General features: G+C 63.7%; 58 protein-coding genes (2 of these 58 running past the window's edge). 42 read left to right on the top strand and 16 right to left on the bottom strand.

The features are described from left to right. The 4 genes in view from AB4Y81_RS14840 to AB4Y81_RS14825 are tightly spaced (at most 13 nt apart) and all read right to left on the bottom strand, a layout consistent with a single transcriptional unit that may run on beyond the window. Positions 1-859, bottom strand: the 5' portion of a protein-coding gene (locus AB4Y81_RS14840; RefSeq protein WP_431230393.1) for a Gfo/Idh/MocA family protein. Its footprint begins 329 nt before the window's first position; 859 of the gene's 1,188 nt are visible here — the first part of the coding sequence; it begins with the start codon at positions 857-859; the stop codon falls past the left edge of the window. A 13-nt stretch (positions 860-872) separates the two neighbouring features. Continuing rightward, the gene (locus AB4Y81_RS14835; RefSeq protein WP_018779018.1) at positions 873-1,778 is read right to left on the bottom strand and encodes a carbohydrate ABC transporter permease; all 906 of its coding nucleotides are present in this window, start codon (positions 1,776-1,778) and stop codon (positions 873-875) included. A 1-nt stretch (position 1,779) separates the two neighbouring features. Then, entirely contained in the window at positions 1,780-2,709 is a 930-nt protein-coding gene (locus tag AB4Y81_RS14830) for a carbohydrate ABC transporter permease (protein ID WP_064723189.1), read from the bottom strand. Then, the gene (locus AB4Y81_RS14825; protein WP_018779020.1) at positions 2,706-4,034 is read right to left on the bottom strand and encodes an extracellular solute-binding protein; all 1,329 of its coding nucleotides are present in this window, start codon (positions 4,032-4,034) and stop codon (positions 2,706-2,708) included. The genes AB4Y81_RS14830 and AB4Y81_RS14825 overlap by 4 nt, the downstream gene beginning before the upstream one ends. Positions 4,035-4,281: 247 nt before the next feature. Between AB4Y81_RS14825 and AB4Y81_RS14820 the strand changes: the two genes are divergently transcribed. Then, positions 4,282-5,352, top strand: a complete 1,071-nt coding sequence (locus AB4Y81_RS14820; RefSeq protein ID WP_441996161.1) for a LacI family DNA-binding transcriptional regulator — start codon at positions 4,282-4,284, stop codon at positions 5,350-5,352. Positions 5,353-5,361: 9 nt separating this feature from the next. On the opposite strand, the gene AB4Y81_RS14815 is transcribed toward AB4Y81_RS14820, so the two are convergent. Continuing rightward, the gene (locus AB4Y81_RS14815) at positions 5,362-6,798 is read right to left on the bottom strand and encodes a lipase maturation factor family protein (RefSeq protein WP_441996160.1); all 1,437 of its coding nucleotides are present in this window, start codon (positions 6,796-6,798) and stop codon (positions 5,362-5,364) included. Between the two features lie 101 nt (positions 6,799-6,899). Here AB4Y81_RS14815 and dxr point away from each other — a divergent pair, with 101 nt between their 5' ends. From dxr to AB4Y81_RS14785, 6 genes are all read left to right on the top strand, one after another. After that, a complete protein-coding gene (gene dxr, locus AB4Y81_RS14810) occupies positions 6,900-8,087 on the top strand; it encodes a 1-deoxy-D-xylulose-5-phosphate reductoisomerase (RefSeq protein ID WP_018779023.1) in 1,188 nt (395 codons plus the stop codon). Positions 8,088-8,122: 35 nt separating this feature from the next. Next, a complete protein-coding gene (locus AB4Y81_RS14805) occupies positions 8,123-9,454 on the top strand; it encodes a M50 family metallopeptidase (protein ID WP_039240578.1) in 1,332 nt (443 codons plus the stop codon). A 43-nt stretch (positions 9,455-9,497) separates the two neighbouring features. Further along, positions 9,498-9,791 carry a YciI family protein gene (locus tag AB4Y81_RS14800; RefSeq protein WP_018779025.1) on the top strand — a complete coding sequence of 98 codons (294 nt, stop codon included), beginning with the start codon at positions 9,498-9,500 and terminating at the stop codon, positions 9,789-9,791. Positions 9,792-9,838: 47 nt separating this feature from the next. Then, positions 9,839-11,005, top strand: a complete 1,167-nt coding sequence (gene ispG, locus AB4Y81_RS14795; protein WP_018779026.1) for a flavodoxin-dependent (E)-4-hydroxy-3-methylbut-2-enyl-diphosphate synthase — start codon at positions 9,839-9,841, stop codon at positions 11,003-11,005. Next, complete coding sequence (locus AB4Y81_RS14790; protein ID WP_441996170.1) at positions 10,968-11,846, top strand: GNAT family N-acetyltransferase; 879 nt, start codon at positions 10,968-10,970, stop codon at positions 11,844-11,846. Before ispG ends, AB4Y81_RS14790 begins: the two co-directional genes overlap by 38 nt. Positions 11,847-11,956: 110 nt before the next feature. Continuing rightward, entirely contained in the window at positions 11,957-12,691 is a 735-nt protein-coding gene (locus AB4Y81_RS14785) for a hypothetical protein (RefSeq protein ID WP_441996159.1), read from the top strand. Between the two features lie 43 nt (positions 12,692-12,734). Here the strand turns inward: AB4Y81_RS14785 and AB4Y81_RS14780 are convergent, their stop codons facing one another. The 3 genes from AB4Y81_RS14780 to AB4Y81_RS14770 are packed head-to-tail and all read right to left on the bottom strand — an operon-like array spanning position 12,735 to position 14,889. Then, complete coding sequence (locus AB4Y81_RS14780; RefSeq protein ID WP_413304159.1) at positions 12,735-13,364, bottom strand: TetR/AcrR family transcriptional regulator; 630 nt, start codon at positions 13,362-13,364, stop codon at positions 12,735-12,737. Beyond that, positions 13,361-14,104, bottom strand: coding sequence for an ABC transporter permease (locus AB4Y81_RS14775; RefSeq protein ID WP_018779031.1), 744 nt, complete (start codon positions 14,102-14,104; stop codon positions 13,361-13,363). The genes AB4Y81_RS14780 and AB4Y81_RS14775 overlap by 4 nt, the downstream gene beginning before the upstream one ends. Positions 14,105-14,112: 8 nt before the next feature. After that, the gene (locus AB4Y81_RS14770; protein ID WP_055977953.1) at positions 14,113-14,889 is read right to left on the bottom strand and encodes an ABC transporter ATP-binding protein; all 777 of its coding nucleotides are present in this window, start codon (positions 14,887-14,889) and stop codon (positions 14,113-14,115) included. Between the two features lie 188 nt (positions 14,890-15,077). On the opposite strand from AB4Y81_RS14770, the gene AB4Y81_RS14765 reads away from it, so the two are divergent. The 3 genes from AB4Y81_RS14765 to AB4Y81_RS14755 all read left to right on the top strand — a co-directional run bounded on the left by AB4Y81_RS14765 (position 15,078) and on the right by AB4Y81_RS14755 (position 18,117). Continuing rightward, positions 15,078-15,302 (top strand): hypothetical protein, encoded by a 225-nt coding sequence (locus AB4Y81_RS14765; protein WP_018779033.1) that lies wholly within the window; start codon positions 15,078-15,080, stop codon positions 15,300-15,302. Between the two features lie 212 nt (positions 15,303-15,514). After that, positions 15,515-17,326 (top strand): proline--tRNA ligase, encoded by a 1,812-nt coding sequence (locus AB4Y81_RS14760; protein WP_055977951.1) that lies wholly within the window; start codon positions 15,515-15,517, stop codon positions 17,324-17,326. After that, positions 17,323-18,117, top strand: coding sequence for a sulfite exporter TauE/SafE family protein (locus AB4Y81_RS14755; protein WP_189075803.1), 795 nt, complete (start codon positions 17,323-17,325; stop codon positions 18,115-18,117). Before AB4Y81_RS14760 ends, AB4Y81_RS14755 begins: the two co-directional genes overlap by 4 nt. A 43-nt stretch (positions 18,118-18,160) precedes the next feature. On the opposite strand, the gene AB4Y81_RS14750 is transcribed toward AB4Y81_RS14755, so the two are convergent. The 3 genes from AB4Y81_RS14750 to AB4Y81_RS14740 all read right to left on the bottom strand — a co-directional run bounded on the left by AB4Y81_RS14750 (position 18,161) and on the right by AB4Y81_RS14740 (position 21,149). Continuing rightward, entirely contained in the window at positions 18,161-19,168 is a 1,008-nt protein-coding gene (locus AB4Y81_RS14750) for an aminoglycoside phosphotransferase family protein (protein WP_189076079.1), read from the bottom strand. 49 nt (positions 19,169-19,217) lie between these two features. Beyond that, entirely contained in the window at positions 19,218-19,946 is a 729-nt protein-coding gene (locus AB4Y81_RS14745; protein ID WP_018779037.1) for a VIT1/CCC1 transporter family protein, read from the bottom strand. A 78-nt stretch (positions 19,947-20,024) separates the two neighbouring features. Beyond that, positions 20,025-21,149 (bottom strand): DUF4439 domain-containing protein, encoded by a 1,125-nt coding sequence (locus tag AB4Y81_RS14740; RefSeq protein ID WP_441996158.1) that lies wholly within the window; start codon positions 21,147-21,149, stop codon positions 20,025-20,027. A gap of 105 nt (positions 21,150-21,254) precedes the next feature. Between AB4Y81_RS14740 and rimP the strand changes: the two genes are divergently transcribed. The 6 genes from rimP (at position 21,255) to AB4Y81_RS14710 (ending at position 27,539) form a co-directional block, all read left to right on the top strand. Continuing rightward, entirely contained in the window at positions 21,255-21,866 is a 612-nt protein-coding gene (gene rimP / locus AB4Y81_RS14735; protein WP_018779039.1) for a ribosome maturation factor RimP, read from the top strand. Beyond that, positions 21,866-22,846, top strand: a complete 981-nt coding sequence (gene nusA, locus AB4Y81_RS14730) for a transcription termination factor NusA (protein ID WP_055977942.1) — start codon at positions 21,866-21,868, stop codon at positions 22,844-22,846. The genes rimP and nusA overlap by 1 nt, the downstream gene beginning before the upstream one ends. 195 nt (positions 22,847-23,041) lie before the next feature. Beyond that, positions 23,042-23,383: a YlxR family protein gene (locus AB4Y81_RS14725; protein WP_039240583.1), complete on the top strand. Its 342-nt coding sequence runs from the start codon at positions 23,042-23,044 to the stop codon at positions 23,381-23,383. 152 nt (positions 23,384-23,535) lie between these two features. Next, positions 23,536-26,391: a translation initiation factor IF-2 gene (gene infB / locus AB4Y81_RS14720; protein ID WP_441996157.1), complete on the top strand. Its 2,856-nt coding sequence runs from the start codon at positions 23,536-23,538 to the stop codon at positions 26,389-26,391. A 78-nt stretch (positions 26,392-26,469) separates the two neighbouring features. Next, a complete protein-coding gene (gene rbfA, locus AB4Y81_RS14715) occupies positions 26,470-26,973 on the top strand; it encodes a 30S ribosome-binding factor RbfA (protein WP_018779043.1) in 504 nt (167 codons plus the stop codon). Positions 26,974-27,056: 83 nt separating this feature from the next. Then, a complete protein-coding gene (locus AB4Y81_RS14710; RefSeq protein ID WP_018779044.1) occupies positions 27,057-27,539 on the top strand; it encodes a nucleoside deaminase in 483 nt (160 codons plus the stop codon). Between the two features lie 12 nt (positions 27,540-27,551). On the opposite strand, the gene AB4Y81_RS14705 is transcribed toward AB4Y81_RS14710, so the two are convergent. Then, positions 27,552-28,706, bottom strand: coding sequence for a pyridoxal phosphate-dependent aminotransferase (locus tag AB4Y81_RS14705; RefSeq protein ID WP_441996156.1), 1,155 nt, complete (start codon positions 28,704-28,706; stop codon positions 27,552-27,554). A 34-nt stretch (positions 28,707-28,740) separates the two neighbouring features. Here AB4Y81_RS14705 and truB point away from each other — a divergent pair, with 34 nt between their 5' ends. The 8 genes from truB to AB4Y81_RS14665 all read left to right on the top strand — a co-directional run bounded on the left by truB (position 28,741) and on the right by AB4Y81_RS14665 (position 36,492). Next, positions 28,741-29,682: a tRNA pseudouridine(55) synthase TruB gene (gene truB, locus AB4Y81_RS14700; RefSeq protein WP_441996155.1), complete on the top strand. Its 942-nt coding sequence runs from the start codon at positions 28,741-28,743 to the stop codon at positions 29,680-29,682. Positions 29,683-29,684: 2 nt separating this feature from the next. Beyond that, positions 29,685-30,038, top strand: coding sequence for a hypothetical protein (locus tag AB4Y81_RS14695; RefSeq protein ID WP_441996154.1), 354 nt, complete (start codon positions 29,685-29,687; stop codon positions 30,036-30,038). A gap of 20 nt (positions 30,039-30,058) precedes the next feature. Beyond that, a complete protein-coding gene (locus AB4Y81_RS14690) occupies positions 30,059-30,493 on the top strand; it encodes a hypothetical protein (protein ID WP_018779048.1) in 435 nt (144 codons plus the stop codon). 88 nt (positions 30,494-30,581) lie between these two features. Then, on the top strand, positions 30,582-31,565 hold the full coding sequence (locus AB4Y81_RS14685; protein WP_018779049.1) for a bifunctional riboflavin kinase/FAD synthetase: 984 nt from the start codon (positions 30,582-30,584) through the stop codon (positions 31,563-31,565). A gap of 159 nt (positions 31,566-31,724) precedes the next feature. Then, complete coding sequence (rpsO, locus tag AB4Y81_RS14680; RefSeq protein ID WP_039240590.1) at positions 31,725-31,994, top strand: 30S ribosomal protein S15; 270 nt, start codon at positions 31,725-31,727, stop codon at positions 31,992-31,994. A gap of 241 nt (positions 31,995-32,235) precedes the next feature. Continuing rightward, a complete protein-coding gene (locus tag AB4Y81_RS14675; RefSeq protein ID WP_441996153.1) occupies positions 32,236-34,488 on the top strand; it encodes a polyribonucleotide nucleotidyltransferase in 2,253 nt (750 codons plus the stop codon). An 81-nt stretch (positions 34,489-34,569) separates the two neighbouring features. Continuing rightward, positions 34,570-35,913, top strand: coding sequence for a M16 family metallopeptidase (locus tag AB4Y81_RS14670; protein ID WP_018779052.1), 1,344 nt, complete (start codon positions 34,570-34,572; stop codon positions 35,911-35,913). Positions 35,914-36,015: 102 nt separating this feature from the next. Next, positions 36,016-36,492 (top strand): DUF1579 family protein, encoded by a 477-nt coding sequence (locus AB4Y81_RS14665; RefSeq protein ID WP_441996152.1) that lies wholly within the window; start codon positions 36,016-36,018, stop codon positions 36,490-36,492. Here the strand turns inward: AB4Y81_RS14665 and AB4Y81_RS14660 are convergent. Together AB4Y81_RS14660 and moaA are read right to left on the bottom strand one after the other, a co-directional pair. Further along, positions 36,489-36,755 (bottom strand): MoaD/ThiS family protein, encoded by a 267-nt coding sequence (locus AB4Y81_RS14660; protein ID WP_018779054.1) that lies wholly within the window; start codon positions 36,753-36,755, stop codon positions 36,489-36,491. The two genes, AB4Y81_RS14665 and AB4Y81_RS14660, sit on opposite strands and share 4 nt — an antisense overlap. A 4-nt stretch (positions 36,756-36,759) precedes the next feature. Next, positions 36,760-37,899, bottom strand: coding sequence for a GTP 3',8-cyclase MoaA (gene moaA / locus AB4Y81_RS14655; RefSeq protein WP_434328287.1), 1,140 nt, complete (start codon positions 37,897-37,899; stop codon positions 36,760-36,762). 133 nt (positions 37,900-38,032) lie between these two features. On the opposite strand from moaA, the gene AB4Y81_RS14650 reads away from it, so the two are divergent. From AB4Y81_RS14650 to AB4Y81_RS14610, 9 genes are read left to right on the top strand one after another with little or no spacing between them, the layout of a single operon-like run. After that, the gene (locus AB4Y81_RS14650) at positions 38,033-38,779 is read left to right on the top strand and encodes a response regulator transcription factor (protein ID WP_039240593.1); all 747 of its coding nucleotides are present in this window, start codon (positions 38,033-38,035) and stop codon (positions 38,777-38,779) included. Further along, complete coding sequence (locus tag AB4Y81_RS14645; RefSeq protein ID WP_441996151.1) at positions 38,769-40,013, top strand: sensor histidine kinase; 1,245 nt, start codon at positions 38,769-38,771, stop codon at positions 40,011-40,013. Before AB4Y81_RS14650 ends, AB4Y81_RS14645 begins: the two co-directional genes overlap by 11 nt. After that, the gene (locus tag AB4Y81_RS14640) at positions 40,010-41,599 is read left to right on the top strand and encodes a molybdopterin-dependent oxidoreductase (RefSeq protein WP_441996150.1); all 1,590 of its coding nucleotides are present in this window, start codon (positions 40,010-40,012) and stop codon (positions 41,597-41,599) included. Before AB4Y81_RS14645 ends, AB4Y81_RS14640 begins: the two co-directional genes overlap by 4 nt. Before the next feature lie 56 nt (positions 41,600-41,655). Further along, positions 41,656-42,879: a molybdopterin molybdotransferase MoeA gene (locus tag AB4Y81_RS14635; protein WP_441996169.1), complete on the top strand. Its 1,224-nt coding sequence runs from the start codon at positions 41,656-41,658 to the stop codon at positions 42,877-42,879. Beyond that, a complete protein-coding gene (moaC, locus tag AB4Y81_RS14630) occupies positions 42,867-43,403 on the top strand; it encodes a cyclic pyranopterin monophosphate synthase MoaC (RefSeq protein ID WP_018779060.1) in 537 nt (178 codons plus the stop codon). The genes AB4Y81_RS14635 and moaC overlap by 13 nt, the downstream gene beginning before the upstream one ends. Next, positions 43,400-43,903, top strand: coding sequence for a MogA/MoaB family molybdenum cofactor biosynthesis protein (locus tag AB4Y81_RS14625; RefSeq protein ID WP_275778865.1), 504 nt, complete (start codon positions 43,400-43,402; stop codon positions 43,901-43,903). Before moaC ends, AB4Y81_RS14625 begins: the two co-directional genes overlap by 4 nt. Further along, positions 43,893-44,348: a molybdenum cofactor biosynthesis protein MoaE gene (locus tag AB4Y81_RS14620; protein ID WP_018779062.1), complete on the top strand. Its 456-nt coding sequence runs from the start codon at positions 43,893-43,895 to the stop codon at positions 44,346-44,348. The genes AB4Y81_RS14625 and AB4Y81_RS14620 overlap by 11 nt, the downstream gene beginning before the upstream one ends. A 51-nt stretch (positions 44,349-44,399) precedes the next feature. Beyond that, entirely contained in the window at positions 44,400-45,158 is a 759-nt protein-coding gene (gene dapB / locus AB4Y81_RS14615; protein ID WP_039240602.1) for a 4-hydroxy-tetrahydrodipicolinate reductase, read from the top strand. A 3-nt stretch (positions 45,159-45,161) separates the two neighbouring features. Next, entirely contained in the window at positions 45,162-45,650 is a 489-nt protein-coding gene (locus AB4Y81_RS14610; RefSeq protein WP_018779064.1) for a hypothetical protein, read from the top strand. Here the strand turns inward: AB4Y81_RS14610 and AB4Y81_RS14605 are convergent. Further along, positions 45,626-46,861, bottom strand: coding sequence for a heparan-alpha-glucosaminide N-acetyltransferase domain-containing protein (locus AB4Y81_RS14605; protein ID WP_441996149.1), 1,236 nt, complete (start codon positions 46,859-46,861; stop codon positions 45,626-45,628). The genes AB4Y81_RS14610 and AB4Y81_RS14605 overlap by 25 nt on opposite strands. Before the next feature lie 107 nt (positions 46,862-46,968). Between AB4Y81_RS14605 and AB4Y81_RS14600 the strand changes: the two genes are divergently transcribed. The 7 genes from AB4Y81_RS14600 to AB4Y81_RS14570 all read left to right on the top strand — a co-directional run bounded on the left by AB4Y81_RS14600 (position 46,969) and on the right by AB4Y81_RS14570 (position 54,668). Then, on the top strand, positions 46,969-47,304 hold the full coding sequence (locus AB4Y81_RS14600) for a hypothetical protein (protein ID WP_026267342.1): 336 nt from the start codon (positions 46,969-46,971) through the stop codon (positions 47,302-47,304). Between the two features lie 79 nt (positions 47,305-47,383). Next, positions 47,384-48,316, top strand: a complete 933-nt coding sequence (gene dapA, locus AB4Y81_RS14595) for a 4-hydroxy-tetrahydrodipicolinate synthase (RefSeq protein ID WP_018779067.1) — start codon at positions 47,384-47,386, stop codon at positions 48,314-48,316. Positions 48,317-48,322: 6 nt separating this feature from the next. Beyond that, on the top strand, positions 48,323-50,014 hold the full coding sequence (locus tag AB4Y81_RS14590) for a ribonuclease J (protein ID WP_018779068.1): 1,692 nt from the start codon (positions 48,323-48,325) through the stop codon (positions 50,012-50,014). A 75-nt stretch (positions 50,015-50,089) separates the two neighbouring features. Beyond that, the gene (locus AB4Y81_RS14585) at positions 50,090-52,954 is read left to right on the top strand and encodes an FtsK/SpoIIIE family DNA translocase (protein WP_039240607.1); all 2,865 of its coding nucleotides are present in this window, start codon (positions 50,090-50,092) and stop codon (positions 52,952-52,954) included. A 39-nt stretch (positions 52,955-52,993) separates the two neighbouring features. After that, positions 52,994-53,596, top strand: a complete 603-nt coding sequence (pgsA, locus tag AB4Y81_RS14580) for a CDP-diacylglycerol--glycerol-3-phosphate 3-phosphatidyltransferase (RefSeq protein WP_039240608.1) — start codon at positions 52,994-52,996, stop codon at positions 53,594-53,596. Continuing rightward, positions 53,593-54,096: a CinA family protein gene (locus tag AB4Y81_RS14575; RefSeq protein ID WP_441996148.1), complete on the top strand. Its 504-nt coding sequence runs from the start codon at positions 53,593-53,595 to the stop codon at positions 54,094-54,096. The genes pgsA and AB4Y81_RS14575 overlap by 4 nt, the downstream gene beginning before the upstream one ends. A gap of 137 nt (positions 54,097-54,233) precedes the next feature. Further along, positions 54,234-54,668: a helix-turn-helix domain-containing protein gene (locus AB4Y81_RS14570; protein WP_018779072.1), complete on the top strand. Its 435-nt coding sequence runs from the start codon at positions 54,234-54,236 to the stop codon at positions 54,666-54,668. Positions 54,669-54,743: 75 nt separating this feature from the next. Here AB4Y81_RS14570 and AB4Y81_RS14565 read toward each other — a convergent pair whose 3' ends face one another. Then, the gene (locus AB4Y81_RS14565; protein WP_441996147.1) at positions 54,744-55,292 is read right to left on the bottom strand and encodes a MarR family winged helix-turn-helix transcriptional regulator; all 549 of its coding nucleotides are present in this window, start codon (positions 55,290-55,292) and stop codon (positions 54,744-54,746) included. A 41-nt stretch (positions 55,293-55,333) separates the two neighbouring features. Here AB4Y81_RS14565 and AB4Y81_RS14560 point away from each other — a divergent pair, with 41 nt between their 5' ends. Together AB4Y81_RS14560 and recA are read left to right on the top strand one after the other, a co-directional pair. Next, positions 55,334-55,558, top strand: coding sequence for a DUF3046 domain-containing protein (locus AB4Y81_RS14560; RefSeq protein WP_026267343.1), 225 nt, complete (start codon positions 55,334-55,336; stop codon positions 55,556-55,558). A 257-nt stretch (positions 55,559-55,815) separates the two neighbouring features. Continuing rightward, positions 55,816-56,145: the beginning of a recombinase RecA gene (recA, locus tag AB4Y81_RS14555; protein WP_018779075.1), read on the top strand. Its footprint extends 711 nt past the window's final position; only the first 330 of its 1,041 coding nucleotides appear in the window; it begins with the start codon at positions 55,816-55,818; its stop codon lies beyond the right edge, outside the window.

Here is a 56,145-nt window from a genome sequence, read left to right as displayed (position 1 = left end):
TGCCGTTGAGCTCCAGGCGCATGGCATTCTTGCGTCCCAGGGCAAAGCGGGTGGCTTCGAAGATGCCGATGGGTCCTGACTCGAACCGCGCAGTGAACAGGGCCGCATCATCAACGGTTACCGGGCCACGCGGTCCATCTGAACCGCCGTGGCCGCCCAACCCCACGAAATCGCCGCCCACCGGGCGTTCCTTGACGAAGGTTTCCAGCAGCGCAGAGACTCCGGTGATATCGAGGCCGGTGATCCACTGCGCGGCGTCGATGCTGTGGGCTCCGATGTCGCCCAGGGAACCGGAACCGGACTTGGATTTGTCCAGTCGCCACGTCAGGGGTGCGTCCGCATCGCTGAGCCAGTCCTGGAGGTACTGGGCGCGGACATGGCGGATTTCGCCGAGCCGGCCTTCTTCAACCATTCTCTTTGCCAGTGCCAAAGCAGGCGTGCGGCGGTAGCTGAAGCCGCACATGGACAGGACTCCGCGCTCGGCTGCTGCCTGCGCGACGACTGTCATCTTTTCGGCTTCCTCCACGGAGTTGGCCAAGGGCTTTTCGCACAGGACATGCTTGCCGGCCTCGAGCGCGGCAATGGCGATCTCGGCATGGGTGTTGCCCGGGGTGCAGATGTCGATCAGGTCGATGTCGTCCCGTTCGATCAACCGCCGCCAGTCGGTTTCGGTGGATGCCCAGCCGTATTTGGCTGCCGCAGCCTTGACACCGTCAGGATTCCTGCCTGCCACGGCCGTAAGTTCCGGTGTCCGTGGCAGGTCAAAGAACCGCGGTGCGGTACGCCAGGCGTGGGAGTGCGCGGCGCCCATGAAGGCGTAGCCCACCATTCCTACACGCAGTGGTTTTGCTTGTGTCACAGGGGAGTCCTTTCTATTTGCTGAAGCCTGCGGTCAGGCCGCTGACCAATTGGCGGCGTCCAAGGACATAGATCACCAGGATGGGCAGCGTGCTCAGCACGACCGAGGCGAGAACGGCAGGGATGTTGACGCTGAACTCACCCTGGAAGGACCACAGACCCAAGGGCAGGACGCGCAGTCCGGGACTCTGGGTGAGCACGAGCGGGAGCAGGAAGCCGTTCCAGACATGCAGGCCGTTGTAGATAGCCACGGTGACGATGGCGGGCTTGGTCAATGGAAGAGCCAAACGCCACATGGTCTGCCACTCGCTGCACCCGTCCAGGCGCATGGATTCGAAGAGCTCGTTCGGAACGTCGCGGATGAAGTTGGACAGGATCAATACCGTCAGCGGTATGGCGAACGCAATGGACGGAAGCATGATGGCCAACAGGCTGTCATAGAGATTCAGTCGGATGATCATCAGGTAGATCGGGATGATGGTGGCCTGAAGGGGAATTGCCAGTCCCATCAGGAAGACACCGTTGACGAACTTCAAGTACCTGCCCTTGCCGCGCACGATCGCGAAGGCCGCCATGAAGGCGATCAGGACCGTGGGGATAACCGATCCCAGTGTGACGATGACGCTGTTCATGAAGTAAGTGGCGAAGTTGGCTTCAAGAACCAGCTGGTAGTTCTCCAGGGTCGGGGCTGTCGGCAGCGCCATCGGATTTTGTCCGAAATAGCCTTCGGAGGTCTTCAGGCTGGTGATGACGATGTAGTAGACCGGAATGATGATGACGGCCAGCCAGATCCAGCCGCCGAGGCCGCCGGGGATGTTGAGCCGCCTGATCCGTGTGCCAAGGCTTTGCTTGGCTTTGATCGACGACGCCGCAGAGGCGGGTGTTCCGGGTTTTGAGTCGCTCTTGAGGACAGTACTCACGTTACATACCTTCCAGTTGGCTGCCCTGTTGGTCCTTGCCGCCCAGGCGTTGGAGGAATAGGGCCAGCGCCAGGCCAATGACGACAAGGATGACGGCGATGACGCTTGCAGGTCCCATGAGGTTGGCCCGGAAGCCGCGCAAGTACATGTCGAGGGCCAGGATGCGGGTGGTGTTACCCGGTCCGCCACCTGTGAGGACGAAGATGAGGTCGAAATACGTCAGCGACCCAACAACCATCAGGGTTGAGGACGTGATGATGGTGTACTTCAGCTGAGGCAGTGTGATGTGGAAGAACTGCTTGATGGTTCCTGCGCCGTCGATCTGGGCCGCTTCATAGAGCGACTTGGGGATCTGCCGCACGCCACCTTGGTAAATCAGGGTGTGGAACGGCACGAACTGCCAGGCGATAACGAAGATGATCAGTCCGAGCGCCAGCTGGGGCACTCCCAACCAGTCCTGGGCAAGGAACGGAAGTCCCAGGCCCATGGCCAGGCCGAAGTTCGGGTCCAGCAACGCCTTGTAGGCGATGGCGACCGCAGCCGAGGAAAGCAGCAGGGGCAGGAAGTACAACACGGCCAGAGCTGCCCTGTATCGCTGCGTTCCCGCGGTAAAGACCCCCAGCAACAGACTGATGGGCGTCTGGACGAGCCAGGACACAATCATGATCATGAAGGTCAGGCCAAGGGAGTTGTAGAGCTCGGGGTCGGACAAGACCGACGTCCAGTTCTCCATTCCGGCTGCTCCAATGGCGCCGATGCCGTCCCAGTTGGTGAAACTCAGGATCAGTACCCCGAGAAGCGGTACAACGGCGAAGACGACAAAGAAGAACAAGGCCGGAATCGTCAGCCAGGGAAGCGCGGATCTTTGCTGCACGCTTCCTTGGGTCTTTTGTGTACCAGAGGCAGCCCTGTTAGAGGTTATGGAACTCATTTGCCCAGGGTGGCATTCATGTTCTCAGCGAATTGCTGCGGGGTGATCGACTTGAGGAAGAGCTGGTCAATGTTGTTCAGCAGGGCTTCGGCAGCGGTGGGGCTCAGGGCCTGGTCCCAGGACTGCTGGAAGTTGGGGGCGTCCTTGCCCAGGGCGTAGACGAAGTTCAGGAAGTCCTTGTCCGGGGACGAGGCAAGCTTGTCTTCAATGCCCTTGACGATCGGAACCGAGCCGGAGTTGATGTAGGCGTCGATGACCGTATCTGTCATGATGCCGTCCTTGAAGAATTTCTTGGCCGATTCCTTTTCCTTGTCCGTGGCCTTGGCCGAGATCGACATGTACTGGGCCGGGTTGCCCACGCCGTTCTTCGGGTCTCCCTTGCCGCCGGCAATGGTCGGGAAGTTTACGAAACCGAGCTTTCCATTCTGGACGAAGTTCTGGCCGTCCTTCTTCATGGCGCCGTAGGTCCAAGAGCCCTGCAGCATCATCGCTGCCTTGCCGGTGAACAGGAGGGCCTGGTCTGCCTTTGAATCCGCCGTGATGGAGGAGAAACCCTTGATGAAGCCATCGGCGGAGACCAGTTCCTGGATCTTGGTGCCGGTTTCGATGACGGCCGGGTCCATCCAAGCGTTGGGCTTGCCATCGAAAATAGCCTTGAAGACCTCGGGGCCGCCGATGCGGTCCAGCAAGTATTCCAGCCACATCATGGAGGTCCAGCGGGATTGTCCGCCCAGGGACAACGGGGCTACGCCCATGTCGTTGAAGGTCTTGACCAGGGACATGAGGTCTTCCCAGGTTTTCGGCGGCTGGACTCCGGCTTTGTCGAACAGGTCCTTGTTGTAGAAAAGGACGATCGGGGCCACGTACTGGTTGGGAAGGGCGTAGATCTTGCCGTCAACCGTTGCTGCTCCGAAGGAGGAGGGGAAGAACTTGTCTTTGAGGTCCGGGTTGGAATCAAACCAGCTGGTGAGGTCTTCAACCTGTCCCGCGTCGGCGTACGTTTTCAGGCCACCGCCACCCCAGCCGTAGATGATCGTGGGGGCCTGGCCGGCCCCGATGGCCGTCTTGATCTTGGTCTTGTACGCGTCGTTCTGGAAGTACGTGACGGCGATCTTGTTATCGGGATTGGCCGATCCGAATGCATCCACGGCCTTCTGCATGGTGGTTTGGTTGGGCTCGCCTGTAAGGAACCACATGCTGGCTCCGCCTCCTCCGCTCGCACCGCCTGGACCGGACGTGCCGCAGGCGCTTGTGGCCATGGCGGCGAAGGGAGTCACGGCCGCGAGGGCCAGGAAGGAACGCCGGGATGATTGGAACTGCTTCATTGCTTCTCCAGGGGTAGTCGCATCACTGAGCAAGCCTTGGTGCTTACTGCCGAACAGAGTGCCTGGCCCGAAATTTATCGAAAAATTTCGATGCCATGATTTAGGTCACGGTCTAAACTAAAGCCTGCGTCACAGTCCGTCAAGGGTCTCCTGGTAAAGATCTACGGTGATAAATCCGGTGAATTGCACGCGTCAGATTTATCGCCGATACTGAAAACACGTCGAAAGATTTCGAAAGTTGGGGAACATGGTTCGAGAAGTGCGTCCGCCCAAATTGACCTTGGCTGCCGTCGCCAAGGAAGTTGGCGTCTCCGCGCCAACCGTGTCCAAGGTGGTTAACGGCCGGCAGGACGTGGCCGAGGAGACCCGTAACCGCGTCCTCGCGGCCTTGCACAGAACGGGCTACCGTTCCCCGCTTCAGCGCAAGAGTCCTCCCGCGCAGCAAGCCGTGGAGGTGGTCTTCGATTCGCTGAACTCTGCGTACTCCGTGGAGGTGCTCAACGGAATAATGGAGCATGCCGCGGCCTCGCAGATGGAAGTGATCCTCTCCGTCACCAGCAGGCAGTCAGCATCGCCCATGGACCCGGAGGAGCGTGCCCAGCGCCTGCTCGATGAGGGCCGCAGCGGCATGATCGTCGTCACCTCGGCCTTCGGGCCAGGGCAGCTTAAGGCCTTCCAGCGCCGCCGCATTCCGGTGGTCGTGGTGGATCCGCTCAACCCGCCACCGGGAGACGTCTTCAGCGTCGGAGCAAGCAACTGGGCAGGGGGAAAGGCGGCGGCTACCCACCTGTTGGACATGGGGCACCGTCGCATTGCGTACATTGGAGGTCCGGCGGCCGCCGAATGCAGCCAGGCCCGTTTGCATGGTTACATGGCCGCGCTGATGGCCGCCGGCGTGCCGGTGGTGGAGGAATATGTCTCGGCAGGTCCGTTCCGCTCGTCAACCGGGGTGGCGGCGATGAAGTCGCTCCTGGCCCTGGACGATCCCCCCACGGCGGTCTTCGCCGCCAGCGACAGCATCGCCCTTGGGGTCCTGGCAGAAGCCAGGAGGCAGAACATCCGCATTCCGGACGACATGAGCCTGGTGGGATTCGATGGCACGACGCAGGCTGAAGAGTCCCTGCCGCCACTGACTTCGGTATCGCAACCCCTGCTGGAAATGGGCCGTTCAGCGTTGAGCTTCATTCTCCGCCAACGGAGCGGAGAGGAAATCGACTCCCGGCGCGTCGAACTTGCCACCCACCTGGTGGTGCGTGAGTCCACCGCCCCGCCGCGTACGCAGCAGAGTCCGGCAGGTCTCCGACGCCAGGCGGATTGACGCCGGCAGTCAGAGCCGGAGCGGCGGAATGGCTTCGTACAGCAGCAACCGAACCCAACGATCGCCGGTTTCGCGGTACTCCTCACGGCTGGCAAAGCGGTAAAGGTAGCTGCGCGCACGCACCCAGCGGGGGCGTTCGCCGTCGAACGGGTCTTGGCGAAGCAGCCCAAGCGTTGCTTGGTCCGCCTCCAGGAGTCTCTTAAGGAAGGCATAAAACCATTCCTCGTGGACGGTTCGCAGCGGCAGGAACCACATCAGCCAGTCCAGCCTGAGGTGATAGGGCGCCCATTGGCGCGGGAGGCGCCGGACGTCGTCGGGCTTTCCCTTGAAGCCGTATTCCAGCCAGCGGTCATCGGGCGCATCAGGTTCCTCGTCCAGGGTGCCCTCCACGACGATTTCGATCCGCTGTTTGGTGACCGTCCCGAACGCCCCATAGGCATTGACCAGGCGCCATCGGTTGAAGCTGGCATTCATGAGCTGCTGACGCGAAAACAGGTTCAGGAGCGGACGGTAGCTCAGGACCAGCAGCAGGACACTGACCATAACGACGACGGCGAGCCACCACGCCGGGGTTTCGGCGCCTGAGTGCCACTCGAGCGGGATGAACGGGAAGACGGCATGGACCGCGGAGTCGCCCACCGCTCCGAAGGTCAGGATGATCGCTGCCCAATTCAGCCACGCGAAGTTCCCTGAAGCCACCAGCCACAGCTGGGTGACGATGATGACGCCCGCGGCGGCGCTGGCGACCGGCTGCGGTGCGAAAAGGAAGAATGGCACCACCAGCTGCGCAAAATGGTTTCCCGCTACCTCGACCTTGTGCAGCGGGCGGGGGAGGAGGTGGGCCTGCCGGCTGAGCGGGCCGGGCATTGGCTGTGTTTCGTGGTGGTAGAACATCGCTGTCATGTCGCGCCACTCGCGTCCGCCGCGGATCTTGATCATCCCGGCACCGAACTCCAGCCGGAAGACCAGCCACGTGATCAGGATGAGGATGGTGGTGGGTGGGGGCGTCTGGTCCGAACCAAGAAACGCCACCGTGAATCCCATCTCGAGGAGGAGGATCTCCCATCCAAACCCATAGAACGTCTGGCCCACGTTGACGATCGACATGTACAGGAACCACAGGGCAAGGAAAGCCACCATGGGCAGCCATGGAGGACCGGCCTGCGGGAGGCCGATCAGCAGTAAGGCCGCCACTGTGATCCCCACCCGGCACACGGCCCGGAGCAGCGCATCCGAGTAGTGCCAGCGGAAAAGAGTCGGCCTGGCCAAGCGGCGTGCAAGGTCCAGGAATGCCGGTACCGGTAGCAGCCCCCGCTCGCCCAAAAGGGCAGGGAACTGGTTCAGCGTCGAAAGGAACGCAACCGCGTAGAGTGCCGCGGTGCCGCGCTGCAACACCTGCCGGGCGAATTCATGGTCCCACGCATCAAACCAGGACAGCCATTCCACAATCCCACGGTACGCAGGGGAGCCCGGCGGTCAAGCAGTGCAGGGCCGCAGGGGTTCCCGTCCCGTTCGCAGGCCCTCGTGCCGGCTGGGATACTTAAGGAATGCAGCCGCGCAAGATCGTCATCCTCGGGTCCACTGGTTCCATCGGCACGCAGGCGATCGACGTCGTCGACGCCGCCCCGCACCGTTTCGAGGTGGTGGCACTGAGCGCCGGCGGAGGAAACCTGGAACTCATCGCCCAGCAGGCCGTTCACACCCGGGCGCAAGCGGTGGGCATTGCCCAGGGCGATCCTGCCACCCTGCAGCAGTTCATTGCCGCTGCGGCCGCGGAAGCGGGCGTGCCGGACTTCGCTCCGCAGATCTTCGTCGGCCCCGATGCCTCAACGGAGATTGCCGCCATCGACTGCGATGTTGTCCTTAACGGCATCACTGGTTCCATCGGCTTGGCCCCCACACTCGCTGCGTTGGGCACGGGAGCTACGCTGGCCCTGGCCAACAAGGAGTCGCTGATCGTCGGCGGTGCCCTGGTCAAAGCCGCCGCACGCCCGGGCCAGATTGTTCCCGTCGACTCCGAACACTCCGCCATTGCACAGTGTCTCCGGTCCGGCACCGAGCAGGAAGTGGAGAAACTGATCCTGACCGCTTCCGGTGGGCCGTTCCGCGGCCGCACCCGTGAGGAACTCCACCACGTCACTCCGCAGGAAGCGCTGGCCCACCCCACCTGGGACATGGGCCTCATGGTGACGACCAACTCGGCCAGCCTGGTCAACAAGGGCCTGGAAGTGATCGAAGCGCACTTGCTGTTCGACGTCCCCCTGGATCGGATCGAGGTTGTGGTCCATCCCCAATCCGTGGTCCATTCCATGGTTCAGTTCGTGGACGGTTCCATCATTGCCCAGGCATCGCCCCCGGACATGAGGCTTCCCATTGCCCTCGGACTGGGTTGGCCCGACAGAGTGCCCCGGGCCGCGCAGGCCTGCGATTGGACGCAGGCCACGAGCTGGACGTTCGAACCGCTCGATGCCGTGGCGTTCCCGGCCGTCGACCTCGCCAAGGACGCAGCCAAGCAGGGGAGTACCTTCCCGGCGGTTTTCAACGCGGCCAATGAGGAAGCCGTTGAGGCCTTCCATTCCGGCCGGATCCGCTTCACGGACATCGTTGACACGGTGGAGTCCGTCCTCAGCGAACACTCAGGATCCTCTGAGCTAACGGTGGAGTCCGTGCTGGATGCTGAGAAGTGGGCACGAGCCCGAACCCACGATCGTTTAGCTTCACGCAGCGCCCTGTAACCTCCCCATACCTTTACGGAAGCAGTCCCACCGGCATGAGTCCCGTCCTTCTCTTCATTCTTGGAGTTATCTTCGTCGCGATAGGCGTCGCTGTCTCCATTGCGCTGCACGAGGTGGGCCACCTGGTGCCGGCGAAACTCTTCAAGGTGCGCGTCACCAAGTACATGATCGGCTTCGGGCCGACGCTCTGGTCCAGGAAGAAGGGCGAAACGGAGTACGGCTTCAAGGCCCTGCCCCTGGGCGGCTACGTCTCGATGATCGGCATGTATCCGCCCAACAAGGAGGACGGCGGAGTCCGCCCTTCAAGCACCGGCATGTTCCAGACCCTCGCCACCGAAGCCCGCTCGGTCGCCCATGAAGAAGTAGGGCCCGGCGACGAAGGACGTGTCTTCTACAAGCTTCCGGTCTGGAAGAAAATCATCATCATGCTCGGCGGACCGGCCATGAACATGGTGATTGGCTTGGTCCTGTTGGCCGTGCTGCTCATGGGATTCGGCGTTGCCCAGGCAACAACCACGATCTCCGATGTCTCCAAATGCCAGGTGGCGGCAGGCGAAACCGTGGACCCTGATTCAGCCGACTGCAAGCTCACCCCGGCAGCTGCCGCAGGGCTTCAGCCCAATGACAAGGTCACCTCCTTCGACGGCAAGGCCGTCACCAGCTGGGATGAACTGACCAGTTGGATCAGGTCCTCCGCGGGCAAGGAAGTACCCATCACGGTGGAACGCAATGGTGCAAGCGTGGAGACCACCGTGACGCCCGTTCTTTCCTCGCGCCCGGTCATCGGGGCGGACGGCCGCCCCGAGCAGGACGCCAACGGCGTCCTCAAATACCAGGAAGTCGGCTTCCTTGGCATCGGTGCGCAAAGCGCCTTGGTTCCCCAACCGGCGTCGGCTGTCCTTCCCATGGCGGGAGAGAACATCAAGCAAATTTCCGGTGTGATCTTCAACCTGCCCGCCAGGGTGGTCGGCGTCGCCAAAGCGGCCTTCAGCGAGGAGCCCAGGGACCCCAACGGCCCCATCAGCGTGGTGGGTGTCGGCCGCGTGGCCGGCGAGGTGGCAGCCATGGAACAGGTACCCCTGCAGGCCCGGATAGGGACCCTGATCGGACTGCTGGCGGGGCTCAACTTCGCCCTGGCCATCTTCAACCTCATCCCGCTCCTGCCGCTCGACGGCGGCCATGTGGCCGGTGCCCTGTACGAAGGAGCACGACGGCGGTTGGCCAAGTTGCGTGGCAAGCCGGACCCGGGCGCCTTCGACATCGCGAAGCTCCTGCCGGTGACCTACGTCGTGGCGGCGTTGCTGCTGTGCATGAGCGTCCTGCTGATTTACGCGGACATCGTCAAGCCCGTCAACATTTTCGGCTGACCCATGAACATTGACGACCGGACTGTGGGGATAGGCTAGCTCCATGACTGTTTTCGCTGTTGAGTACGTATACGTCGCCGATTCCGACGCCCTCCGCGACGAAGCCCGGCCAGCACACCGTGCGTGGCTCGCCGGACTGGCTGAGGACGACAAGCTGCTTGCCAGCGGCCCCTATGGTGACGGTGCCGGCGCTTTGCTGATCTTCAAGGCCGCGGAAGAAGCCGAACTCAATAACCTCCTCAAGCAGGATCCATTTGCTGAAGCCGGGGTTATCGCCGGCATCCGCACCACCGAATGGGCCCCCATCATCGGCGTCCTGGCAGCCCACGCTTCCTAGCCCCGGCGTCCTCCACCTCAACGATCACCCCAACCCAAGGAGTCCACGTGACCTCGGTCAGCCTGGGAATGCCAGCAGCCCCACCACCCGTTCTTGCCCCGCGCCGCAAGACGCGACAAATCAAGGTTGGTTCCGTTGGCGTTGGCTCTGATTCGCCGATCAGTGTTCAGTCCATGACCACTACGCCAACCACGGACATCAACGCCACCCTCCAGCAGATCGCGGAACTGACTGCATCAGGCTGCGACATTGTGCGCGTTGCCTGCCCCTCCGCTGATGATGCCGAAGCCTTGCCGATCATCGCTCGGAAGTCGCAGATTCCGGTGATCGCCGACATCCACTTCCAGCCCAAGTACGTCTTCGCCGCCATCGAAGCAGGTTGTGCCGCCGTCCGCGTGAACCCGGGCAACATCCGCAAGTTCGATGACCAGGTCAAGGAAATCGCGGCAGCGGCCCGGGACCACGGCACGTCCATCCGCATCGGCGTTAACGCGGGTTCCCTGGAGCCCGGCATCCTGAAGAAGTACGGCAAGGCAACGCCCGAGGCGCTGGTTGAATCCGCCGTGTGGGAGGCCTCGCTGTTCGAAGAACACGGATTCCACGACTTCAAGATCTCCGTGAAGCACAACGACCCCGTGATCATGGTGGCCGCCTACGAGATGCTGGCAGAGAAGGGTGACTGGCCGCTCCACCTCGGTGTGACGGAGGCCGGACCGGCTTTCCAGGGAACCATCAAGTCGGCCACGGCCTTCGGTGCGCTCCTGTCCCGCGGCATCGGCGACACCATCCGCGTTTCCCTGTCCGCCCCACCGGTGGAGGAAATCAAGGTTGGCAACCAGATCCTCCAGTCCCTCAACCTCCGCCCACGCAAGCTCGAGATCGTCTCCTGCCCGTCCTGTGGCCGCGCCCAGGTGGATGTCTACACCCTCGCCGAGCAGGTAACTGCCGGCCTGGAAGGCATGGAGATTCCGTTGCGCGTTGCGGTGATGGGCTGTGTAGTCAACGGACCCGGTGAAGCACGCGAAGCAGACCTCGGTGTGGCCTCCGGAAACGGCAAGGGCCAGATTTTCGTGAAGGGCGAAGTCATTAAGACTGTGCCCGAGAGCGAAATTGTTGAGACACTGATCGAAGAGGCCATGCGTATCGCTGAAGAGATGGGGGAGGCCGATGGCGAAGATGCTGTCAAGGGTAGCCCCGTGGTTAGCGTCTCGTAACGAGAACGGCTTGGGGGTCAGGGTGCTCGGCGGTGCCGACACCCTGGCTCTTCGCGCGCTCGCAAACGAAGACGCCGTAGCCAACGTCTTCATCCTTGCCCATCTGGAAAGTACCGGAACGGCGGCGCCTACCAGCGGCGGGGCCAGCGTTTTCGGAGTTTTCGACGGCGACACGCTCCTGGGTGCCTGCTGGGCCGGCGCCAATCTGGTTCCCGTGCAGCTGGAGCCCGGGCTGGCCGGCTACGTGGCCAACGCCGCCCACCAGACCGGACGCCGGTACGCTTCCATCTTCGGACCGGCCGAGACTGTGCTTGCGCTTTATGCCCGGTTCGAGCAGTTGGGCCATGTGGCCCATGAGGTCCGCGCCGAGCAGCCACTTCTCAGCATCTCCGGCGGCCCGGCCATCGGTGCCAATCCGGCCCTCACCTTTGGCTCAATGGTGGATTTCGACCGCATCCTTCCCGCCTGTGCTGCCATGTTTGAGGAAGAAGTGGGCTACTCTCCCTTCCTGGGAGGCCAGGAGTTCTACAGCAAGAGGGTGGCCGGCCTCATCCGGCAGGGCCATTCCCTGGTTCACATCGATACAAGCGGCACGGTGGTCTTCAAGGCCGAGCTGGGTGCCGTCACACGGGATGTCACCCAGGTGCAGGGCGTGTGGATGAATCCGGAACTGCGTGGCCGTGGCCAGAGCGCCGGGTACATGRCCGCCGTCGTCAACCTCTCGAGGACGTTCGCTCCGGTGACGAGCCTGTACGTCAACGACTACAACACCAAAGCCCGGGCCACCTACGAGCGCGTGGGATTTGAACAGGTTGGCACCTTCGCGACGGTCCTGTTTTAGCCTGATCCGGCTCCTTGTCCCTATACGTTTTCCGGCCCGCCGTGCCCAAGTTGTAGTCTGGTCCCGGTTGGCGCGTGCCACCACATCACTCGAACTTCCCTGGGGAACAAATGAATAAAAATGCGCTGCGCGGTTTTGCCGTGTCAGGACTGTTGGTCATGGGCCTCACCGCATGCGGCGGTGCCGGCACTTCCACGGAAGCGGCGTCCGCGCCGGCCAGCGAAACGGCGACACCGACGCCGACGACCGTTGAGTTCCGCACGTACTCAAAGGCGGAGCTAACAAAGATGGTCGGAGATGTCCGTGACGGCAAAGGCACCAGACTTATGGTGATGCCTGACGACCGCTTGGCAGACACCCTGCAGCAGGTGAAGGACCTCGTGGCGAACAGCGTCATTGAGCCCGCGTCCTGCACCAGCTTCCTGACTGGTGGCGGTATCCAGATGGAAGAAGGAGCCACGATGAGCATCGGCGCCTCGGCCAGTTCAACGGCAGAGACGGCTTACCTGCTGTCTTTGTTCTCCGGTGCTGCAGAGGACAAGGTCAAAGCTGTCGCCGAGAACAGTGCCAAGGATCTCGCTGCCTGTGGTGACATCCAGATGACGGTCATGGGAAATGCGGTACACGCCAGCATCAAGGCGCTGCCCACCTCCGCCAAGACTCCGGGGGCCATTGCCTACCACAGCACCGCGGCGGGGCCAGCTGGATCGCAGGAACAGTTGTTCGTCAGCACGGTCAAGAGCGGAGTCGTCCTGGTGGCACAGTCCACCGGTACGAAGGTCTCGGACTCCGATCTTCCCAAGCTTGAGGCGATGCTGGACCAGGCTGCCGATCTCATCAAGTAGCCGCCGGAATCTGTGTAGAAGTACATGCCGTTTTGGAGCTTCATTACGGCATGTACTGCTCCTTACCTGGGGAGTCCAGGTTGCCTGTGAGGTAGTGCTGGATGTTCGGGGCAACCAAGCGGACCACTTCCTCGCGTGGGGCGGACGCCAGCGGCTGCAGCCGGATCACGTATCGCGCCAGCATGAGGCCCACCACTTGGGTAGCCACCAGGTTTCCGCGCAGTCGCACTTCGGCGGCGGAGCCCGGCAAGCCCCCCATGATCCGTGGCAGGACCGCCCTGCTGACCACTTCCTTCATGAGCGCCGTCTTGGCTTTGGAGCCGATGGTGCCACGGGCGAAGGCCACCATGGCGTGCTGTGCCGGGCCTTCCCAGAGCTCCAGGACGGTGCGGACAATGACTTCAGCCCTCACCTGGGGGTCAGCGTTTTCGACGTCGGACAGGACCGCCGCGGGGTCTGCCGGCAATTCGACGCTTGCTGCGAACAGCTCGTCTTTGCCCTTGAAGAAGTGGTGCACCATGGCCGGATCCACGCCGGATTCGCGGGCTACCTGGCGCAGGCTTGTTCCATCGAACCCCTGCTCCGCGAAAAGCCCCCGGGCGGCAGCCAGTATGGCTTCTCTGGAGTGATCTTCCTGACTGCGTCGGCCGCGTCGTAGCTGCGGGAGGCTCATCGCGTTTGTCGCCGCAGGGTCAGCGACGCCAGGACCAATACGCCTACCACGATCGCAGCCATCACCGAGGCGTCCTGCCACATCGCCGACGTCGCCTCGGAATTGCCTGCGATCTCCTTCAGGGCGTCCACCGAGAAAGTCAGCGGCAGGACGCCCGAGATGCCGTCCAGGACCTCATTCATGTGCTCCCGCGCAACAAAGAGTCCGCACAGCAGGATCTGCGGAACAACCACTACCGGCATGAACTGCACGGCTTGGAACTCCGTCCGGGCGAACGCCGAACACAACAGGCCCAGGGCGACACCCAATACCGCGTTGATGACGGCGATCAGCACCACCAGGCCAGGGCTTCCCTTGATGTCCAAGTCAAAGATCCAGTACGCCACCGCTGTGGCCACCAGGGATTGCAGGGCCGCCATGATGGAGAAAGCCAAGGCGTATCCGAACAGGAGATCGGCTTTGTGGATAGGAGTGGTGAGTAACCGCTCCAAGGTCCCGGACGTGCGTTCTCGCAGCATGGTGATGGACGTCACCAGGAACATCACAACGAAGGGAAAGATCGCCAGCATCATCAGGCCCACACGGTCGAACGTGCGCGGTACCCCGGGCGGCAGGGTTTCGTTCTCATAGAGGAAGTAGACGGCCGTCAGCAGGAGGGCGGGAACAACGAGGATCATTGCCACGCTTCGGTGGTCGTGACGCAGCTGGCCCAGGACCCGGGTGGTCGTAGCCAGCGTCATCCGGAGGTTCATGATGCCACCTGGTTTTCGTGCCGGCCGCGGTCCGCAGCCCGGATGATGGTCAGGAACGCCCGCTCGAGGTCCACGCTCTGGCCGCGTTCGGCAAGTTCGGCCGGCGTGAGCTGGGCGAGCAGGAGTCCTTGCCTGAGCAACAGCAAGGTGGAGCAATGGGACGCTTCCTCCATGACGTGGCTGGAGACCAGCAGGGTTGTGCCGGCTGCGGCCATGGCGGCGAACCGCTCCCACAGTTCGGCCCGAAGAACGGGATCCAGCCCCACCGTGGGCTCGTCCAGGACGAGGACTCTCGGGTGGGCCACCAGTGCGCAGGCCAACGACACCCGGCTGAACTGTCCGCCTGAAAGATCGGCCGCCTTTTGCCGGGCAAGATCCCGAAGCCCGACGGCGGCAATCGCCTCGGCGGCGTCTGCCGCCGTCGCGCTGTGCATGGCGCCAAAATAGCGGACGTTCGCTTCGACGCTGAGGTCTCCATAGACGCTGGCGCCCTGGGTGACATATCCGACGTCGTGCCTGAGGGGGGCGCTGCCTGCGGCCTGTCCCAGCACGGTGATGGATCCGCGGGTGATCCGCTGGACTCCGACGATGGCGCGCATGAGCGTGGTCTTGCCGCTTCCCGAGGGGCCAAGCAGTCCTGCTACCTGCCCCGGCGCTACCGTGAAATCGAGGCCGCGGAGGACTCTGTTGCGGCCCAAGGAAACATGGAGATCCGTTGCTGCGATGGCAACGGCAGCAGCGGAGGGAGCGGCAGGTTGGGGAGTGCGCGACATGATGGCCTCACGAGCATCCGAAAATTCATCAAGTGATGAAATAACGGTAGAACTGCCGCTGATGAGTGGTCAAGGACTTTCTCCTCCATCGAAAGTACAAAAATCCTTGAAAACGTGTCGTCAATCACATAGGTTCATCCCTAACCGTGTCGTTGGGGCGCGGGTGATTATTGAGGGGAATCGTGACAATGGCAGTTGGCGTTGATCTTTCCAAGGCACTTGACAAGGCGTACGAGGACAAGACCCTGAAGGAAATTCTGGATGCATCTCCGGCCGCGTTAGCAGGTGTTACGGATGCCACGGCAAAGGCCTTGAAGGATTCCCTGGGTATCGACACCATCCGCGAGCTCGGCAGCAATAAGTTCTTCGCAGTCGCAGGCGTACTCGTCGCCCTGGAGGGCAAGACCAAGTAGTCCACGGATAAGCCCGCGGCCGGCCGTTGAGCCACGCCATCGCAGGATGACCAGCCCACAGCGGCCAGGGGCTTCCGCTCGCGACGGCGTGGCTCTTCCGTGTGCGGGGCAATGAGGCTCCTAAGGCCGTCCGTTCAAGGCGCAAGGCCGTCAGCCGGTAGATTAGTACGCAGTTGTTTTGCCACATCTGCCAAAGAAACGGATACGTACCCGTGGTCCTTCGCCTTTCCCAGTTATTCCTGCGCACCCTGCGTGAAGATCCCGTCGACGCCGAGGTCGCCAGTCACAAGCTTCTGGTCCGCGCCGGCTATATCCGCCGTGCGGCCCCCGGTATCTACACCTGGCTCCCGCTGGGCCTGAGCGTCCTGCGCAAGGTTGAGGAAATCATCCGCCAGGAAATGTCCGCCATCGGAGCCCAGGAAGTCCACTTCCCGGCGTTGCTCCCGCGCGAACCCTACGAGGCCACCAACCGCTGGACCGAGTACGGCGAAGGCCTGTTCCGTCTCCAGGACCGTAAGGGCGCCGACTACCTCCTTGCCCCCACGCACGAAGAAATGTTCACGCTGCTGGTGAAGGATCTGTACTCCTCGTACAAGGACCTGCCGCTGAGCCTGTACCAGATCCAGAACAAGTACCGTGATGAAGCACGTCCCCGCGCCGGGCTCCTCCGCGGCCGGGAATTCATCATGAAGGATTCCTACTCCTTTGACGTTGACGACGCCGGTTTGGACGCCAGTTACGCCGCCCACCGTGCCGCGTACCTGAAGATCTTCGAGCGCCTGGGCCTGGAAGTCATTCCGGTTGCCGCCACCGCCGGTGCCATGGGTGGTTCCAAGAGCGAGGAATTCCTGTTCCCCACCGAGATCGGCGAGGACACCTTCGTTCGCTCGGCCGGTGGATACTACGCCAACGTGGAAGCCGTCACCACGGTTGTTCCGGCGGACATCGACTTCACGAACGCTCCGGCAGCCGAAGTCCTTGATACGCCGAACACGCCGACCATCGATACCCTGGTCGCGGCAGCCAACCAGCTGGCTCCGCGCAACGAGGCCGACGGCGGCGCATGGACTGCCGCCGATACCCTCAAGAACGTGGTCCTTGCCGTGACGCTGCCCACCGGTGAGCGCCAGATCGTCGTCATCGGCGTACCGGGCGACCGGGCCGTGGACCTCAAGCGCGTGGAAGCCAACATCGGTTCCCACCTGCCGATCGCCGGTGAGATCGGCCTCGAGGCCGCCAACGAAGAGGACCTCAAGAAACTCCCATGGCTGGTCAAGGGCTACATCGGCCCTGGCCTGTCGCTGGACCAGCCTGTGCTGGGTCTTGAGGGGTCCTCCAAGGTGCTGTTCCTCGTGGATCCCCGCGTGGTTTCCGGCACCCGCTGGGTCACCGGCGCCAACGCTGAAGGCAAGCACGTCTTCGGCCTGGTGGCCGGCCGCGACTTCACCTGGGACGGCGTCATCGAAAGCACCGAAGTGCGCGCGGGCGATCCTGCGCCGGATGGCTCGGGACCCCTGGAAACCGCTCGTGGCATAGAGATGGGCCACATCTTCCAGCTTGGCCGCAAATATGCCGAAGCCCTCGACCTGAAGGTCCTGGACCAGAACGGCAAGCAGGTGGTGGTCACGATGGGTTCCTATGGCGTTGGTGTTACCCGTGCCGTGGCGGCCCTGGCTGAAGCCAACCATGACGAGCGCGGCATCGTGTGGCCGCGCTCGGTTGCTCCGGCAGACGTCCACGTGGTGGCCGTTGGCCGCGGCGACGACATCTTTGATGCTGCCGAGAAGCTCTCCATTGAACTCGAGGCCGCAGGCCTGGAGGTCATCTTCGACGACCGTCCCAAGGTTTCACCAGGCGTGAAATTCGGTGATGCCGAGCTCGTAGGCGTTCCCACCATCCTGGCCGTTGGCCGTGGACTCGTGGACGGCGTCGTGGAAATCAAGGACCGCCGCAGCGGTGACGCCGAGAACATCCCGGTGGACAAGGCCGTGGATTACGTGGTCAACGCCGTACGCTCCCGGTGATTTCCGGCTTCGAATCGATCCAGCTCACCACCATCATCCTGATCGTGGTGGCTGGATTCGCAGCCGGTTGGATCGATGCAGTCGTTGGTGGCGGGGGACTGATCCAGCTCCCCGCCCTTCTGCTGGTACCGGGCATCAGCCCTGTCCAGGCGCTGGCGACCAACAAAATGGGGTCCATCTTCGGGACCACCACCAGCGCGGTGACGTACTACCGCCGTGTTGGTCCGGACCTCAAGACCGCGATTCCCATGGCTGTGATTGCTTTGGCCGGAAGCTTCGGCGGCGCCATCCTGGCCGCGTCCTTGCCGGCAAGCGTCTTCAAGCCGATCATCGTGCTGGCGCTGGTCGCCGTCGCAGTTTTCACCGCGATGCGTCCCAGTGCAGGTGAGCTGACGGCATTGCGCCACGATGGCCACAAACACTATGTCGTGGCCTGCCTGATCGGCGGCGTCATTGGTTTTTATGACGGCCTGATCGGCCCGGGAACGGGCTCGTTCCTGGTCATTGCCCTGGTTTCGGCCATGGGCTACGCCTTCCTTGAAGCGAGCGCCAAGGCGAAGATCGTGAATATGGCAACCAACGCAGGGGCGCTGATCTTCTTCCTGCCGCACGGCTCGCTCCTCTGGGGCGTAGGCCTGGTCCTGGGCCTCGCCAACATGGCCGGAGGCTATCTGGGTGCCAGGACAGCCGTGGCCAGGGGGAGCAAGTTCGTACGCCTCGTCTTCCTGGTGGTGGTCGCCGCGTTGATCGTCAAACTGGGCGCGGACGTCTGGAACGAGAACTTCGCCTAAGGAACCGCGGCGCAGTCCGGCCCCACACTCCGGGCTGTTCTCCTCAGCTTTCGAGTTCTCCCGGATCCGGAAGATCGTGTGCCCGGGGAAGGTTGTCCAGGGTCCGGCCCGCCATGGTGCTTGCCACCCAGAGGGACCGTGCCAGGTCACCGCCGTGTCCGGGTTTGGCTGCGTACGACAAAGCGTTTTCCACTTCGCGGGCGATGCTCCACTGCTCCGCAATCCCGGGGTCGAGACCGGCTGCGAGGCTGAAGTCATGGCATCGCTCGCGAAGGGCTGCCTCAGGATCTGCCCACGAAAGGTCCGAAAGGCGGTTCCAGAGGATCGGTGCTACGGCAAATTCGGCCTCGCCGATCTGAGGTTGGGGATCAATGGCGAGGTAGCTTCCACGCGCCTGCTGGTCTGTGGTGGTGGCGAGGATGTTCATGAAGTGCAGATCCGTGTGGACCAGCACGTCTTTACCTGAACGGCGGCCTACGGCTCCGCGGGTTTGGCACACCTCGAGGGCCGCCTCCAGCAGCCACCGGGGGAAGGGGCGGTCGAGGCGTTCCCACTCTGCGGGGAGCTCGTCGCTCCAACGCTCCGCGGTCGCGGCGATATGGTCGAAGGCCTGCCATTCACGTCCCTCGCCCGGCTGTATGGAGAGTTCCCGCACGATGCGGCCCCACGAGTCCACGGCCTGGTCCATCGGCACGTCCTGAAGCCCATGGATGGCGTCCAGCCGCTCCAACAGCATGGAGCAGCTGGCGGCGTCGGAAGCCAGGAGCCGGACGGCCCCACGCCCTTCCCAGAGTGCCAGCGCGTGCCGTTCTGCCCGTGCTTCGTCGTGCGGGAAGGCAATCTTCAGGGCGGCCGGCGCGGCACCATGCCGGCGGACGGGCACCACCAACGCGCCGTGGCCGTTCCATGGCTCGGCGGCGGGCGCCAGGTCCACAGAGAGTTCCCAGCGATCCAGGGCACCGGAGATGAGACCCGGCAGGCTGGCCAGCCAGTCCCGGCCCGCTGAGTCACGGTTATAGCGGGCGTGCAGGGCGCCCGGAATAGGAATCATCGCGTGAAGGGTCACGCGAACAGCCTAACTCTGCGGGAATGGACGGCCCCTAGAAAACGCCGCTGGCGCCCAAGAGCGTTCCGATGGAGAACGTAGCGGCCAGCGCGAGCGCTCCACCCAGCACTACGCGGACCGCAGCCCGGACACGGGAAGCCCCGCCGATCCAGGCCCCAATTGCTCCTGTGATGGCCAAGGCCACAAGCACCGCAACGAACGTCAGCGGTACGCGCATCTCCGCGGGCGGAAGGAGGATTGCCAGCATCGGGAGCACTGCCCCCAAGGTGAACGCCACAGCGGAGGCCAAAGCGGCATTCCATGGGCTCACGATGTCGTCTTCGTGAATGTTCAGCTCGGCGGACAGGTGGGCAGCCAAAGCATCGTGCTCGGTCAGTTCTTCGGCGACAGTCCTGGCCGTCTTGGCGCTCAGCCCCTTGGACTCGTAGATCGCGGCGAGCTCGTTAAGTTCGTCTTCGGGTTGCTCGGCGAGTTCCCGGCGTTCCTTCTCGATCAGGGCCTTCTGGGTGTCGCTCTGGCTGCTGACGGAAACGTACTCGCCCAGGGCCATGGAGATTGCACCACCCACCAAACCCGCTGTTCCGGCAGCCAGGATGCTGCCCGTGTTGGTAGTGGCACCCGCCACGCCCACCACGATCGCGGCGACCGACACGATTCCGTCATTGGCGCCCAGCACCCCGGCCCGCAACCAGTTCAGCCGGTGGGCCAGATCGTCCCGGTGCGGTTCATTCTCATGGGTGGTGGCAGTTTCCGTTGAAGCCATGTTCCTAGCCAAGCACCCGGCGACGACGTTGGCCAGCATGGCTAGGCTCGCCTATCCACCCCGCGCCCGTGCGGTCGCTTATCCGCCGGTGGATGCCTGGGCGCGGGAGGAAACAGCGCCCGGAGTGGGCAAGGAAGGCAAGGTATCGGCGTCGAGCTTGAGTCCAGGCAGTGCGGGAAGTGAGGCACCCCAGGCGACGCTCCTGCGGGCCGCCGCCAGAAGGCCGTCCACGGCCCACCCGCGGGTCTCACCGGTGGACAAGGCCACCAAGTCCCCGAAGCGCGGCAATGACGACGTTTCCAAGGCGGCGAGGGCCGTAGCGGGATCCTGCGCAAACAGCTCCGGAAGCTGATAGCCGGCCGTTGTGGCTGGGACGTCCCCGCAATTGGCACGGGTCAGCGCTTCTGCCTGCCGAAGCAAAAGGACGTGCACTTCCAAACCCCTTGCCGCAGCGGTGCCGGCACTGTTCTCCAGCCTTTTCAGGGCGACCTGGTAGGCGTACACCGCTTCTTGTTGTGAACGGACTGCCGCAGCAAGCGCAGCATCGGTAGTTGCCGACGAGGGCTTCGGTGTGGGGCTGACTGAGGGACAGGATGCCGCGGTTGGCGTCGCCGCCGGAACCGTCGAAGCAAGCAGTGTCTTGCTGTCCGCCGGCGGCTCCACGGGCAACGGTAATTGCCACTGGGCAGCAAGTGTCTCAGCGTGGAGCAGTTGGGCGGTGCCGACGGAGGCCAGCAGGCGGGCGATCCCGCCGTCGGCTTCCCGTGCAGCCGCAAGGCGTTTCCGGCCGCTCAGAGCGAGCTCTTCAACCAGGGAAGCGCGTGTTGCCGGTGCGACTGATGCGGTTTTCGTAGCTGGTGTGGCCTGGGGAGTGGGATGGGTGGCAGCTGCGCYGGTAGCATCTTCCGGAACCATCAGTGCCCGCGCGTGGGTTGTCAGCAATGTCACAAGACCGCCAAGGCCCGGGTTTTTGGCGTCCTTCCCCTCGGCTTCCGCGAGGGCTTGGGCTGCTTCGAGCAAAGCCGCGGCCTCTTTCGCGGCATCAGTGCGGGCAGCTTCGGAGAACGAAACGGGCGGAGGAGTCCCGGAATCGCGCGGAATCAGCACCATCCCGGTGCCAGCCACCAGCAAAGCCACCACGGCAACCAGCAGAACCCTGCCCCATGCTGGTGCTCGTCGTTTTTCGCTTGTTTGCCCGTTCACAACACACCATGGTGTCACGCGGGCAGGCAACTCCGTGCACCATGTTCCCGGGATAATCGTTAGGCTAGTAGTCACAACAACATCTATCGGGAGGCGGCGGGCAACGTGAGTGACTCGGAAGCCACGACTTCAACAGACCGTTCTGAATCGAACTCAACGGCCACCATCCACAACCCGGAAGAGAGCAGGCTCAAGGCGCTGCTCGAACCGGCTGTCCTCGCCAGCAGGCTCTACCTCGAGGATGTTTCCATCCACGTTGCCGGAAAACACCGCACTGTCCACGTCGTCGTGGACCTTCCCCAGGAAGAAACCGGCGGTGTCAGCCTTGACGCCATTGCGGAGGTTTCCCGGGGCCTGTCGGATATTCTGGACAACGATCCCCATGATGACGGACGTCCCTACGACCTCGAGGTTTCCTCGCCGGGAGTGGGACGCCCCCTGACCGAACCCCGCCACTGGCACCGCGCCCGTGGCCGAATGGTGCGGGTCAACGTCATCCAGGGAGACAACCTGCTGGGACGAATCACCTCCGTCGGTGACAACGACGTGACGATCATTCCCGAGCACGAAGTCAAGAAGGGCATGAAGCCCAAGCAGGGCGACCCCATCACTATTCCTTTCGACAGGATCCGCCATGGAAAAGTCGAGATTGAATTCAGCCACCTCCACGAGGCTGCGCTGGAAGACGAGCACAACGGACCTTCCGAGGAGGCCTAATGGATATTGACATGAGCGCACTGAGACTCCTGGAGCGTGAGCGTGAAATCCCGCTGGATCTCCTGATTCCGACCATCGAGCAAGCCTTGTTGGTGGCGTACCACAAGACCCCCGGCGCCTTTGAGAAGGCCCGCGCCGAGCTGGACCGCAAGAGCGGACACGTGACCATCTGGGCCACCGAGATTGACGACGACGGCGAGCCCATCGGCGAGTTCGAAGACACCCCGGCCGGCTTCGGACGCATCGCAGCAAGCACTGCTCGCCAGATCATCCTCCAGCGCCTCCGTGACGTTGAGGACGACAACGTGCTGGGCGAATTCAAGGGCCGTGAGGGTGAGCTCGTTGCCGGAATGATCCAGCAGGGCAACAACCCCCACATGATCCAGGTCAACCTCGGAACCGTGGAAGCCCTGCTTCCCCCGCCCGAACAGGTTCCCGGTGAAAAGTACCTGCACGGAAGCCGCCTGCGTGCCTTCGTCGTGGACGTCCACCGCGGCGCCAAGGGTCCCTCCATCACCCTTTCCCGGTCGCATCCCGGCCTGGTCCGCAAGCTCTTCGAAATGGAAGTTCCGGAGATCGCGGACCACTCCGTCGAGATCGTGGCGCTGGCCCGTGAGGCCGGCCACCGCACCAAAATCGCAGTGAAAGCGAACATCCCGGGCGTCAACGCCAAGGGTGCCTGCATCGGTGAAATGGGCTCCCGCGTCCGCGCGGTCATGACTGAGCTGAACGACGAGAAGATCGACATCGTGGACTTCAGCGACGACCCGGCAACGTTCATCGCGAACTCGCTGTCGCCGTCGCGGGTGAATTCGGTCACAATCACCGACGAGGCGACCCGGTCGGCCCGCGTGGTCGTGCCGGACTACCAGCTTTCGCTGGCGATCGGCAAAGAAGGTCAGAACGCCCGGCTCGCAGCCAAGCTGACTGGATGGCGGATCGATATCGTTTCGGACGCAGCCCCGGCGAAATCCGAATAGCGGCAGAACCGACGGCATCGGCCGCCGGTTTCGCGCCGCCCTCCCGGCGCTCCTGGTTTCAGGAGTCAGGGGCCGGGGGGCTAGACTAGATGGAACCGGGCTTACGTCCGGTATCCGCGCGCTTTGGCGTGCCTCAGCTGCATCTGCAGGACCGGGGCCGCCGGCGCCAGTAACGTAAGGCAGGTTGGACACGTCGTGGCTGAACTGCTTGAACACGGCCAGGGGCCTGTTCGCACGTGCATCGGATGCCGGAAGCAAGGCTCCCGGTCCGAGCTTGTCCGGCTGGTCGCCCAAGGCAGCGGTTCATCCGCTGTCCTCGTCGATGTTCGACGCCGGATGGCCGGCAGGGGTGCGTGGCTGCACCCCAACGAAAAGTGCCTGGCATTGGCGATCAAGCGTCGCGCTTTCGGAAGGGCCCTTGCGGGCGCTACCGAAACGGACGCCGTCGAACGCTACCTGATGCCGGGCACGCCACTTGTGGAGGCCCCGGCAGCCGCAGGAAAACCGTCCAAACCTGAAAGCGGGTCAGAAAACTGATGGAAACCCGATGAGTTCCCAGCGATGAGTGCGTAACGATGACAACTTTGTTGCGCTCTGCAATGGGCCTTTCAATCGCGCAAGCGGCGAAGGCCCGCAGTAAGAAGTAGACGGTTCGTGCCTGGCTCGGTGCGGACCGAGACAGGAGAAATGTGGCCAAGGTCCGCGTACATGAGCTCGCCAAAGAGCTCGGTATTACTTCCAAAGATGCAGTAACCAAACTGCAGGAATTGGGCGAATTCGTTCGCTCCGCCTCTTCCACCATTGAGGCCCCCGTCGTGAAGAAGCTTCGCGACGCCTACCCGGGTGCCGGCGCTGCAAAGTCCGCCGCTCCCGCTGCCGCTCCGGCGGCAACCCGTCCAGCAGCAGCATCCCGTCCGGCTGCCCCGGCTCCGGGCCCTGCAGCGCCGAAGGCTCCGGCCCCGGCACCCGCAGCTCCTGCTCCGGCAGCTCCGGCTCCCGCGGCTCCGGCAGCCCCCGCTGCTCCCGCCGCATCCACCCCGGTTTCGGCCAAGCCCGGTGCCCGTCCTGCTCCCAAGGCAGAAACTCCGGCTCCGGCACGCCAAGGCGGCCAGGCTCCCCGTCCGGGCGGTCCCCGTCCCGGCAACAACCCGTTTGCCACGTCGCAGGGCATGCCCCGCGGCCGTGGTGGCGATGGCGATCGTCCGCCGCGTCCGGGCAACAACCCGTTCGCACCGTCGCAGGGCATGCCCCGCGGTGAACGCCGCAATGACGGCGAACGCCCCGGTGGCCCGCGTCCGGCAGCCGGTGCAGGCGGTCCCCGTCCCGCAGCAGGTACCGGTGGACCCCGTCCGGGTGCTCCGCGTCCCGGCGCACCCCGTCCGGGCGCTCCGCGTCCTGCCGGCGGCCCCGGTGGCGGAAACCGTCCGACTCCGGGCATGATGCCCAACCGCACTGAGCGTCCGGCTCCGGGTGGCGCAGGCCGTCCCGGTGGCGCTGGTCGTCCGGGTGGCGGACCGGGTCGTCCCGGTGGCGCTCCAGGTTCGGGCACTGGCGGCGGAGCTCCCGCCGGCGGTGGCTTCGGCAAGGGTGGCCGCGGTCGCGGTGGCACCCAGGGTGCCTTCGGCAAGGGCGGCGCCGGTCGTGGCAAGCAGCGCAAGTCGAAGCGTGCAAAGCGCCAGGAACTGGAGCAGATGAGTGCTCCGTCGCTGGGCGGCGTATCAGTACCCCGCGGTGACGGTGAGACCATCATCCGCCTGCGTCGTGGTTCGTCCATCACGGACTTCGCCGAGAAGATCGACGCGAACCCCGCATCGCTGGTAACCGTGCTGTTCCACCTTGGTGAGATGGCTACGGCTACGCAGTCCCTCGACGAGGACACCTTTGGCTTGCTTGGCGCCGAACTTGGCTACAAGCTCCAGGTTGTTTCGCCGGAAGACGAAGAGCGCGAGCTTCTGGACCAGTTCGACATCAACATCCAGGACGAACTCGACGCCGAAGGCGACGACGTCCTTGAGCCCCGCGCACCGGTTGTCACGGTCATGGGTCACGTTGACCACGGTAAGACCCGTCTGTTGGACGCCATCCGCAACTCCAACGTTGTGGCCGGCGAGCACGGTGGCATCACCCAGCACATCGGTGCCTACCAGATCAGCCACGTCCACGAGGGCACTCCCCGCGACATCACCTTCATTGACACCCCCGGTCACGAGGCCTTCACGGCCATGCGTGCCCGTGGTGCCAAGGTCACCGACATCGCGATCCTGGTTGTTGCAGCCGACGACGGCGTTATGCCGCAGACGGTGGAAGCGCTCAACCACGCACAGGCAGCAAACGTGCCGATCGTCGTCGCAGTGAACAAGATCGACAAGGAAGGCGCCAACCCTGACAAGGTCAAGGGCCAGCTGACCGAGTACGGCTTGGTTCCCGAAGAATACGGTGGCGACACCATGTTCGTTGAGGTCTCCGCACGCCAGAACCTCAACATCGACGAACTGATCGACGCAGTCCTGCTGACGGCCGATGCCGCCCTGGACCTGCGTGCCAACCCGGACAAGGACGCTCGAGGCATTGCCATCGAAGCGAACCTGGACAAGGGCCGCGGTGCTGTTGCTACCGTCCTGGTCCAGTCCGGCACCTTGGCTGTCGGCGACACGATCGTTGCCGGTACGGCCCACGGCCGTGTCCGTGCCATGTTCGACGAGAACGGTGAGGCACTCGATGTCGCACTGCCGTCCCGCCCCGTCCAGGTCCTGGGTCTGTCCAACGTGCCGCGTGCAGGTGACACCTTCCTGGTGACCCCTGACGAGCGTACGGCCCGCCAGATCGCTGAGAAGCGTGAGGCTGCCGACCGCAACGCGGCCCTGGCCAAGCGTCGCAAGCGCATCAGCCTGGAAGACTTCGACCAGGCCGTTGCCGAAGGCAAGATCGACACCCTCAACCTCATCCTCAAGGGTGACGTATCCGGTGCCGTGGAAGCCCTCGAAGACGCCTTGCTCAAGATCGACGTTGGGGACGACGACGTTCAGCTCCGTGTCATCCACCGCGGTGTGGGTGCCATCACGCAGAACGACGTCAACCTGGCAACAGTGGACAACGCCATCATCATCGGCTTCAACGTCAAGCCCGCCGAGCGCGTGGCTGAACTGGCTGACCGTGAAGGCGTGGACATGCGCTTCTACTCCGTCATCTACGCAGCAATCGATGACATTGAGATGGCTCTCAAGGGCATGCTCAAGCCGGAGTACGAAGAAGTCCAGCTCGGTACTGCCGAGGTACGCGAAGTCTTCCGTTCTTCCAAGTTCGGCAACATCGCAGGTTCGATCGTCCGCTCGGGCATCATCCGCCGTAACTCGAAGGCCCGTGTCACCCGCGACGGCAAGATCATCGGTGACAACCTCACCGTTGAGACGCTCAAGCGCTTCAAGGATGACGCCACTGAAGTCCGTACGGACTTCGAGTGTGGTATCGGTCTTGGTTCCTTCAATGACATCAGCGAAGGCGACATCATCGAGACCTTCGAAATGCGCGAGAAGCCGCGCGTCTAGGTTCCGCATGGAACGGGTCCGTCGGGTAGTCCCGGCGGACCCGTTCCGTTCCCCGTTTCTACTTTCCAGGAGGAAGTCATGGCTGATCCCGCACGCGCTGCCAAGCTGGCACAGCGGATCAAGGTGGTCGTCGCCGAGGCCCTCGGGCGCCGGGTCAAGGATCCGCGCGTCGAGTCCATCACGGTCACCGACGCCCGCGTCACCAACGACCTTCAGCACGCCACCATCTACTACACCGTCTTTGGCGATGAAGTCGCGCACGCTGATGCCGCGCGGGCTTTGGAGAAGGCAAAGGGTGTGCTGCGCCAGGAAGTTGGCCGCAATATCACAGTGAGGCTCACTCCGACCCTCGAATTCGTGGCGGACCAGATCCCGGTCAACGCCTCGAACCTCGAGGAACTGCTGCGTGAAGCCAAGCGTCGCGACGCCGAGGTAGCCGCACTGGCTGCCAGCGCCAAGCACGCCGGCGAAGCAGACCCGTACAAGGGCGACGCCCCGGAGGATATCGACGAGGACGATTTCGACGAAGAGAACACCGACCTCTCCGGCGATAACGAGCTCGACGAAGACGCCAACCGCTAGTACCCCAAGTTTTTGTACAGCTCATGCCCCTAAGACTGCGTTTTAGGGGCATGAGCTGTACTCAAACTCGTTAGGATCAGAGCATGTCGGCGCACAGTGCTCACCAGCGTGATGAATACCTGAACCGGGCCATACAGCTGGCCGTACAGAACGTTGCCGACGGCGGCGGACCGTTCGGCGCCGTCGTGGTCACCCCGGACGGGGAGGCCCATGAAGGAGTCAACCGTGTCACGAGGGACCACGATCCCACGGCCCATGCGGAAGTAGTGGCGATCCGCCGGGCCGCAGCAGCGATCGGGAAGTTCGATCTTTCAGGGTCGGTTCTCTACGCCAGTTGCGAGCCTTGTCCGCTCTGCCTGTCGGCTACGCTCTGGGCCAGGATAGGGCGGGTCTACTTCGCCGCTGACAGGCATGGAGCCGCGCGTGCCGGTTTTGACGATGCTGTGTTCTATGAATATTTCAGCGGCTCACGGCCCGAACTTCTCCCCGTCGAACAAACCGTCCTCCTCGCGTCCGAGCAACCCTTCGACGCCTGGCGGAACCACGTGCGGCGCACCTCTTACTAGGACGCGCCGGTACTAGACCCGGGCTGGAAGGCGATTGACGCCGTCGAGCAGTGCTTCCTGGCCGCCGCAGAGCGCAATCCGTATCCATCCCTCGCCGATGGATCCAAACGCCGTCCCGGGGGCGAACGACACGCCGGAGTCCGCAAGGAATTTGCGCACCCAGGTTCGGACATCCCCGTCGCTGACGTGCGAAACGTCAGCCCATAAGTAGAAGGCGCCCTGCGCGCCAAGGAACGGAATGTTCTTCGACCCGAGCACGGCCGAGGCCGCGTCGCGGTTGCTCCGGTAGTGATCGCGGGCGGTGGCAACGTAGTCCTGCGGGCCCGTCAAGGCAGCCAGGGCTGCGTACTGCGACGGCGACGCAACGCACGACACGATCGATTCCATGACGTTGTTCATCTTCTGCTCCAGACCCGGCGGGCAGACCAACGCCCCGATCCGGAGCCCGGTCAAGCCGTACGTCTTCGAAAGCGTCAGGGACGTGAAGACCCGGGCTTCCCCGGGAACGGCGCTGTCGAAGCGGGCCGGACTGACATGCGGGACGTCGAAGGTGAAGGCTTCGTAGCATTCATCAGAGATGATCCAGAGATCGTGCTTGACTGCCAACGCCACCAGTTCGCGGGTTGTTTCCTCACTGATGACGGCGCCAAGCGGATTGGATGGGGAGTTCAGCATCAGCACCCTGGTCTGCGGGGTAACCAGCGCTTCGATGTCCTCGATGTGCGGCTGGAAGTCGTTGTGCGGATACAGGGGATACTGCACCGGGACGGCATGCAGGAGGCGGCTTGTCATGGCAAACGTGGGGTACCCGGGGTTGGGGATGAGGATTTCGTCGCCGGGGGAGAGGAGGAGGCACATGGCGAAATGCAGTCCCTGCTGGGCGCCATCCACAACATAAACCCGTTCGGCGCCGATGTTCACGCCTTGCTGGGCGCGGAACCGGGCAGCGAAGGCTTCACGGAGGGCCGGGAAGCCGGCATTGGGTGTGTAGTTGGTCTCGTCCCTGTCCAGGCACGCAATGCCGGCATCCAGGACGTGGCGCGGCAGGGCAAAGCCCGGCTCGCCGATGCTGAGGACGATCGCTCCGGGGGTGGCCCAGGCGGCTTCTGTGATTTCACGGATCTGGTTCACGGGGACGTCGCGGACGTGCGCGRCAAGCTCAGGCATGGGAGCCATCCTAGCCACCCATATACTGGTAAGCGTGCTTTCTGGACTGGTAATCGTTGACAAACCGCAGGGATGGACCAGCCATGATGTGGTTGGCCGGATGCGGCGGCTGGCCGGCACCCGGAAAGTGGGGCATGCCGGGACGCTCGATCCCATGGCCACGGGGGTGCTGGTGCTTGGCATCAACAAAGCCACCCGGCTCCTGACCTACATCGTGGGCACGTCCAAAACCTACACAGCCACCATCAGGCTCGGTGAAACCACCATTACCGATGACGCCGAGGGCGACGTCACCGAGGCCCGCAGCGCTGCCGCCGTCACCGACGACGCCATTGCAGCCGGAGTAGCGGCCCTGACGGGCCCCATCCAGCAGGTGCCCAGCAGCGTCAGCGCCATCAAAGTGAACGGTGAGCGCTCTTACGCCCGGGTCCGCTCGGGGGAAGAGGTCAAACTCGCTGCCCGCCCGGTTACCATCCACCGCTTCGACATCCACGCGGTCACCAGGGTCGACGGCGGCAGGGTAGTCGACCTCGACGTCACCGTGGAATGTTCTTCCGGCACGTACATCAGGGCCTTGGCCCGCGACCTCGGCAACGCCCTGGGCGTCGGCGGACACCTCACGGCCCTGCGTCGTACCCAGGTGGGACCGTACTCGATCGAGCAGGCCAGGACGCTGGAGGAGCTGGCGGAAGAACTCGAGGTCCTCGACATGTCACTGGCCGCACGTGCCCTCATGCCCAACCGGGAACTGAGCGACGACGAAACCACGGAGATCTCATTCGGCCGCCGCATTGCTGCCGGCCCGGGTGCAGGCACCCCGGATGCTGCCACGGCCGAGAAGCCCGCCGCAGCGTTCGCGCCGTCGGGAGAGTTGGTCGCTTTGCTGGCCGATACCGGAACTTTCGCCAAACCGGTCCTGGTCTTTGCCCCGGGAACAGGCGCGGGAACAGGCGCGGGAGCGGGGCAGGCGCAGTAGGCATGGACGGATACTTTTACGCACTCCTGATCGTCGGCCTGGTCTCCACCATCATGTGCCTGGTGGCCGGCTTGATGAAGAAAGCCCCGAACGATCTCACGATCTACTCCGTGCTGGCCGTCGAAGTGGTACTGCTGGTGTACCTGGTGGGCTCGATCGTACGCGTCGCCATGGGTGAACAGATTGCCGGGGAGCCCTGGGAGTTCTGGGGTTACCTCATCACCGCGCTGATCATCCCGCTGGGCGCCGTTTACTGGGCAATCCTTGAACGAACCCGCTGGAGCAATTTCGTCCTCGCAGCCGTAGGTGTGACGGTACTTGTCATGGGTGCCCGCATGAACCAGATCTGGTACTGACCTTGAAGGAAGAACACAAAGTGACTGGAACCGAGACCAACTCCACCGGCCAGCAGCCGAAGCAAAAAGACACCCGAAACACAGGTCCGGGGCGACTGCTGATCGCGGTGTACGCGGTGTTCGCCCTGTCGGCCACAGCCCGCGCCGGCTACCAGATCGCCACCAAGTTCGCAGAAGCTCCGTTGGCGCACATCCTTTCGGCGTTCGCCGCCGTCGTCTATATCGTGGCGACGGTTTCACTGGCCAAGCCAGGCCGCACCTGGTTCAAGGTGTCACTGGCGGCCGTGCTCACGGAACTCGTTGGCGTGCTGGTGGTTGGTGCGATCAGCCTCTTCGATCCTGTGGCTTTCCCGCATGACACCGTATGGTCACTGTTTGGCCGGGGATATGGCTTCGTGCCCCTGCTGCTGCCGATCCTTGGGCTCCTGTGGCTCAACAAGCGCCGTCCGTCCTGAGCCGCCGGCCCATGCGGGTAACCTTAGAATGTTCCGGCGCCGGGAGGTTGTCGGGCGGAACGAACATCTGCAGTAAAAGGCGAGGTTGATGGTCCACATCTGGAACGATCCCACCGAGGTCCCCAAGGACTTCGGACCTACCGTTGTCACCATCGGAAATTTTGACGGGGTACATCGGGGCCACCAGCATGTCCTCTCGCAACTGACGGACACCGCAAAGCGGTACAGCATTCCCTCCGTCGCCGTGACCTTCGATCCCCATCCTGCACAGGTACACCGGCCGGATGCAGCGCCTGAACTGATCATGGGCCTCCAGGACAAACTGGAAGCGCTGGGCGATACCGGTGTCGATGCCGTACTGGTCATGAAGTACACCCTGGACCTTGCTGCGATGTCACCCATCGAATTTGTTCGTGATGTCCTGATCGACGGACTCCATGCGGCGCACGTTGTTGTCGGCCACGACCTGCGGTTCGGTGCCGGGAACGTCGGCGACGTCGTGACCATGCAGGAATTGGGCGAACAGCTGGGCTTCGGCGTGCAGGTGGTCAACGAATACGGCGCAGGCGGTTTTCCGCTGCATCACGACGGCGACGCGGACCGCCGCTGTTCCTCCACCTGGGTACGGGAGGCCTTGTCCGAAGGCGATGTGGTCACTGCCGCCGCCGTGCTGGGCAGGCCCCACCGGATGCGCGGGGAAGTTGTCCACGGCGCTGCCCGCGGCCGCGATCTCGGATTCCCCACAGCAAATCTTTCCCCCGATTCAACCGGCTACATCCCCGCCGACGGCATCTACGCGGGGTGGCTGATCGACCAGTCAGGGACGCGTTGGCCTGCCGCCATTTCCGTCGGTTCCAACCCCACCTTTGATGGCGTCAGCCGTCAGGTCGAAGCGCACGTCATCGACCGCCCGGAGGAAAATGTGGAGGACTTCGACCTTTACGGCCAGACCGTTGCGGTCGAATTCACGCGGCGCTTGCGGGGGATGGTTGCCTACCGCGGACCCGAAGCCCTGGTGGAACAGATGTGCCTTGACGTTGCCCAGGCGCGCGAGTTGCTCGCCCCCAGCTAAGGGTGTTTCGACAACACTACTGACCTGCCGGTAAACTGATGAGTGGATCCGGCCGCAGTCCGTGGCAGCTGGACCTGTTTTTGTGTGCGGCAACGCATGCAAGGCAACCCGTCAGCGAGGCGCTGCATCGGGAAGCACGGCACAACTCTAGGAGTTCACGTGGCACTTGAAGCCGCTGTAAAGCAGTCCATCATCAAGGAATACGCAACCTCTGAAGGCGACACCGGTTCGCCCGAGGTCCAGGTTGCAGTCCTGACCCAGCGGATCAAGGATCTGACTGAGCACATGAAGGAGCACAAGCACGACTTCCACACCCAGCGCGGTCTGCTGGCCATGGTTGGTCGTCGTAAGCGCATGCTGTCCTACCTGAAGAACACTGACATTGCCCGCTACCGTTCGCTCATCGAGCGTCTCGGCCTGCGCCGCTAGTCTGCCTTTAGGGGCGGCCCGCGCCTCTGCAGGACGGGCCGCCTTCTTCACCAACAACTAAAAACAGGAATCAACCGCATCGCGCATTCGCGGTCCTCGGTAGTGATTCCCGGGAGGGCCATCTGTGATGATGGCGCCCGTGGATCTCGATCGATGACCGGGTGTCGTACAGGCCAGGAAAAAAGAAGAGGCCTGGGTTGATGCGGTGGACTTCCGCTAACAGAAACGGAGGTGACTCTCTATGGAGGGTCCCGAAATCCAGTTCTCCGAAGCCATCATCGACAACGGCCGTTTTGGCAAGCGCGTCATTCGCTTTGAAACAGGCCGCCTTGCCAAGCAAGCAGCCGGCGCCTCGATGGTCTACATCGACGAAGACACCGCACTTCTCTCCGCAACCACCGCAGGCAAGCAGCCGCGTGAAGGTTTCGACTTCTTCCCGCTGACCGTGGATGTCGAAGAGCGTATGTACGCTGCCGGCCGCATCCCGGGTTCGTTCTTCCGCCGCGAAGGCCGCCCCTCCACGGAAGCCATCCTTGCTTGCCGCCTGATGGACCGCCCGCTTCGCCCGGCGTTCGTCAAGGGCCTGCGCAACGAGGTCCAGATCGTCGTCACCGTCCTGGCGATCAACCCCGATGAGCTGTACGACGTCGTCGCCATCAACGCGTCCTCGATGTCCACCCAGCTTTCCGGCCTCCCGTTCTCCGGCCCGATCGGCGGCGTCCGCGTTGCCCTCATCGCCGACGAGCAGGGTTCGCAGTGGGTTGCTTTCCCGAAGCACTCCCAGCTCGAAAACGCTGTCTTCAACATGGTTGTCGCCGGCCGTATTGCCGGTGACGACGTCGCCATCATGATGGTTGAAGCCGAAGCCACGGACAACTCCTGGAACCTCATCAAGGAACAGGGCGCAACCGCTCCCACCGAAGAGGTCGTTTCCGAGGGCCTCGAGGCTGCCAAGCCGTTCATCAAGGCACTCTGCGAAGCACAGGCCGACCTGGCAGCCCGCGCTGCCAAGCCCACGGTCGAGTTCCCGGTCTTCCTTGATTACCAGGACGACGTTTACGCCGCTGTTGAAGCCGCTGCCGCTGACAAGCTGGCTGCCGTCTTCCAGATCGCCGACAAGCAGGAGCGCGACAACGCTTCCGACGAGCTCAAGGACGAAGTCCTTGGCGCCCTTGCCGGTGACTTCGAAGGCCGTGAGAAGGAACTGTCCGCAGCATTCCGCTCGGTCACCAAGCACGTCGTGCGCCAGCGAATCCTCAAGGACCAGGTCCGTATCGATGGCCGTGGCCTGACGGACATCCGCCAGCTGACCGCCGAGGTCGAGGTTCTGCCCCGCGTTCACGGCTCTGCCATCTTCGAACGCGGCGAGACCCAGATCATGGGTGTCACCACGCTGAACATGCTCAAGATGGAACAGCAGATCGACTCGTTGTCGCCGGTAACGCGCAAGCGCTACATGCACAACTACAACTTCCCGCCGTACTCCACCGGCGAGACCGGCCGCGTTGGTTCCCCCAAGCGCCGCGAAATCGGACACGGTGCCCTCGCCGAGCGCGCCTTGGTTCCGGTTCTGCCCAGCCGTGAAGAATTCCCGTACGCCATCCGCCAGGTATCCGAAGCTCTCGGGTCCAACGGTTCAACCTCCATGGGTTCGGTCTGCGCTTCGACGCTCTCCATGCTCAACGCCGGTGTTCCGCTGAAGGCAGCCGTCGCCGGTATCGCCATGGGCCTGGTTTCCGACCAGGTCGACGGCCAGACCCGCTACGCAGCCCTGACCGACATCCTTGGAGCCGAAGACGCCTTCGGCGACATGGACTTCAWGGTCGCCGGTACGTCCGAGTTCGTCACGGCCATCCAGCTGGACACCAAGCTGGACGGCATCCCCGCCTCCGTGCTCGCAGCAGCACTGAAGCAGGCCCGCGAAGCCCGCCTCCACATCCTCGAGGTCATCAACGCCGCGATCGACACCCCGGACGAGCTCTCCGAGTTCGCACCGCGCGTCATTGCCGTGAAGATCCCCGTGGACAAGATCGGCGAGGTCATCGGCCCCAAGGGCAAGATGATCAACCAGATCCAGGAAGACACGGGCGCGGACATCTCCATCGAAGATGACGGCACGGTCTACATCGGCGCTACGAACGGTCCGTCTGCAGATGCAGCACGTTCGGCCATCAACGCCATCGCCAACCCGCAGGTACCGGAAATCGGTGAGCGCTACCTGGGTACGGTCGTCAAGACCACCACCTTCGGCGCCTTCGTTTCCCTTACCCCGGGCAAGGACGGCCTGCTGCACATCTCCGAGCTCCGCAAGCTGGCCAACGGCAAGCGCGTGGACAACGTGGATGACGTCGTTTCCGTGGGCCAGAAGGTCCAGGTCGAGATCACCAAGATCGACGACCGCGGAAAGCTCTCCCTCTCGCCGGTTGTTGCCGATGAAGAAGGCGCAAGCGCAGAGGAAGCTCCGGCCGAGGCCGCCGAAGCTTCCGCAGAGTAGTCTGTAAGCAGTACACCCGGCGGGGCCGGTGGGCTTGAAAAAGCGCCACCGGCCCTTCCGGCCTTAACCTGAAAGGCTTTAATGACTGTCGTACCCTTGCCGTTGGAGCAAACACTTCCTGGCGGCGAATTGATCCATGGTGCCGAGGGCGGTTCCGTTGTCCGGCGTTCTGTTCTTCCTGGGGGCGTCCGCGTCCTGACCGAGGCGATGCCGGGCCAGCGATCGGCCACTATTGGATTCTGGGTGGCAGTCGGTTCCCGTGATGAGGCAGAAGGCCAGCACGGATCAACACACTTCCTTGAGCACCTGCTTTTCAAGGGCACCAAACGCCGCACTGCCTTGGAAATTGCCTCAGCGTTTGATGAAGTAGGCGGCGAGTCCAATGCTGCAACGGCAAAGGAAAGCACCTGCTACTTTGCCCGGGTACTGGACACCGATCTGCCCATGGCCATTGATGTCATCGCGGACATGATCACCGGAGCGGTTCTGGACCCTGCGGAGCTGGAACAGGAACGCGACGTTATCCTCGAGGAAATCGCCATGGACAGCGATGACCCGACGGATGTGGCGCATGAGAAGTTTGTGGCCGCTGTCCTGGGTGACCACCCGTTGGCGCGCCCCATCGGCGGAACGCCCGAAGCCATCAAAGCCGTGGCCCGCGATTCCGTGTGGGAGCACTACCAGCGCTACTACCGGCCCGAAGAACTGGTCATCACCGCTGCAGGGGGACTGGACCACGACGTCGTCTGCGGGCTGGTCCTCGACGCCCTCACCGCCGCCGGCTGGAAGCTTGATTCCGACTCTGCTCCGGTGAACCGGCGGGGGACCGGCAGGGCAGTCATCACAGGGACGTCAGGGCTGCACGTGGTCAAGCGCCCCGTGGAACAGGCAAACATCATCATGGGCTGCCCCACGATCGTCGCCACCGATGACCGGCGCTTTGTCATGAGTGTTCTCAACGCCGTCCTCGGTGGAGGCATGTCCTCACGATTGTTCCAGGAGATCCGCGAAAAGCGCGGCTTGGTCTACTCGACGTACTCGTTCACTGCCGCCTACGCCGACGCCGGGTACTTCGGGATGTACGCCGGTTGCACGCCCTCCAAGGTCCGCCAGGTGGTGGAACTTCTGGGTGTGGAGCTGGACAAGCTGGCTGAGGATGGCATCACGGAGGACGAACTCCGGAAGGCTGTGGGCCAGCTCAGCGGCGGGATTGTTCTGGCGCTTGAGGATACAGGCTCCAGGATGTCCCGGTTGGGCCGGGCAGAGCTGGTGTCCGGCGAATTCCAGGACATCGACGAGACATTGGCCCGCATCCAGGCAGTCACCGTGGAAGAGGTCCGCGATCTTGCCCGCGAACTGGCCGGGGCTCCCCGCACCATCACCGTGGTTGGCCCCTTCGAGGAATCGGAAACCTTCGGTCTCTGACGCGGACCCCATCCGGGTCCGAAGTCTCTGGACGCAGCCGGCATCGGCAGGGCAGCATGATCACACAAGGTGATGCTGCCCCCCGTGGACTTTGGAGACGAGATGGACCTGCCCGCAACCGCTCATGCCGCGGATATTCTGCGGGATTTCATCGGTCATTGGCGGGGCATTACGGAGATTGCCTCTTCACCCTGGGGGACTGCACGGACGGCTGAGGCCGAAGTGGTGTTCACCAAGGCCGCCGGCGGCCACGCAGTGGTCCAGAGCTACAGGCACCGTGAGCCCGACGGCACCCATTTCGAAGGGCATGGCATGTTCACTGTCGACCGCGACCACGGAGACACCCTGTGGTACTACGTGGACAGCATGGGCAAGGGCCCGGCCGCTCCCGTGAGGGGAACCTGGAGCGGGGGAGTCCTGACCCTGGACAGGCGCACGGCCGACGGCTGTGCCAGGCACACCTTCCGCGTTGAAGACGGCGTCCTGGTGCACACCGCTGACTTGCGGCTGGAAGGACACAGCGGTTTCAGCCCACTGTTGAAGAGCGTGTTCCGGAAGAGCCCTGAACCGGGAGCTTAGCCTCCGGCGAAAGGCGGAAGCACGTCAATGACGTCTTCCGTGCCCAGCGGCACGGAGTGGTCACGGACGGCCACTTCGTTGCGGAGGAAACTGCTGCGTGCCACTATCCTCGCCAGCGTCGGCGTACCTTCCGGAGGCGCCGGACGTTCGACGGCGAGGGCGGCTTCCAGGAGCCCCTCCAGACTCGTGCCTTCCGGGAGGGCGTGGAGTTCTTCTTCGACGCCTGCTGCCGCACGCGCGGCAGCGAAGTAACGGACCAACAAGTTTTCAGCCTCCGATTGCGCTCATGCTGCGGTCCGGCTGGACGAAGTCCGCTGCGCCGAGACCGGTGTGGTCCATGCCATGGGCCTTGGGCTTGATCCACATGGCGTCCTGCCAACGGCCGGCGAGCTCGGTATCCGTAGCCCCGCTGCGAAGCAGCCCCAGGAGGTCGAACTCTTCACGGGAGAACAGGCAGCTCATGATCTTGCCCTCTGCGGTGATGCGCGTGCGGCGGCAGTCCGAGCAGAACGGCTCGGTGACGGAGGCGATGATGCCAACGGTGCCCAGCACGGGACCGGAGGCATCCCCCGAAGCCGTGTCCCGGCGTCGTACTTCAAACCGCTCTGCTGGTGCGCCGTCCCTTTCACGGGGATCGCTGGACAGTACGAAGTCCCGGGACAGGAGCTCCCGGATCTCCGCGGCCGTGATCATGTTGCGTCGGGTCCAGCCGTGGTCGGCGTCGAGCGGCATCTGTTCGATGAAGCGGAGTTCGTAGCCGCGGCCCAATGCCCAGGCAAGGAGGTCCGGGGACTCGGTGTCGTTGATGCCACGCATGAGCACGGCGTTGAGCTTGACGGGACCCAGGCCGGCCGCCCACGCGGCGTCCACGCCGGCCAGGACCCTGTCCAGGAACGGACGACGGGTGAGTTTGGTGAATGTCTCCTCATGCAGGGAATCAAGGGAGACGTTGATCCGGTTCAGGCCGGCAGCCTTCAGGGCAGCGGCTTTCTTGTCCAACCCCACACCGTTGGTGGTCATGGAGATGGGAAGATCCGGATGTTCGCTGCGGATGCCGGAAATAATGTCTGTGAGGTCGGCGCGGACCAGGGGTTCGCCGCCGGTGAGGCGAAGTTCCCGCACGCCCAGGGCGGTGACGCCGATGCGGACTATCCTGACGATCTCATCCCGGGTCATGACAGCTTGCTTGGAAAGCCAGTCGAGGCCCTCGGCAGGCATGCAGTACGTGCACCGCAGATTGCATTTGTCGGTCAGGGAAAGACGCATGTCAGTGGCCCGACGACCGTACTGATCCCACAAACCGGCAGGCGTTCCGGCAGGGCGGGGTGGCGGTGTTTGCCCACCGCTTTCCGTGCTGCCTGCGGCACTGCTGGAAGGGGGCATCGGCATGCCCAACTGAACACTCATAAATTCAGGCTACGCCACCGCACCCTGATCAGTGATACCCGTTACAGTCTTCAGTTCTTACGGAATCCGTACGGTTCGCCCGGGAGGGGCGGAATCGGGTGCCGGGCACCCGCAGCAAACTTATGCTGAGAGCGTGACCACAAATACGGCATCGTCAGCGGAGCCCGGAAACCGGCGCATCCTCCTGGTCGAAGACGAAGAGACCATTGCCGCTGTCGTCCGCGACTACCTGGTGAGGGCGGGCTTCCAAGTGGACACTGCGGGCGATGGCTTCACGGCCTTGGAAGTGGCCACGGCCCGCACACCGGACCTGGTCATCCTGGACCGTATGCTGCCGGGACTGGACGGGGTTGAAGTATGCCGGCGGTTACGCCAAACCATGAGCGTGCCGGTCATCATGGTCACGGCCTTGGGAACCGAAGACGACCGGATCCTGGGATTGGAGATGGGAGCTGACGATTACGTCACCAAGCCGTTTTCTCCCCGGGAACTGGTACTGCGCGTCAAGTCGGTACTGCGGCGCAGCATCAAGGACCATACGCCGGAACCAGCGGTCCAATCGGCAGGCCTGGAGCTTGACCCCGCGTCCCGGACTGTCACCATGCTTGGTTCACCGCTGGCTTTGACGGCCCGTGAATTCGACCTCCTGGCCTTCCTGATGCGCAGGCCCAACCAGGTGTTCAGCCGTGAAGAACTCATCAAAGCCGTGTGGGGATGGGACTTCGGAGACCTTTCCACGGTGACGGTCCACGTCCGGCGGCTGCGCGAGAAGATCGAAGCAAATCCCACCAAGCCGGAACTCCTCAAGACCGTGTGGGGCATCGGCTACCGCTTTGACGTTCCCACGGAGGGAAAGGCGGAAGCCGTCCATGGAGGGTAGCGAGCTCTGGACCATCCTTGCGTGGGTGCTCTTCTGGGCAGTCCTGATCGGTGCTGCAACGCTGCTCTTGTTGAGGTTGCTTCGGCGGGCCTCGGTACTGGTCCGGATCTGCTTGGTGGTGGTAGCCACCGTGGCTGTGCTGGTGGCCGGGATGGTCAGCGCCTTCAACGCAATGTTCATCTCCGCCAGGGACCTCGAAGTGATGTGGTACATCCTGGCGGTGGCATCGGCCGTGGCTATAGCGCTGTCTTTGGTGCTCGGCGCGGGGGTGTCCAGGAATGCTGCCCGGCTGGTGGAGGCCGCCCGCAGGATCGGCCGTGGCGAAACGCTGGAGACCTCCGGGCCTGAGGGCAGGAGGGCGGCCCCTGCCATGACATCGGAGCTCGCTGCGCTTGAACAGGAACTGGAAGCCAGCAGCCGGAGCCTCGCCGAATCCCGGGAACGGGAAGCCGCCATCGAGACGGCACGGCGCGAACTGGTGTCCTGGATTTCCCATGATCTTCGAACGCCCCTTGCCAGCATGCGAGCCATGACGGAGGCCCTCGAAGACGGCATGGCCTCGGATGTGCAGGGCTATTACCGGAAGATCATCGGGCAGACCGAGCAGATGACTGCCATGGTCAACGACCTCCTGGAGCTTTCCAAGATCCAGGCCGGGACGTTGCATCTGCGCGCTGAAGCGCTGGACCTGTACGACCTCGTCAGCGATGCCCTCTCGGACCTGGCTCCGTTGGCAGCGAAACGGGGCATCAGGCTCGACGGCGGTGGTGACCGTGAGTGCATGGCCGTGGCGGACGGACCCAGCCTGGCCAGGGCCGTGAGGAATATCCTCCTCAATGCGATCATATACAGCCGGCCGGAGACTGACGTCCATGTCAGTGTCGGGCGGGACAACGGAAACGCTGTCATTGCCGTCCAGGACCACTGCGGTGGCATCCCGGAGGAGGACCTTCCGCACCTGTTCGAAACGGGCTGGCAGAAAGACCCCGCCCGGGGCACCCAGGGGTCCCTGCAGGGAAGTTACAGCGGTGCCGGCATCGGGCTCAGCATGGTGGCGGGCATCGTTAAGGCGCACGGGGGATCAGTGACGGTCCGCAACGTCGACGGCGGCTGCCGCTTCGCCCTGAAACTTCCGGCCGGTTCGCTTCCGGAGCCATCGCCCGCTCCGGCTTCGCCAAAGCCCGGGCCGCTGGAAACCACTGAAACAAACGAGGGCCCTGGAGGCACATCATGAGCGCGCCGGCAGTCAAGCAAACGAAAACCGGACGTCCCGCCGGCGGAGCCCGGTTGTGGGCACCTGCCGCCGGACTCGCTGCCGGAGCCGCCGGGATTGCCGCGGGAGAGCTGACGGCAGGATTCCTCAGCCCGCTGGTTTCTCCGGTGACGGCCCTCGGCGGCGCAGTGATAGACGCCGTCCCGCCCGGGGTGAAGGATCTGGCCGTGCAACTTTTCGGAACGGCCGACAAAGTCGTCCTGGTGGCCTCCATCGTGGTGGTCGCAGGATTCCTGGCCGCGCTCGCCGGCATCCTGGAACGCCGGCGGCCCGGACTGGGCGTGGCACTTGCCGGCCTGGCGGGCGTGGCGGGACTTACCGCCGTCGTCACTCGTGCCCAAGCCGGCCCGCAGGCGGCGCTGGCACCGATCGTGGCCGCAGTTGTCACCATGCTGCTCCTGCGGATGCTCGTTCGGAGGCTGGATGCCTGGATTCCGCGCGGGAGCGCCGCGGACGGGGACGGTGCCGGGCGGGCGCCCCTTGCCAGGAGGAGCTTCCTCAACGCCCTGTCCGGAACTGCCCTGGCAGCGGCGGTCGGAGGGACCGTCACCGCCATCCTCACCCGGGCCACCGCTGTGGCTGCCGGGTTCAGAAGCTCACTGGCACTGCCGGCGCCCGCAACGCCGCCGCAAACCATTCCCGCTGGCGCGTCCTTGAGCGTGCCGGGCATCAGCCCGCTGGTGACGCCGAACGCGGACTTCTACAGGATCGACACGGCCCTGACTGTCCCGGCCATCGATCCTCCGTCGTGGAAGCTGAAAGTCACCGGAATGGTGGAACGCGACATCGAACTGGACTTTGCCGACCTCTTGGCCAAACCCATGACTGAACGCCACATCACCATCGCCTGCGTTTCCAACAACGTTGGTGGCGACCTCATCGGCAACGCGCTGTGGCTGGGGTGGCCGGTGCGCGAACTGCTGGCCATGGCCGGCCCGAAAGCCGGGGCGGACATGGTGCTGTCCACCAGCAACGACGGCTGGACCGCCAGCACGCCCCTGGAGGCGCTCACCGACGACCGTGACGCATTGCTCGCCGTGGGCATGAACGGCGAGCCGTTGCCATTGGAACACGGGTTCCCGGTCCGGATGATTGTGCCTGGACTTTACGGGTTCGTCTCAGCCACAAAATGGTTGACCGAACTCAAAGTCACCCGTTTCGCGGACGATACCGCGTACTGGACACCCCGGGGGTGGAGCGACCACGGACCCATCAAAACGCAATCGCGCATTGACGTCCCACGCAGCGGACGGACGGTCCAGCCTGGAAAGGTCCAATTCGGCGGGGTTGCCTGGGCCCAACATCGTGGCATTGAACGCGTCGAACTGCGGGTCAACCGCGGCGCCTGGCAGAAGGCACAACTCGCCGGTGCCATCTCCACCGACACCTGGTACCAGTGGCAGATCGGCATTGACCTCCAGCCTGGCGACTACGAAGTCCAGGTCCGGGCCACTGACGCAAGCGGCCAACCGCAAACCGAAGACAAGGCCCCTGTGGCCCCCGACGGCGCCACGGGTTATCACACCATCACCGTGAAAGTGGCCTGAGGATCTACGCTGGGAACGTCCGGATCGTAGCCGGAAGCCAATGTGCCCCCAGGAGGATATCCGTGCCCAGATCCGTTGCAGCCCACCGCCAGGCAATCGCGGAATTGCTGACAACAGCCGCCGCAAGGAAAGGCACGCACCGGCTTCCGTTGATGGACGCACTCGGAAGGGTGCTCGCCGTCGACCTCCACGCACCTTTGTCCCTCCCGCCCTTCGCCAACTCCCAAATGGACGGCTTTGCCGTCCGTTCAGCAGACATCCCCGACGGCGGTGCGAAGCTCCCCTTAGCGGCGCCCGTTCCGGCGGGTGCCGCGCCGGAAGCCCTGAAGCCGGGCCATGCCGCTCCGATCATGACCGGAGCCATGATGCCGGAGGGAGCGGACGCCGTCGTACCTATTGAGAAGGCGACGCCCGGCACTTTTCCGGCGCCCACGGACGTCGACGCGGAGGTGGAGCTGCCAACGGTCGAGCCCGGGACGTACGTGCGTGATAGCGGCAGCGACATCGGCAAGGGAGCCTTGGCGCTTGCCGCCGGCACGCTGCTGGGCCCAAGCCAGCTGGGGCTGCTGGCAGCGCTCGGCCTTGTCGAAGTGGAGATCCGGCAGCCCTGGCGTGTCCTCCTGGTCACGACGGGCGATGAGGTCCTGGAACCGGGAACCGAACTGACAGCCGGGAAGATCTACGACTCCAATGGAACACTCCTGGAAGCCTCCATGCGGCAAGCCGGCCTCGACGTAGTCCGCACCGGTATCTCGGACGACCAACCCGAGGGCCTGCTCGCAGTCCTGAGGCAGCACCTCGCGGACCCGGACAAACCGGTGGACATGATCGTTTCCACCGGGGGAGTGAGCAAAGGGGCTTACGAAGTCGTGCGCCTGGCCATGACCGGGCAGCCGGTGGAATTCCTCCACGTCGCCATGCAACCTGGCGGACCACAGGGACTGGGCACTTTCGAAGGAACCCCTTTCATCGGCTTCCCGGGCAATCCCGTCAGTTGCCTGGTCTCCTTCGAAATGTTCCTCCGCCCCGCCCTTTCGCAGGTTGCCGGCGCCCCCTCGCCCAGGCCCGTGCTGAGGGCACGCCTGGCCGGAGGCCTTACCTCCCCGCAGGGCAAGCATCAGGTGCGCCGTGGAACCGTCGTGGATGGCGTTGTCCGCATGGAAGGTGGTGCCGGCTCCCATCTGGTCCATGCCCTGGCCCGCGCCAATGCCTTGGTGCAGATCCCCGAGGACGTCACGGAACTCGCCGAAGGAGACGAAGTGGAAGTATGGATGTTGTGAACCACACTCCCGAATCCCCGGCAGGCCCCACAGGCCTGACCCACCTGAGGCAGGACGGCACCGCCCAGATGGTGGATGTCTCCGAAAAAGCCGTCACCACCCGCGAAGCCACCGCCACGGCCACGGTCCGCTCCACCTCCGAAGTCCTGGCCCTGCTGGGTGCCGGCGAACTGCCCAAGGGCGATGCGCTCGCAGTTGCACGCGTTGCCGGCATCATGGCTGCAAAGAAAACACCTGAACTGATCCCGCTGTGCCATCCTTTGCCCATTTCCAAGGTCACGGTGGACTTTGAACTGGGTACGGATTCCGTGGGGATCCTTGCCACGGTCAAGACCCGGGGCGTGACCGGCGTCGAAATGGAAGCGTTGACTGCGGCCTCCGTTGCCGCCCTGAGTGTCTACGACATGATCAAGGCCGTGGACAAACATGCCGTCCTGGACGACATCCGGGTGCTGTCCAAGAGCGGTGGCAAGAGCGGAAGCTGGGACGTCTCCGGGGACTCCAGGCCGGAGGCAAGGGCATGAGTGCATGCGAGCCGAACGCACACGGCCCCCGGAAGGCCGGCGTCGTGATTGCCTCCACCCGGGCCGCCGCCGGGATCTACTCCGATGAGACAGGTCCTATCATTCTCGACTGGCTCAAAGAGCACGGCTTCGACACCTTCCCCACCATGGTGGTCCCGGACGGTGAAGCCGTGGGTGCCGCGCTGAGGGCATTGCTGACCCAGGAACCGGCCGTCATCATCACCAGCGGGGGAACGGGCCTCAGCCCGGACGACCACACACCGGAAATGACGCTTCCACTGCTGGACCGGGAGATACCCGGCATCATGGAGGGCCTCCGCCGCGCAGGCGCCGCCAAGACCCCCATGGCGATGCTGAGCCGTGGCCACGCGGGCGTTGCGGGAAAGACATTCATCATCAACCTGCCGGGATCTCCCAAGGGAGTCATGGACGGACTGGCCGTCCTTGACCCTGTGATCGGGCATCTCTGCGAGCAATTGGAAGGAAGCCATGGGCACTGAAACAGACTTCGAAGTTGTCAGCGCTGTCCTCAGTTCCGAGCCGATCTCGGTGGACCAGGCCATCAGTGCAGTGGAATCGGACACTGCCGGCGCGGTCGTCAGCTTCAGCGGCGTTGTGCGCAACCACGACGGCGGCAAGGCAGTGGACCGGTTGAGCTACAGCGCCCATCCCACAGCGCATCAGGTCATGTCCGAGGTCGTGGCCCGGCTCGTCGCAGAGCACTCGGGCGAGGCTGACCAGCCGGTCCGTATCTGGGCTGCCCACAGGATAGGCACGCTGGAGATCGGTGATCCCGCGCTGGTATGTGCGGTTGCAGCTGCCCACCGTGGACAGGCGTTCGCTGTTTGCTCGGAACTCGTGGACCGGGTCAAGGAGCAGGTCCCCATCTGGAAGGAACAGTTCTTCTCCGACGGAACCGTTGAATGGGTAGGTGCGGGGGAGTAGGAAGCTGTCACGGTTCCTTCCCGGGTCCTGCCCGGCGGTAGGGTTAAAGGCATGACCGAACAACTTGCTGTTGCTGTGCTGGGCGCCAATGGGCGCATGGGAATCGAAGCCGTCAAGGCCATTGAAGCAGCAGGGGACATGACGCTCGTGGCAGCGCTCGGCCGTGGTGATTCGCTGGAGAAACTGCTCGACGCCGGTGCACAGTACGTTGTTGACCTCACCGTTCCGGATATCACCGAAACCAACGTCCGGTTCGCAGTTGAGCACGGAATCCACGCTGTTGTGGGTACCACCGGTTGGAATGCGGACAGACTGGAATCCCTGCGGGCGCTGCTGGAGCAGAAGCCGGACACAGGTGTCCTGATTGCCCCGAATTTTGCCCTGGGCTCAGTGCTGGCGTCCGCTTTCGCGGCCAAGGCTTCCCAGTACTTTGAATCCGTGGAAGTCATCGAACTGCACCACCCCGACAAGGTGGATGCCCCCTCGGGTACGGCGGTACGCACAGCCCAGCTCATCGCCGAAGCCCGGCATGAGGCAGGAGTGCCGGCGAGCCCGGACGCCACTGAAACCTCGCTGGACGGTGCCCGGGGCTGTGACGTGGACGGAATCCGTGTGCACAGTGTCCGGCTCCGCGGCCTGGTGGCCCACCAGGAAGTACTCTTCGGCGGGCCCGGCGAACAATTGACGCTGCGCCATGACTCCTTCGACCGGGCGTCCTTCATGCCCGGAGTCTTGCTGGGGCTGCGGAAAGTGGCAGCCAATCCCGGCCTGACGGTCGGCTTGGACGGCTACTTGGACCTGGGGCTCTAGGACGTGGGAAATTTCCTGGCAGCCCTGAAGAAGAACCGCACCAAAATCTGGGTAGGTGCGATCACCTTGCTTTTGGTGTTGTACCTGGTGGTCTCGGTTCAGCGGTCCTTCCTGCTTCTCGGTGATCCCAACCTGGTGGCCAAGGGCATCGGAGCGGCTTACCTGGTGCTTCCGGTCATTGGCGCCTGGGCCATGATCCGCGAGCTGCTTTTTGGCGCCCGGACAGAGCAGATGGCCAAGGTGCTCGAAGCCGAGGGTGGACTGCCGGAGGACACCCTGCCCCGGACCCCGGGCGGACGGATCGTTCGCGCCGCTGCCGACGCCGAATTTGAGAAATACCGTGCCGAGGCCGAGGCTGCGCCGGAGGATTGGCGTTCCTGGTTCAGGCTGAGCTGTGCCTACGACGCTTCCGGTGACCGCAAACGTGCGCGCGCATCCATGCGCGACGCCGTGAAGCTGTTCCGCTCTCAGCCCACCGCGGCCGGACGGTAGCTGCCCAGCCTCGATGCCATGTGGGCAGCCCATTCAAGCGGTCCACGCCGCCGGAGCAAGGCGAAACACACGCCGATGCCGATGGCTCCGAGCGCCTGCGTCCAGTACATGCCTTCGTCGGTCCACCCGGCGGGAAGCGGTTGGTTGGTGAAGCCCGAGACGAGCCATACGTGCGCTGAATACAGGCTCAAGGTCATGGCGCCTGGTCCGCTGAGCACCAGCAGGAAATTGACCTTGATGCGTTCGGCGAGCCTGCCAAGCATCAGGAAAATCCCAACGACGCCGGCGGCAACGCCACTGGTGTGCAACAAGTCCAGCGTGGTACCCGCATGCGGTGAGGCCGTAGCCAACCACCACCACGAGTCCACTTGCTGGAGCCCGGTGAGATTGACCTGGAGCATGCTCTCCAGGGGATAGCCCCTGGTGCCGGGAAGCGCCGACAGGGCTGCCCGGCCGCCCCATACCTCCATGGCCAGCACGCCGCATATCTTCGCCATGCCGGCCACGACGAGTCCGGATGTCAGCAGCATCAGCTGGACGCCCGCCGTCGTCAGTGCCAGCCGCCCGATGACCAGGCCGACAAGAAGGTAGGAGATCCACTGGAACACCGGGTAGTACCCGGTGAAGAACAGATCGGCGAGCAGACGGCCGGGGGTTTCCAGATCCTCCCAGCCGGGGTTGTGCCCCAGTTGCAGCGGCGGGTTCCCGTCAAGCAGCACGGGGCGGACCAGGAACGCGAGGACGGGTGAAACAAGGATCCACCCAGCCGCCCAGAAGCAAAGGGCTTTGAGCCGCAAGCCGAGGAACGGCAGGATGCACAGGAACAGCATCGCGTAGTGGACCAGGATCACCGCGACGTTGACGTCCAGCCCTCCCAACGCAAGTCCGACGACGGCGATCACCACCGCGCGCATTGCCACGCCGGCCCTCGCGGACCAAAGCTCCTTTCCGCTGCGGGGATCCTGCTTGCCGGTGGACAGTGCAAGGCCGATTCCGGCCAGTACCGCGAACAACGCAGCGGACCGCCCCGAGAACACCAAGCCCACCATTGTTGGCTCCCACTGGGGTGCCGGGCCGAATGTCGGCATCAGGTGCGTGGCCATCATGCCAAGGAGGGCAGCCCCCCTGGCTGCGTCGATGCCGGTCAACCGGGTGGGAGCCGCGCGTTGACCCCGTGTTTTTCGCGGAGGCGCCGTCTCTTGCGAAGTCATGGAGCGATCGTCTCACAGCCGGGTCCCGCGACCGGCGAGTGACGGCTGCCGGGACGTTCCCGGCCCGCGCCCTTGTGTTCGAATATATATTCGAATAATATGGCGGCATGAATGAAGTTCCAGAGCGGCCGGACGGCATGGGCGGCCCCATGAAAGCGATGAGTCCGGGAGTTGTCGACTTCCTTTTCCGGCAGCTCGTGGCCGGCGAACCTCCCGAAGACACGCAATGGCGCCGCGAGGGTACGGTGCTCGCGGAGCAGGCTCCGGGTGCTGAACTGGCCCGCCGCTTGTTTGAAACGGATGTGGAATCGCTGACGCCCCTGGAACTGTTCGAGTACGTGCGGGCCTCGCAGCGTTTGGTCGCCTGGGCAGAACAACTCAAAGAGCGCGCCGTAGGGCAGTACTGCTCGGGTCAGCGTGCCCGCACACCCGGGGTCGCATAGCCTTCGCGGCAACGCGCATGAGGACCGTCACGCGATACCCATTCTTGTAACGAGGCCGTGACAGGGTAACGTTTTTCCTATGTCTGACGTTCGCGCGCCCATTCCCGCCCTTGGTACCCTGCTGACCGCCATGGTCACCCCGTTCACCGACGACGGCAAGGTGGACTACGACCAAGCCGCGGCACTGGCAGAAAAGCTTGTCCAGGATGGCTGCGATGGACTGGTGGTTACAGGCACCACCGGAGAGACGTCCACCCTCACGGACGACGAAAACCTGGGCATGTTCCGGGCTGTCAAGGAAGCCGTCGGTGGCAAGGCTGCCATTATCGCCGGCACGGGCACCAACGACACTGCCCACTCAGTGCACCTTTCGCAGCGCGCTGCCGAGTTGGGCGTCGATGGTCTCCTGATCGTGACCCCTTACTACAACAAGCCAAGCCAGGCTGGTGTGCGCGCCCACTTCGAGACCATTGCCTCGGCTACCGACTTGCCGGTGATGCTCTATGACATTCCCGGACGGTCCTCCATCGCCATTGCGCCGGAGACCATGATCGAACTGGCCAAGCACCAGAACATTGTGGCCGTCAAGGATGCGAAGGCTGATTTCGCTGCCGCTACCCGCGTCATGGCTGAGACCGACCTTCTTTTCTACTCCGGCGATGACGGCCTGACCCTCCAGTGGATGGCTCTCGGCGCCGTCGGACTGGTCGGCGTCACCACCCACGTGGCTACGCGCCGCTTCCGCGAGCTGATCGACGCCGTCAACAACAACGACCTCGCTACGGCGCGGTCCATCAACTTTGAACTGGAGCCGGTGGTTCGTGGAACCATGACCCGGGTCCAAGGCGCAGTAGCCGCCAAGCAGATTCTCAAGTGGCAGGGAGTCCTGCCCAACTCGGTTGTCCGTTTGCCCCTCGTGGAGCCGGACGCGGCCGAGATCGAAATCATCCGCGGGGATTTGGCGGAAGCCGGAATGGACTTCACCGTCCAGGATGGTTCCGCCGGAAAGTAGCACAATATGACCCAAACCGCCCTTCCCGGACTGGTTACGCCGCCGAAACTGCCGAAAGGCACGCTGCGGATCGTTCCGCTCGGTGGACTGGGAGAGATCGGCCGCAACATGGCGGTCTTCGAGATCGACGGCAAGCTGCTCATAGTCGACTGCGGGGTACTTTTCCCCGAGGAGACGCAGCCCGGCGTTGATCTGATCCTGCCCGATTTCTCCTACATCGAGAACCGGCTGGAGGACGTGGTCGGGGTTGTCCTCACCCACGGCCACGAGGACCACATTGGCGCGGTTCCCTACCTGCTGCGCCTCAAGGCCGACATTCCGCTGATCGGTTCCCAGCTCACCCTTGCGCTGGTGGAAGCGAAGCTGCAGGAGCACCGGATCAAGCCTTACACGCTCACCGTCACGGAGGGCCAGGTGGAGCAGTTCGGTCCCTTCGAGTGTGAATTCGTTGCCGTCAACCACTCCATTCCGGATGCCTTGGCCGTCTTTATCCGTACCGAAGGGGGCAACGTCCTCCATACCGGTGACTTCAAGATGGACCAGTTGCCGTTGGATGGCCGCATCACGGACCTCCGGCACTTTGCCCGCCTCGGTGAGGAAGGAGTCGACCTCTTCATGGCCGACTCCACCAACGCCGACGTGCCTGGCTTCACCACGGCAGAGAAGGAAATCGGGCCAACACTGGACCGACTCTTCGGGCAGGCAAAGAAGCGCATCATTGTGGCTTCCTTCTCCTCCCATGTGCACCGTGTCCAGCAGGTACTCGATGCAGCAGCAAAGCACGGACGCAAGGTCGCCTTCGTGGGCCGCTCCATGGTGCGGAACATGGCCATCGCCGCCAAGCTTGGTTACCTGGAGGTTCCTGACGGCATCCTGGTTGACATCAAGAACATCGACAACATGCCGGACGATCGCGTGGTCCTCATGTCCACGGGGTCCCAGGGTGAGCCGATGGCAGCCCTGTCGCGCATGGCCAACGGCGACCACCGGGTGATTGTCGGCAAGGGCGATACCGTCATCCTGGCGTCCAGCCTCATCCCCGGCAACGAGAACGCCGTATTCCGCATCATCAACGGTCTCCTCAAGCTCGGAGCCGACGTCATCCACAAGGGCACGGCCAAGGTCCACGTCTCCGGTCACGCGGCGGCGGGGGAGTTGCTCTATTGCTACAACATCCTTGAGCCGCTCAACGCCATGCCGGTGCACGGTGAAACGCGCCACCTGATCGCCAACGGGAACATTGCCCTGGAATCAGGCGTGCCGTCGGACGGCATCATCCTCAGCGATAACGGCACCGTGATCGACCTCAAGGACCACGTGGCGAACATTGTGGGCCAAGTGGAGGTGGGCTTCGTCTACGTGGATGGTTCGAGCGTTGGCGAAATCACTGACGCAGACCTGAAGGACCGCCGCGTCCTCGGCGACGAAGGCTTCATTTCCGTCATCACGGTCATCAGCCGCACCACCGGCAAAATCGTGTCCGGACCGGAGATCCACGCCCGTGGCGTCGCTGAAGACGACTCGGTCTTCGACGAGATCATCCCGAAGATCAACGCCGCACTCGAAGAGGCTGTGCTGAATCACACAGACCACACGAACCACCAGTTGCAACAGGTGGTTCGCAGGATCATCGGCACGTGGGTCAACCGCAAGCTTCGCCGCCGTCCCATGATCATCCCGGTGGTCCTGGAGGCCTAGTCCGCCAGCAACATGAATACCCAAGGGGGTCTGAAATCCGCGGATTTCAGACCCCCTTGCGGTACCGTGGCACGTATGGCGACCCGTACTACCTCCGCGCCACGAGGCAGCTCCAGCAATAAATCCGGCGGCACAGGCCGGGGCGGAGCCGCATCCAAAACCAGCTCCGCCAGCAAAAGCGGGCGGGGAAGCACTGCCCGCACCAAGCAAGCAGCCGCCGTCGAGCCCCAGGCTCCGCTTCCGCTTCGCATGCTGTCCGGTGCCTGGCAGGGCATCGGGCACGTGGTGGGTGCCGGCGTGCGCCGGATCGGCCACGATGTCAGCGACCTCGACCCCGCGGACCGCCGGGACGGGGCAGCGCTGTTCAACCTTGTGCTGGGCATCGCGATCGCTACTTTTGCCTGGTGGGGCCTCACCGGTTGGCTCCCGGACATCGTGTACAGCGTGGTCAACGGGACCTTCGGCTGGATGTCCCTGATCCTGCCTTTCATGCTCTTCGTCTGCGCCTTCCGCTTGTTCCGCAAGCCTCAGGATGGCCGCGGAAACAACCGCGTGGGCATCGGATTCATGATCATGACGCTGGCCGGCTCCGGACTTGCCCAGGTCATTGGGGGCCAGCCCACCGTCGCCGATGGCTTCGACGGCCTGCGCCGTGCGGGCGGCATGCTGGGCTTCCTCGCCGCGGCTCCACTTGCCGCCATCCATGTCGCTGTTCCGGTCATCATCTACAGTCTCCTGGCCTTTGTTTCCTTGCTGATCGTTACGGCAACCCCCTTCGGTGCCATTCCCGCCCGGATCCGGGGTGCCTACGAACACCTCATGGGCGTTGACCTCATGGACGACTCCGGCAAGGACGACCACGACCGAAGCTACCTCTACGGCAACGGCTCCTCGTCCGCGCCGCCGAAGAAGAAGAAGCGCATGCGCCTCTTCGGCAAGGATGAAGAACCCGACGCCGGCCTGGAAGGTTACGTCGGTGACGAAGCTTTCGAACACGCAATAGTCGACGACGACGAAACCCCCGCCGCATCCGCACCACGTGTACCGCCGGGTGTCCGGCGCCCCACGCAAGCGGAAATTGCCGTGGAGAAGATCAAGGCCGCCCAAGGCCTCGCGGGCGCAAATCCCGGGATCGACAACCCCACGGAAGCCATTCCCGTCCTGACGCCGGAAATGACGGCTCCCGTGGCGGCCCAGGTGCCGGCGCGGCCCGCGACGCCTCCGCCTCCGCCCACGCCGATTCCGCAGCGTACGGAGCAGTTGTCACTGGCCGGTGACGTCACGTATACACTGCCTGCCTCCGACTACCTGACGCCGGGCTCCATTCCGAAGGAGCGCACGGAAGCCAACGACGCCGTCGTCGCCGCGCTGACGGACACCCTCACGCAGTTCAACGTCGACGCCGCGGTGACCGGCTTCAGCCGTGGTCCCACCGTGACCCGCTACGAGATTGAGCTCTCTCCCGGCACCAAGGTGGAACGCGTCACGGCGCTGTCCAAGAACATCTCCTATGCCGTGGCTTCCAGTGATGTCCGCATCCTGAGCCCCATCCCGGGCAAGTCCGCGATCGGCATCGAGATCCCGAACACCGACCGCGAGACGGTGTCCTTGGGTGATGTCCTCCGGAGCCAGAATGCCCGCCGTACCGACCACCCGATGGTCATGGGCGTGGGCAAGGACGTTGAGGGCGGCTACGTCGTGGCCAACCTCGCCAAAATGCCCCACCTCCTGGTCGCCGGTGCTACCGGTGCAGGTAAGTCGAGCTTCGTGAACTCCATGATCACCTCCATCCTCATGCGCGCAACGCCGGATGAAGTCCGCATGGTCATGGTGGACCCCAAGCGTGTGGAACTCACCGCCTACGAGGGCGTCCCGCACCTCATCACGCCTATCATCACCAACCCGAAGAAGGCCGCAGAGGCCCTCCAATGGGTGGTCCGGGAAATGGACGCCCGTTACGACGACCTCGCCAACTACGGCTACAAGCACATTGATGACTTCAACAAGGCCGTCCGTGCGGGCAAGGTCACGCCGCCGGTCGATTCCAAGCGCGTCATCAAGCCCTACCCCTACCTGCTGGTCATCGTGGACGAACTCGCGGACCTCATGATGGTGGCACCGCGTGACGTCGAAGACTCGATTGTCCGTATCACCCAGCTGGCCCGTGCCGCCGGTATCCACCTGGTGCTGGCCACCCAGCGTCCATCCGTGGACGTCGTCACGGGCCTCATCAAGGCCAACGTGCCGTCCCGCATGGCGTTCGCCACCTCGTCCGTGACGGATTCCCGCGTGGTCCTGGACCAGCCAGGCGCCGAGAAGCTCATTGGCCAGGGTGACGCACTGTTCCTGCCCATGGGCGCTTCGAAGGCCATGCGTGTCCAGGGTGCCTGGGTGACCGAGTCCGAGATCCACAAGGTCGTTGAGCACGTCAAGGGTCAGTTGCAGGCCGTCTACCGTGACGACGTCGCAGCCGAGGCTCCCAAGAAGCAGATCGACGACGACATCGGAGACGACCTCGAGGTCCTGCTCCAGGCTACGGAGCTGGTGGTCACCACGCAGTTCGGTTCGACGTCCATGCTGCAGCGCAAGCTGCGCGTCGGCTTCGCCAAGGCCGGACGACTGATGGACCTCTTGGAATCCCGCGGCGTCGTGGGCCCGTCCGAAGGTTCCAAGGCCCGCGATGTCCTGGTAAAGCCCGATGACCTCGCCGCTGTACTTGCTGCGATGAAGGGCCAGGAGTCACCGTCCACCCCTGATGCCCACACGGCCGCCCTGAGCGACAACGCGAACTCGAACATCGCCGTCGGCGGTTATGCAGAGGACCTGGTGCAGGCGGACCTGGACAACCGGACCCAGGCTGTTGAGTACTACGACGGCGCGGACGGCCCGGATGACGACGACGAGGGCGGCGAAGACGCCTGGTCGCTCACAGGACGTTAGCTCCCAAAGCGGCCGCCGCAAAGACGGTAGCCTAGAGGGGTGACTACAGCCGAGGGTGATAACGCGACCTCCAGCAGTTCCGATATCTGGAACCTGCCCAACATCCTCACGATGCTGCGCATCGTCCTGGTGCCGTTCTTCGTCTGGTTCCTGCTGGCCGATAACGGCGCGTACGGGATCTGGCGCTGGGCGGCGGTGGTTGCCTTCGCTGTAGCGATCTACACCGACAAGCTCGACGGCGACATCGCCCGGGCGCGCGGCCTTATTACCAACTTCGGCAAAATCGCGGACCCCATTGCCGACAAGCTGCTCATCGGCTCAGCGTTGGTGCTCCTGTCCATCCTGGGGGAGTTGCCCTGGTGGGTCACCATTCTCATCCTGGTCCGTGAATGGGGCATCACGGCACTGCGCTTCGTTGTGATCCGGTACGGGGTCATGCCCGCTTCCCGTGGCGGCAAGCTCAAGACCGTCGTTCAAACAGTGGCGATCTTCCTGTACATCCTTCCCCTCCAGGCGATCGCCCCATGGCTGGGCGCCGTCGCTTTCCTGGTCATGATGGTTGCCCTCGCCATTACGTTGTGGACCGGCGTCGAATATGTCATCCAGGCCATGCGGCTGCGCGCAGCGGGACGTCGCGCGTGAAGTCCGTGAGCGGTGCGGCAGAAACCGCGGAGACGGTGGTGGGCGCCGCCGTCCGCAGTGGCCTCACGGTGGCTACGGCTGAGTCCTTGACTGCAGGTCTCGTGGCCGCAACGCTCGCCAACACTCCGGGCGCTTCGGCCATGCTGCAAGGCGGTGTGGTCGCTTACCAGAACTCGGTCAAGGCCGGCATCCTGGGCGTGCCGGAGGAGCTTCTTGCGTCGGTCGGCTCCGTTGACGGCGGTGTCGCCGAGGCAATGGCCGACGGCGCACGCCGGGCTTGCGCTGCCGACGTCGGGATTTCGACGACCGGCGTCGCCGGACCGGAGCCGCACGACGGCAAAGATGTCGGCACCGTGTTCATTGGCGTGGCGTCTGCGCTGGGCGTGGCGTCGTTCGAGTACAGCTTCGACGGGGACCGTCAGTCCATCCGCGAACAGGCCTGCGACGCCGCCTTGGCGCGCCTGCTTGCCGCGCTGGGTGACGTTGGTTACCGTTCGTAAAGTAGTCGGGAACAAAAACTCATTGCCAATAGTTGTGTCATTGTGTCGCTTCGGAAGAGCCGGGGCGCCTAGGATGTAAAAACATACCCGGTCCGCCAGCCAGCGAACCGGATCAACGAGGGAGCATGGCGATACAGATGGTAAAGCAGCCCGTATCCGTAAACGGCGTTGTCCGCTGGAAGGATGTGGGCTTGGCTGATCAGGCACAGAGCGAACAGAAGGAGCGCAAAATGGTTGTACTACGCCACGAGATCGGTGATGTACTGCGCGATGTCCGCCAGCGTCAGGGCCGTACCCTTCGCGAGGTTTCGCACAGCGCCCGCGTCTCACTTGGCTACTTGAGCGAAGTGGAACGGGGCCAGAAGGAGGCTTCTTCCGAGCTCCTGTCCTCTATCTGCACAGCCTTGGACGTTCCTTTGTCCCACATGCTTCGCGAAGTCAGCGACCGCGTGGCCGTCGCAGAAGGTGTTGCTGTCCCGGACACCGTCCCGCAGGAATTCTCACAGCGTTATGGCCGCGATCTGGGCCTCTCGGACGACTTCCCCCAGGGAATGCTCTCCGGAGCCCGCTAAACGGTTCCATAAGTAACGAAGAAGGTCCCCAGCCTGAGGCTGGGGACCTTCTTTCTTTAGCGCTGCGGCGTCGCGTCACGCGCCCGGGGGATTGTCCGCGGAATCGGCTCCTGCTTCCTTGGTTCCCAGGTCCCTGAGCCCGCCGTCACCGTAGATGGCATTCAGGCGCCCCATGTAGTCGGCCAGGGTCTGGACATCTTCCAAGGGCCACTCACCGAGGCGTTCCCTGAAGACCTGGCGCCGGGCATCCTGGACGAGGTGCATCTTCTCTTCGCCCTTTTCGGTCAGGCGGATGGATTGCGCCCGCCCGTCCTGCGGATCCGCTTCCTTGTAGACCAGGCCGATGCTCTCAAGGAAGGCGATCTGGCGGCTTACCGATGGCTTGCCGACGCCGATGCAAGTGGCCAGCTCGGTGAGGCGGATGGGGCCTTCCCTGCGGATGACGGTGAGCAAACCGTAGGCGGCCGGTTCCATGTCCGGATGGACCTGGCGGGACAGCTGGTGGGAGATCGAACGGGCGCGGCGCCAGAGCAGGCTCAGCTGGTGTTCCACCTGCTGGAGGGCGTCGTCGACGTCGTCGCCTGGCACGGCCGGACCTGGCGCGCTCTGGAGAGGATTGCTCATGGCAACCATTCTAGAGTCCACTGCCATGAGAGACTCTATCCGTGAGGGCAAGTGACTTTTGGCGATTGATGGACGATGAATTCGGGGCCGGCTATTCCCGTGTCCTGGCCAACTCGCTGGTACTCGCCGGTGTGGGCGGACGGACGGCCGTGGAGGCCCTGGCGGCCGGATACCATCCCCGAGAGGTCTGGCTGGCCGTGTGCGAGGTCCAGGACGTACCCCCCGAGCGCCGGCTGGGCAGGGACATCAAACCCGCCTCGAACTGACTCTGCCGCTGACAGGAACGCCTCGGCACCGGGAGACACGCCGCACCATTGTTCGAATATCTGTTCGGATGGGGATATGCTCCTGTGAGAGGAAAATTGATCCCGTAGGACGCATTCCAACAGCATTCGGCAAGCAGGTTATCCACATAGCCGGAGTCGGCACCTAAAAATGTCAGGCCGCCGTAATAGCGTCTGGGATGACAGGAAAGCGGCCTATCGGGCCACTCCACAGCGAGAAAGCATCAGAGGTGTGAACCATGGCGGCAACCCCGGATCGTGAAAAGGCGCTCGAAGCAGCGCTTGCCCAGATCGACAAGCAGTTCGGCAAAGGCTCCATCATGCGTTTGGGTGATGACACCCGTGCGCCCATCGAAGTCATTCCCACCGGTTCCATTGCGCTGGACGTGGCCCTCGGCATCGGCGGCCTGCCCCGCGGCCGCGTCGTGGAAATCTACGGTCCTGAATCGTCGGGTAAGACCACCGTGGCGCTGCACGCCGTAGCCAACGCACAGCGCGCCGGCGGTATCGCCGCGTTCATTGACGCCGAGCACGCGCTGGACCCGGACTACGCCGCGAAGCTGGGTGTG

Source organism: Paenarthrobacter sp. TAF1 (genome assembly GCF_052113825.1).
Classification (GTDB): Bacteria; Actinomycetota; Actinomycetes; order Actinomycetales; family Micrococcaceae; genus Arthrobacter; species Arthrobacter nicotinovorans.
This window is presented reverse-complemented; position numbering and strand designations above follow the sequence as displayed.

Excerpts from the sequence above, each read along its gene's own strand:
- AB4Y81_RS14830 (WP_064723189.1), bottom strand. The coding sequence starts at position 2,709 with ATGAGTTCCATAACCTCTAACAGGGCTGCCTCTGGTACACAAAAGACC.
- AB4Y81_RS14825 (WP_018779020.1), bottom strand. The coding sequence starts at position 4,034 with ATGAAGCAGTTCCAATCATCCCGGCGTTCCTTCCTGGCCCTCGCGGCC.
- AB4Y81_RS14820 (WP_441996161.1), top strand. The coding sequence starts at position 4,282 with ATGGTTCGAGAAGTGCGTCCGCCCAAATTGACCTTGGCTGCCGTCGCC.
- dxr (WP_018779023.1), top strand. The coding sequence starts at position 6,900 with ATGCAGCCGCGCAAGATCGTCATCCTCGGGTCCACTGGTTCCATCGGC.
- AB4Y81_RS14805 (WP_039240578.1), top strand. The coding sequence starts at position 8,123 with ATGAGTCCCGTCCTTCTCTTCATTCTTGGAGTTATCTTCGTCGCGATA.
- AB4Y81_RS14800 (WP_018779025.1), top strand. The coding sequence starts at position 9,498 with ATGACTGTTTTCGCTGTTGAGTACGTATACGTCGCCGATTCCGACGCC.
- AB4Y81_RS14785 (WP_441996159.1), top strand. The coding sequence starts at position 11,957 with ATGAATAAAAATGCGCTGCGCGGTTTTGCCGTGTCAGGACTGTTGGTC.
- AB4Y81_RS14780 (WP_413304159.1), bottom strand. The coding sequence starts at position 13,364 with ATGAGCCTCCCGCAGCTACGACGCGGCCGACGCAGTCAGGAAGATCAC.
- AB4Y81_RS14775 (WP_018779031.1), bottom strand. The coding sequence starts at position 14,104 with ATGACGCTGGCTACGACCACCCGGGTCCTGGGCCAGCTGCGTCACGAC.
- AB4Y81_RS14770 (WP_055977953.1), bottom strand. The coding sequence starts at position 14,889 with ATGTCGCGCACTCCCCAACCTGCCGCTCCCTCCGCTGCTGCCGTTGCC.
- AB4Y81_RS14765 (WP_018779033.1), top strand. The coding sequence starts at position 15,078 with ATGGCAGTTGGCGTTGATCTTTCCAAGGCACTTGACAAGGCGTACGAG.
- AB4Y81_RS14750 (WP_189076079.1), bottom strand. The coding sequence starts at position 19,168 with ATGATTCCTATTCCGGGCGCCCTGCACGCCCGCTATAACCGTGACTCA.
- AB4Y81_RS14745 (WP_018779037.1), bottom strand. The coding sequence starts at position 19,946 with ATGGCTTCAACGGAAACTGCCACCACCCATGAGAATGAACCGCACCGG.
- nusA (WP_055977942.1), top strand. The coding sequence starts at position 21,866 with ATGGATATTGACATGAGCGCACTGAGACTCCTGGAGCGTGAGCGTGAA.
- rbfA (WP_018779043.1), top strand. The coding sequence starts at position 26,470 with ATGGCTGATCCCGCACGCGCTGCCAAGCTGGCACAGCGGATCAAGGTG.
- AB4Y81_RS14710 (WP_018779044.1), top strand. The coding sequence starts at position 27,057 with ATGTCGGCGCACAGTGCTCACCAGCGTGATGAATACCTGAACCGGGCC.
- AB4Y81_RS14695 (WP_441996154.1), top strand. The coding sequence starts at position 29,685 with ATGGACGGATACTTTTACGCACTCCTGATCGTCGGCCTGGTCTCCACC.
- AB4Y81_RS14685 (WP_018779049.1), top strand. The coding sequence starts at position 30,582 with ATGGTCCACATCTGGAACGATCCCACCGAGGTCCCCAAGGACTTCGGA.
- AB4Y81_RS14670 (WP_018779052.1), top strand. The coding sequence starts at position 34,570 with ATGACTGTCGTACCCTTGCCGTTGGAGCAAACACTTCCTGGCGGCGAA.
- AB4Y81_RS14665 (WP_441996152.1), top strand. The coding sequence starts at position 36,016 with ATGGACCTGCCCGCAACCGCTCATGCCGCGGATATTCTGCGGGATTTC.
- moaA (WP_434328287.1), bottom strand. The coding sequence starts at position 37,899 with ATGAGTGTTCAGTTGGGCATGCCGATGCCCCCTTCCAGCAGTGCCGCA.
- AB4Y81_RS14645 (WP_441996151.1), top strand. The coding sequence starts at position 38,769 with ATGGAGGGTAGCGAGCTCTGGACCATCCTTGCGTGGGTGCTCTTCTGG.
- AB4Y81_RS14640 (WP_441996150.1), top strand. The coding sequence starts at position 40,010 with ATGAGCGCGCCGGCAGTCAAGCAAACGAAAACCGGACGTCCCGCCGGC.
- moaC (WP_018779060.1), top strand. The coding sequence starts at position 42,867 with ATGGATGTTGTGAACCACACTCCCGAATCCCCGGCAGGCCCCACAGGC.
- AB4Y81_RS14625 (WP_275778865.1), top strand. The coding sequence starts at position 43,400 with ATGAGTGCATGCGAGCCGAACGCACACGGCCCCCGGAAGGCCGGCGTC.
- AB4Y81_RS14620 (WP_018779062.1), top strand. The coding sequence starts at position 43,893 with ATGGGCACTGAAACAGACTTCGAAGTTGTCAGCGCTGTCCTCAGTTCC.
- dapB (WP_039240602.1), top strand. The coding sequence starts at position 44,400 with ATGACCGAACAACTTGCTGTTGCTGTGCTGGGCGCCAATGGGCGCATG.
- AB4Y81_RS14605 (WP_441996149.1), bottom strand. The coding sequence starts at position 46,861 with ATGACTTCGCAAGAGACGGCGCCTCCGCGAAAAACACGGGGTCAACGC.
- AB4Y81_RS14600 (WP_026267342.1), top strand. The coding sequence starts at position 46,969 with ATGAATGAAGTTCCAGAGCGGCCGGACGGCATGGGCGGCCCCATGAAA.
- dapA (WP_018779067.1), top strand. The coding sequence starts at position 47,384 with ATGTCTGACGTTCGCGCGCCCATTCCCGCCCTTGGTACCCTGCTGACC.
- AB4Y81_RS14590 (WP_018779068.1), top strand. The coding sequence starts at position 48,323 with ATGACCCAAACCGCCCTTCCCGGACTGGTTACGCCGCCGAAACTGCCG.
- AB4Y81_RS14585 (WP_039240607.1), top strand. The coding sequence starts at position 50,090 with ATGGCGACCCGTACTACCTCCGCGCCACGAGGCAGCTCCAGCAATAAA.
- AB4Y81_RS14570 (WP_018779072.1), top strand. The coding sequence starts at position 54,234 with ATGGTAAAGCAGCCCGTATCCGTAAACGGCGTTGTCCGCTGGAAGGAT.
- AB4Y81_RS14565 (WP_441996147.1), bottom strand. The coding sequence starts at position 55,292 with ATGAGCAATCCTCTCCAGAGCGCGCCAGGTCCGGCCGTGCCAGGCGAC.